The following is a 53791-nucleotide window of genomic DNA, read 5'->3' as shown; positions in this document are numbered from 1 at the left end:
GGTGCGGCGCGGTCGGCGCGGCCCTCTCCGCGGTCCGTACCGGCGAACTCCCCGAGGAACCCGGCGTCAGAGCCGACGTGGAGGAGCTCGTCCCGATCGTCGAGTCGGGCCTCGACGCGCTCGACGGCGACGGCCCCGGCGAGGACGAACCCGGCGACGACGAGCCCGTCGGCGACGCTCCCACCCTCCGGAACCGGCTCGTCGAGTACAACGTCCACGAGCAGGTGACGATCGCCCGGGGAACCGAAACGGCCGCCGGCGCCGACGTGTACGGCTTCGTCTACGACTTCCACGGCGCGTACGGGACCCGCGACGGGGCGGCCTACCTCGTGAACGTCGACGGCGAGCGCGACCCCGAGGCTCTCCGCGACCGGGTGGGGCCGGCGTACGCGGACCACGTCGCCACGCTGCTATGACATCCTCCCCGGCACGACGGCCCACCCCGCCGCCACCCCGCCGCCACGCCGCCACGCCGCCACGCCGCCACGCCGCCGTCTCCAGCCCGCCGCATCCGACAGGGGTATCACGCCGACGGCCGAACCGCACGTAATGGACCGTCGCGTTCTGTTCGCGAGCCTGATCCTGTTCGCCGGCGGCGCGACCGGCGTGGGCGTCGCCCTCTTCGCGTTCGTCGGCGTCGACGACGCCACCATCGACGCAGAGGTCGTCTGGGAGTCGGAGCCCGTCGCCGGCGACGACGGCAGCGGCGCGGTCGTCGCCACCATGGACGGCGACCCGATCGTCCTCCAGCCGACGGTCGAGGACGGGAACCGGACGATACGCGCCACCGCCGTCGGCGGCGACGTGGAGTGGAGAACGCCGGTCGGCGGGGAGGACGCCGGTACCGGCGACACCGACGACGGCGACGGCACCGATCCCCCCGCGACGAGCGGGTTGGTCACCGGCGAGCTCGGCGGCGACGAGGTCGTCGCGTTCACGACCGCTCCCGGCTCCCTCGTCGTCCTCGACCCGACGGACGGCACCGAGCGGTTCGCCGTGGACCTCGGCGGACCGGGCGGGCTCCGGCCGGCGATCGGGGACCTCGACGGCGACGGCAACGCCGAGGTCGCCGCGGTCACGACCGACGGCAAGGTCCGAGCGGTCGACGCCGGCGGCGACCCGGTCTTTGAGGTCGATCTCGACGAATCGGTGAAGCGCCGACCGCTGGCCGTCGACTTCGACGGGTCTGAGGGAACCGGGGCCGGCGGAGACGGCGAAGACGGCACCGCCCGCGGGCTCGCGGTCGCGACCGCGGCCGACGGGGAGCGCTCGATCAGCCTGCTCGACGCGAGCGGCGAGGCGCGGTGGACGACGACCCCGTCGGTCACGCCCCTGAGCTGGAGCGCGGCGGACACCCGGAGCGGCCCGGTGCTCGCGCTCGGCGGCGCGAACGGGAACCTGGAGACGATCGACGTGGCCGACGGCGGGAGCCGCTACGAGGTCGGGCTCCAGGACCTGCCCGTCACCGTCGGCGACGCGGACCCCGGTCGCGTCCACGTCGGCGGGAGCGGGAGCGTCTGGGCGGTCGACCTGCTCGACGGCGAAGTCGTCTGGAAACAGCAGTACGGCGGCGACACCCGAGTGAACGCCCCGGGCGTCGCCGATGTCGACGGCGACGGGTCCCCCGGCCCGGTCGCGGTGAACCGGAACGGCGGCGTCCTCGCGCTGAATCAGCACGGCGAGGCGATCGCCCGCGGCGAAGTCGGCGACGCGGTCGTGTACGCGGGCCCCCTGTTCGCGGACGTGACCGGCGACGGGAGCGCGGAGGTGCTCGTGGTCGTCGAGGACGGTCGGGTCCTGGCGCTGTCCGACTGAAGAGTCGGGACCCTTCGCGGGCGGATTTATCACCCGATACGGGACGGCTTCCCGTCGCAGTCACCGAATTTCAGCGGTGGTTTCACCGGAAACGAGGTGTGTCGGAATGGCTACCGCTCGCGGGAGCGCAGCGTCGGAGGAAACGACAGTGAAAGGCGGCGTCGCCGGTCAGCGCTGCTCGTCCTCGTACACCCACGCCGCGGTGTCGAGGCCGTAGTCGACGAGCTCGTCCTCGTCGAAGAACAGGCCGATCTCGCGCTCGTTGGCGCCCTCGTCCTCGTGGTCCGACGCGTGGATCACGTTGTGGCCGAGATCGAGGCCGAAGTCGCCGCGGATCGTGCCCGGGGCGGACTCGGCGGGATCGGTCTCGCCGACCATCGAGCGAACCTGTCGGGTCGCGTCCGCGCCCTCCCACACCATCGCGAAGACGGGGCCGGAGGTGATAAAGTCGACAAGGCCGTCGAAGAACGGCTTGCCCTCGTGTTCACCGTAGTGCTCGTGGGCGAGTCCCTCGTCGATCTGCATGAACTTGCCGCCGACGAGCTTCAGCCCGCGGTCCTCGAAGCGGGAGACGACCTCGCCGATGAGACCGCGCTGCACGCCGTCGGGCTTGACCATCACGAAGGTGCGCTCGTCGTGGTGGCTCATCTACTCGCCACCCTGATTGCGCCCTTCCTCGGTCCACTCGAGGTCGCGCGCCTCGCGGCCGAGGAAGTAGTTCTTCTCCGCCTTCGAGTCGACGAAGTGGAGAATCTGTCCGTCCTTCTTGACGTACATTGTGCCCGTGCCGGGCTCGATCTCCTCGCCGGTGTAGTCGCAGGTGCGTGTCTCGACCATTGGTTATCGCCCTCCGATGGAGTCCGCGTCGCGCTGGGTCTCCCGGAGCTGGAGCACGTCGCCCATGCGGACGGGGCCCAGGACGTTCCGGGTGATGATCCGGCCCTGGTTCGATCCCTCCTGGATGCGGCACTTGACCTGCATGGCCTCGCCGTGCATCCCGGTCTTGCCGACGACCTCGATGACCTCCGCGGTCGTCGAGTCGCCGGTGCCCTCTTCTGCGCTCATGGGTGGTTATCGAAGCTCCGCGACCTTCTCGCCGATGTCCTCGACGTCGTCGTCGGCGTCGCCGGCGTCAACGATGGCGGCGGCGGCCGAGCCGACTTCGAGGCCGGCGGCGTGGCCGACTTCGTCCTGCGTGTCGACGAAGACGACCGGGATGCCCTTCTCCTCGGCGAGTTCGGGGAGGTGCATCACGATTTCCTCGGGGGAGACGTCCTCGGCGACGATGACGAGGTCCGCGTTGCCGCGTTCGACGGCCTTCGTGGTCTCGTTGGTTCCTTTCTTCACGGTACCGGTGTCTCGGGCGACCTCGAGCGCCTCAAGCGATCGCTCGGCGAGGTCGGCTGGGGTTTCGTAGTCTACGTAAACGGGCATATGTTGTTCACCTATCCCCCGCGCGGGCTCGCGTGTCCGTCCCGTGGTCGGTCCCTAACGGAACGGCACATCATCAACCCCGCAGAGGCTGTGAAGCGACGTAGTCCGGACATCCATAAAAGCGCTTTCAATGTCCTGCGCGTGTGCGAGCGGGGCTCACGGAGGGCGGACCCGCTTCACTCACGGGGTTCGCGACGGTTCTACTGAGGCGCCGCACCGCATCCCGACGGCGACGCGCCGCCCGAACTCCGCGCTTTTTAAGCGTCGCTCGTCCCTCTTCACCCACATCGAATGGTCCGTCTCGTTCACTACTCCGACATCGAGAACGTCTTCGACGCCCCCGAGCGGGCGGCCCGCCTCGCCGGCCGGGTCCGCGACCTGTCCGGCCCCGACGCCGCCGTCGTCGCCACCGGCGACACGGCCGCCCCGGGCGTCCTCTCGCTGGTCGCGACCGGCCGGCAGGTGCTCGACTTCTACGCCGCGACAGACACCCGCCTCGACACGTTCGGCAACCACGAGTTCGACTACGGACCGGACCCGCTGCGCGGGCTCGTCGACGACGCCACCGCGACGTTCGTCTCCGCGAACGTCCGCGACGAGAACGGGGACCCCTTCGGCCGCGACGAGGGCGTCGTCCCGTGGGCGACTCGGCGGGTCGACGGCGCGACCGTCGGCTTCGTGGGCGTCACCGACCCCGCGACCGACTCGCTGAACCCGATGGCCGCCGACCTCTCCTTCGACGACCCCGTCGCCGCCGCGCGGGACGCGCTCGGCGAGATGCGCGCGGAGGTCGCCGAGAACGGGGACGGTCTCGATCACGCCGTCGTCCTCTCGCACCTCGGCGCGGGCGACGACGACCTCGCCCGCGAGCTCGACGTGGACGCGATCCTCGGCGGCCACATCCACAGCCCGCGGAACGAGCGCGTGGGAGACACCCTGCTGGTCCGTCCCGGCGTTAACGGCGAGGCCGTCGTCGAAGTCGAGCTGGGCGGGACCGGCGAGGCCGACGGCGAGGCCGACGGCGAGGGAGGCGTAGTCGGCGGGGGACCCGCCCCCACCGCGACGCTCCACGAACCGGACGGCGCCGAGCCGGTCGCCGCGCTCGAAGCCGCCCTCGAAGAGCGGATGGCCGCGGCGGACCTCGGCGAGGTCGTCGACCGCGTCGACGAGCCGATCGAGCGGTCCGGCGAGGTCGTCCACGGCGGGGAGTGCCGCGTCGGCAACTTCGTCGCGGACGCGTTCCGCTGGGCGCTCGACGCCGACGTGGGGCTGTCGAACGCGGGCGGGCTCCGACAGGGCGACCCGTGGCACGGCGACGTGACGAAGGCCGACCTGATCAGCCTGATCCCGTTCGAGGAGCCCGTGGCGCTCGCGTCCGTCACGGGCGCGGAGCTTCGCGACGCGCTCCGCGAGATGGCCGCGCCCGACGTGGACTTCGGCGAGGACGACTGGTGGCACGGCCACGTCTCGAACGCGCGGGTCGTCTGGGACGCCGACGCCGAGCTGATCCTGGAGGCCACGGTCGGCGGCGAACCGATCGATCCCGAGGCGCGCTACACCGTCGCGGTCTCGGAGTTCCTGCTCCATTCCGACCACGAGTTCCCGACGCTCGCGCAACGCCACCGGATCGACGAGGCCGACATCCAGTACGAGATGCTCGCCGCCTACGCCCGCGAACGCGGGATCGATCCCGCGATCGAGGGGCGGATCGAGATCCGGAACCGCGCCGCGGCCGGCGGCGGGACCGCTGAGGCGGAGGACTGAGGCGGAGAGGGGGAGCGCGGGACCGTCCGTTCGCGGGACGGCGGCGGAACCCCGCCGAGTTCACTCGCGGGCGGTCGGCCCGCGCGGCTCGATCCCGACCGCCTCCGCCAGCAGCTCGTGGGACCGGAGCGCGTCCTCGTGGTCGGGCACGACGTGCTGGATCATCACCTCGTCGGCGCCGACGCGGTCCGCGAGCTGCGAGAGCAGTCCGGCCATCGTCTCGGGTTCCCCGGAGATCGCCCGCGGCCACTCGTCGGGATTGAGCGTCGCCGGGGTCGGCTCCGGCACGCCGCCGAGCTCGCTGACCGCCTCCTCGACCCCCGGCGTCGGTCCGATCTCGCCCCGCTGCATCCGCCTGAACGTCGCTTCCGCGGGCGCCCGTCGCCGCGCCGCGGCCGCGTCCGTCTCGGCGGCGACCGCGTTGACCGCGACCATCCCGTGCGGCTCCGCAAGGCCGCCACCGAGGCCCGTGGGCTCGAAGTGCTCGCGGTAGGCCGCGAAGGCGCGCTCCGCGAAGCCCGGGCGGATGAACGCGGCGAAGCAGTAGCGTGCACCAAGTTTCCCGGCGATCGCCGCGCTCGACGGGCTGGAGCCGAGCACCCACGGGACCGGCGGCTCCGCCCCGGACCCCGGCACGTCCAGGTCGGCGTACGGGTGGTCGTCGGGGAAGGCGTCGTACAGGTGGTTCGCGACCGCGCGGATTCGCTCCTCGTGGTCCTCGTCGGGGTTCTCGACGCGCCGGTCCGTGCCGAGCGCCCGATCCGCGGCCGGCGAGCCGTTCGCCCGGCCGAGGCCGGCGTCGATCCGCCCGGGAGCGAGCCCGTCGAGCGTCCCGAACGCCTCCGCGACCTTGTACGGGCTGTAGTGGTTGAGCAGGACGGCGCCCGTACCGAGCCGGATCGAGTTCGTCGCGCCCGCGAGGCGGCCGAGCAGCACCTCCGGGGTCGTCCCGGCGAGCCGGTCGCCCATCCCGTGGTGCTCGGCGACCCAGAACCGCGAGTAGCCGAGTCGCTCGGCCTGCTCCGCGGCCGCGACAGTATTCGCGTACGCGTCGGCGGCGGTCCCGCCCGCGGGGACCGGCGAGAGGTCGACGATCGAGAGATCCATACCCGCCGTCGGCGACAGCCGCCGTTAACGGTTGGGCTCCCGGCGGTCGCGTCGGGGGATCGGAAGCAGTCCGCGGTCGACCGCCCCCGGCGCATCGGCTGGGGAACTGCGAAACGAAATCGTCTGAAGAGAGAGCGCGGTCGTCAGTTGTCGCCGGTCTTCGACTGCCAGGCGTAATCGCGGCGGGACGGCGAGTCGCCGAAGCCGCACGAGGAGCAGCGCTCCTTCTTGACGTGGTAGGATTTCTCGCCGCAGCGGCGGCACTTCACGTGAACCGTCTTGTTCTTCTTCCCCTGAGAGGGCGTTCCGGAGCCGGTCATGCTTTGATGGTGACGACGTTATCGCCGCGTATAATCGTTGTGTCTTCGATCGCGACCGCGAACTCGCCGTCGAGGTCGTCGTCGACGCGATCGATCACGTCGGACTCGGGTTCGATGACGACGTTCATGTGCTGGTCGTAGCCGGCGAGGATGCCGTAGTAGGTCGTCCCGTCCTTCAGGTGAACCGTCACCGGCTCCTCGAGCGACGCTTCGAGCACGTCGAGGGGTCGTCCACTCATTGTCCGTACCGGCGCCCGTCGCACTAATAAAAATACCGGGACGCGAAGGGTCTCGAAAACGACGAGATGCGAAGGGTCTCGACCGTGATCAGCTTGTCTGCTTCGCGGTCGCGACCGCGAGACCCGCCAGTACGAACGCGCATACCGATCGACCTCTGGGGACGCGCATACCGATCGGCCTCTGGGGGACACGCTCGAACCCGGGTGTTTTTAAGACGGGACGCTGTACTCCCGAGTACCACACTCCCGCGGGACACGGTGAGTCGACGTCGGCTCGGCCGTAGCGGGGCCTCAACGACGCGCGGACAAACGTAGCGCTGACGGCTCCTTGCGGGGTTTCAGTGATGGACGCCTACCACGGCGTTCGAACCCACAATCATGGAAATCGAAATTGCGACACTCGGCGGTTACGAAGAGGTCGGTCGACAGATGACGGCGGTCCGAGCGGGCGACGACATCGTCATCTTCGACATGGGCCTGAACCTCAGTAAGGTCCTCATCCACGACAACGTGGAGACCGAGAGCATGCACAGCCTCGACCTGATCGACATGGGCGCGATCCCGGACGACCGCGTCATGAGCGAGCTGGAGGGCGACGTACAGGCGATCGTCCCCACCCACGGTCACCTCGACCACATCGCGGGCATCCCGAAGCTCGCCCATCGGTACGACGCGCCCATCGTCGGCTCCCCGTACACGATCGAGCTGGTCAAACAGCAGATCGACGACGAAGGGAAGTTCCAGGTCGACAACGACCTCGTGAAGATGAAGGCGGGCGGCACGATGGCCATCGGCGACTCCGAGCAGGTCGAGATGGAGTTCGTCAACGTCACCCACTCGATCATCGACGCGATCAACCCGGTCCTCCACACGCCCGAGGGCGCGATCGTCTACGGGCTTGACAAGCGACTGGACCACGACCCCGTCATCGGCGACCCGATCGACATGGACCGCTTCCGCGAGATCGGGCGGCAGGACGAGGGCGTCCTCGCGTACATCGAGGACTGTACGAACGCCGGCCGAAAGGGCCGGACGCCTTCCGAGTCGTACGCCAAGAAGCACGTCGAGGACACGCTCACGTCGATGGAGGACTACTCGGGTGGTATCATCGCCACGACGTTCTCCTCTCACATCGCCCGCGTGAAGACCCTCGTCGAGTACGCCCGCGAGATCGGTCGTCAGCCGGTCCTGCTCGGTCGCTCGATGGAGAAGTACTCGGGCACCGCGGAACGGCTCGACTTCGTCGACTTCCAAGGCGATGTCGGGATGTACGGCCACCGGAAGTCGGTCGACCGCGCGTTCAAGCGGATCATGAAGGAGGGGAAGGGGAACTTCCTCCCCATCGTAACGGGCCACCAAGGTGAGCCGCGAGCGATGCTCACCCGCATGGGTCGCGGCGAGACTCCCTACGAAATCGAAAACGGCGACAAGGTCGTCTTCAGCGCGAGCATCATTCCGGAGCCGACCAACGAGGGGCAGCGGTACCAGTCCGAACAGCTCCTCCGGATGCAGGGCGCGCGCCTCTACGACGACATCCACGTCTCCGGCCACCTCCGCGAGGAGGGCCACTACGAGATGCTGGACGCGCTCCAGCCCCAGCACGTCATCCCCGGCCACCAGTCGCTGAAGGGTCGCTCGCCGTACGTCGACCTCGCGAAGTCGCAGGGGTACAAGCTCGGACGTGACGTGCACGTCACGCAGAACGGGAGCGTTATCCAACTCGTCGAATGACGAGCGAGACGAAGGAGGCGCGGGTGCTGGAAGCCATCCGCGAGCGGCGTGACCTCGTCAACGCCGCTATCGACGAGGAGCTGCCGGTACAGCACCCGGAGCGGCTCTACGAGGCGACGCGGTACATCCTCGAAGCCGGCGGCAAGCGACTCCGGCCGACGGTGACGACGCTGGCCGCGGAGGCGGTGACCGGCACCGATCCGCTGGGCGCCGACTTCCGCGAGTTCGCGGCCCTCGACGGCAACACCGTCGACGTGATGCGCGCCGCGGTCGCCATCGAGGTGATCCAGTCGTTCACGCTGATCCACGACGACATCATGGACGAGGACGACCTGCGGCGGGGCGTCCCGGCCGTCCACGAGCAGTACGACACCTCGACCGCCATCCTCGCCGGCGACACGCTCTACTCGAAGGCGTTCGAGTTCATGACGGAGACGGGCGCGGACCCGGCAAACGGGCTGGAAGCGATGCGGATGCTCGCGTCCACCTGCACGGAGATCTGCGAGGGACAGGCGCTCGACGTCGCCTTCGAGAGCCGCGACGACATCCTCCCGGAGGAGTACTTGGAGATGGTCGAGCTGAAGACCGCCGTCCTCTACGGCGCCTCGGCCGCGACGCCCGCCGTCCTGCTCGGCGCGGACGACGAGGTCGTCGACGCCCTCTACCAGTACGGGATCGACTCGGGGCGGGCCTTCCAGATCCAGGACGACGTGCTCGATCTGACCGTTCCCTCCGAGGAACTGGGCAAGCAGCGCGGCTCCGACCTCGTCGAGGGGAAGGAGACGCTGATCACCCTCCACGCCCGCCAGCAGGGCGTCGACGTCGACGGGCTGGTCGGCGCCGAGACCCCCGCCGAGGTGACGGAGGAGGCCATCGAGGACGCGGTGGCGGCCCTCGAAGCGGTCGGCTCGATCGCGTACGCCCGCGAGACGGCCGAGGACCTCACGGAACGGTCGAAGGAACACCTCGGAGTTCTTCCCGAGAGCGGGTCCCGAGAGCTGTTGGCGGACCTCGCGGACTACCTGATCGTCCGCGGTTACTGAGCGGGCGGACGCGTCCGCGACGGACCACGTTTTCTCTCCGGCTACGCGGTCGCGTTCTCCGGCGTATCGGTCTCGTTACCCGACGGTTCAGTCGGTTCCGGAGGCGGCGTCGGCGCGGCGCCCGGCGGAACCGTTCCGCCGGGGCCGACCGGGGAGCCGAACGACGCGTCGGGGTCCTCGCCCGTCACGAGGAAGTCGGCGAGGTTGCCGATCAGGACGTCGTTGTCGGCGCGGTCGGCGTTTTCCGGTTCGAGGAAGCTCGAATCTCCGAGGACCGCGAGCGAACCGCTTCGGACGGCGACGCCGTAGGACCCGGTCTCCCGGGTCGTTGACAGGCGGGCGGTCCCCGCGCTGGCGAGCACCGCCGGCTCGTCCGCGGCACCGACGGGCGCGGCGCCCCGGAAGACGGCTTCCTCGACGCCCTCCGTCAGCGCCGCGGAGCCGGTCGGCTCGACGAACACGCTGAGGTAACTCGCGTCGTTGCGCTCCATGTCGTACACGTAGCCCGCCTCGCCGTAGGCACCGAGCGGCGATCCGAGTTCGGTGAGCGCGCCGGCGCTCCCCGGATCGCTCGCCACGAGCGTCCGGCCGCCCGCGTCGGCGAACGACCGGACCGCGTCGGCGTCGGTCGCCGACAGCGCGCCGGGGGCGGTGGTGACGAACGCGTCCGCCTCCGAGAGCAGCGACGGCAGCGGCTCCGCCGTGGCGGCCCCCCCGTAGAATCGGACCTCGTGGCCGTTCTCGACGAGCGCCGACGAGAGCGGCGCGACGCCGCGCTCGACGCCGCCGAGCGTCCCGACGTCCGCCTCCGCGGGCTCGTCGCCGTCCTCGATCGGCAGGGTCGACGTGCCGCCGCCGAGCCCGCCGGCCGCGCCGCCGAGGTGGACGACGACCGTGTTCGGAGACTCGTCGCTCTCCATCTCGATCTCGCCGCCCTCGCTGGCGGTCTCCGGTTCGACCGACTCCAGCCGCCAGTGGTCGTCGGCGACCGGCTCCGTCTCCGGCGGACCGCCGTCGAGGACGCCGCCGACGGCGGCGACGCCGACCACCGACAAGAAGACCAGCGCGAACACGCCGACCGTCGTTCGCAGGTCGACGTTCATCGGTCGTCACCCCCGCTCGTCGCGGTCGCGTCGTCGCGCGTCGCGTCCGTCCCACCGGCGCTCGTCGTCCCCGCGTCGGACCCGCGGGCGGGCAGACGGCCGGTGTAGCTCGTCATGACGACGTCGTCGCCGACGGTCTCGTCCCACGCCTCCGGTGCGACCGCGAGGATCAGCCCGTCGCCGAGCTCGTCGTCGGAAGCGCCGGCGACGACCGTTCCGTCGTCGCGCTCCAGCAGCGAAATGCCGCCGGGGACGGCGTCTTCGGTGCGGCGCGTGTCGACCGCGTAGTCGTCGAGCCCCGCCTCGGCGGCGGCGGCGGCGACCGCGCCGTCGACGAAGCCGAGCTCGTCGGCGAATCCGTTCTCCACCGCCTCGGTGCCGAGATAGGCGTCGGCGTGGGCGATCGCCTCGCGGTCGAGGTCGATCTCGTCGCCCCGCTGTTCGATCACGTTCTCCAGGAAGAGGTTCGCGAGCGTCTGTCGCCGCTCGCGCTGCGTGTCCGGATCGCCGCCGGACTTGTCCGGACCGGTCGTGCCCGCGTTCGGTCCGCTCGGAGCCGGTGCGGTGCCGGCGACGCCGACGCTGCCGACCGCCTGTGCGGAGGGCGCGACGTAGATCTCGTCGGCCGGCGCGATCGCGAGGTAGGCGCCGGACGCGCCGAGCGTGTCGACGGCGGCGAACACGGGCATCACGGACGCGGTCCGGTCGACCGCGGCGTACATCCGCTCGCTCTGTGCGGGCAGGCCGCCCCCGCTGTCGACCTCGAGGACGACCGCCTCGATCGAGTCGTTCGTGCGGGCGTCGCGCAGGCTGTCCTCGACGTGCTGCGCCGTCCCCGAGTCGATGCTGCCGTCGATCTCGACCACGGCGACGGTCCCGTCCGGCCCGCTCGCCGCGCCGTACACGCCGGGGGCGACGAGCAGCCCCGCGGCCAGCGCGAGGACCGCCGCGGCCGCGAGCGCGTGCCGGGTCTCGACGCGGCCGGCCAGCGCCGAGAGCGTGTCTCTCGGGGGCGAACTCCAGCCGGTCGCGGTCGACTCTCCCCCCGGGGCGTCCGGAGTCGTCGCGTCGCCGGGCGCATCGTCCGACGCGTCGTCGCCTGCGTCGTCCGGTGTCTTCCAGGGGCGGTCCTCGGAACTCATCGGACCGTCCCCGCTCGGTGCCGCCGTCGTGTCGTGGCGTCGTGTGGCGTCGTCATCGTGATTCCGTTCGTGCGTTCGGTCGTCGATACCGGTCCGTCTCCGTCGGGTCGGCGCCGTCGCTCACGCGTCGGTCACCTCGATCGGGTCGCCGACGGCTGTTCCGAGCAGGGAGGCGTGGGACGCGAAGAGGTCGCCGTCCGCGGCGGCGTCGACGATCACGGTCCGCCCGTGTCTGACGACGGTCGCTTCCGAAAGCGAGGTCTCTCCCTCGCGGGCCGCCCGGGCGATCGCCTCGGCGGTCTCCCTGTCGAGCCGTCGCGGGTCCGCGACCGCGCCGTACCGCAGCGCGACGCTCGGCTGGTCGGTCCCTCCCTTCCCGTCTCCGTCGCGGTCGTCGCCCTCGTGTCCGTCTCCGTCCGCGTCCCCGTCGCCGTCCGCGGCCGCCGACCCGCCGTCGGTCGCGCGGAGCGACGCGCCGACCGCGCCCGACGCGTCGACGGCGGTACGGAGTGCCTCGGGGGCGTCCCCGAGCGCGCGCCGGAGGTGACCGCGCGCGTCCGGTCCCAGGTCAACACACACCGTCGCGTCGCCCCCGAGCAGCGAGGGGAGCGGTCCGTAGTTCGCCGCCGACCCCGCTCGCCGTCGCTCGCCGTCGACCCCGGCGTCTCGGTGCGCCGCGGCGGCGGAGGCGGTGGGGCCGTACGCGACCACGAGTTCGTCGGGCGCCACGGCGACCGCCGATCCGAGCGACCTGCCCCGGAACAGGGCGAACTCCGACGCGTCGTCCGACTCGCGGGCCACCTCGGGGTCCGCGTCGAGCTCGGCGACGAGCGCGGCCGCGTCGATGTCGCCGACCGCGGCCGCGCACCCCTCCGGACCGTCGGCGGTGAGCGCGGCGCCTCCGGTCGCCCGCCGGACGGCGCCGAGGGACGCGCTCTCGTACCGATCGAGGAGCCGGCGAAGCCGACCCCCGGCCCCGCCCGGGAGACCCGTCGCCGCCAGGACCGCCGGGTCGATCCGGCCGGTCACCACGGTGTCCACGGGGGACGACGCCGCCGCGGTCGGGTCGTAGGTGCCGTCCGCGACCGCGGAGCGGGGACCGTCGGACGCCGGGTCGGCGCCGCCGCTCGTGGACTCCGCGTCTCCCGATCCCCCGCGGTCGGTCCCGCTCGGTCCGACCGCTTCGGCTGAGCGCGTCGCGCCGGGCGGCGGTTCCGTGGTCAGGGCACCGATCGGTCCGCCGATTCCCAGCCCGGTCGCTGCGAGCGCCGCTAGGCGCTTCGCGAACGCGCGTTTGGAGGGCATCGTTTCACGAGTCTCCCCTCGGGTAATAATACCACGGGGTACGCCGGCGAACGACGTTCCGCCCTCGATCAGCAGTCCAGCGCCTCGATGTCGTCGAGGATCTCGGCCGCGTGGTCCTCGGGGGAGACACCCTCGTACGCGAGCGCGATCGTCCCGTCAGAGTCGATCACGTACGTGTTCCGGAACACGCCGTCGAAGGTGTTGCCGAACATCTGCTTCTCGCCGTAGGAGTCGTACGCGCTCGCGACCTCGCCGTCGGGGTCCGAGAGCAGCGTGAACGGGAGGTCGTACTCCTCGGCGAACGGTTCGAGGTCCTCGACGGGGTCGTCGCTGATCCCGACGACCGCGACGTCGGCGCCCGCGAAGGCGTCCCACTCGTCGCGGAAGCCGCACGCCTCGGCGGTACACCCCGGCGTGTCGGCCCGCGGGTAGAAGTAGACGACCGTGTAGCGCGCCGCGGACGGGTCGACGGTGACGGCGTCGCCGTGCTGATCGGACAGCGTGACCTCGGGTGCGGGATCGCCCGGTTCGAGCATACGATCCGTGGTTTCGCCCCGGTATTAGGACGTTCGGTCCGGTTCCTTTTTACCCGCAACAGCCATGCACCCGGTATCGATGGAGTGGCAACCGACGCCGTACACGGCCCCGTTGCTCGTGGCGGCGCTCGCGTCGTTCTCCTTCGCCGCGTACGCCGTCCGGAATCGGTCGCGGGGGGAGACCCCGCTCGTGCGCAGCTTCGTCGCCGTCACGGTCGCCAGCGGGGTCTGGTCGCTGGCGTACGCGGGGCAGCTGTCGGCGACGACGCTCGACGCGACCCTGCTGTGGAACCGGGCCGTCTGGGTCGGCGTCGCGGCGCTCGCCGTCGCCTGGCCCGCGTTCGTACTCGCGTACGTCGGCTGGACGCGTTGGCTCCGGCCGCGCCGGCTCGTCCTCCTGTGTCTCGTCCCCGCGGCCGCGCTCGCCGGCGTCCTCCTCGTCGGCGCCGATCCGCTCTTCTACGCGTCCCCGTCGCTGTCCGGCTCGAACGGCTACCTCGTCGTGGAGTACCTGCCGACGCCGGCGCTTCTGGCGTTCATGACGTACTCCTACGCCGTGAATCTGTTCTCCTTCGCCATGCTCGGCTACGCCGCGGTCGCCCGCGACGGCGTGTTCCGTCAGCAGGCCGCGCTGCTGCTCGCGGCCGGCGTCGCACCGATGGCCGTCGGTGTCCTCGGGGTCTGGGGGGTGCTCGGTCCGCGATTCGTCGATCTCACCCCCGCCACGTTCACCGCCACCTCCGGCCTGCTCGGGTGGGTCGTGTTCCGCTACCGGCTCCTCGATCTCACGCCCATCGCCCGCGACGCGGTGTTCTCGAACCTCTCCGACGGCGTCGTGGTCGTCGACACCGACGGGCGCGTCGTCGACCTGAACCGACCGACCCGCCGGCTGTTCCCGTCCGCGGCGATCGGCTGCGACGTCGAGGAGGCGTTCGAGCGCGCGCCGGCCGTGGCCGGTCTCGCGTCGGCCGGAGCCGGCGGGGGAGACCGATCCGACCGCGCCTCCGGGCCGGAGCCGGACGGCGACCTCAGGGTCACCGTCGACGGCGGGTCCGATCCCAGGTTTCTGACCGTCGCGGCCCACCCGATCGCCGCGGGCGGTTCCGGGCTCGGATCGGGGGCCGGAGCCGAAACCGACCCCGGTTCGGGGCGCGGACCCGGCTCCGGGGCGGGCGGGACCGTCCTCCTGTTCCGCGACGTCACCGAGCGCGAGACGCTCCAGCGCCGCTACCGGGCGCTCATCGAGAAGTCGCCGAACGTCATCGCCGTCTGCGGGGCCGACGGCCTGCTCCGGTACGTGAGTCCGTCGATAGAGCGGCTCCTCGGCCACTCGCCCGCGGCGATCGAGGGGCGGCCGGTGATCGATCTGGTCCACCCCGACGACCAACGGGAGGCGCAGCGCGCGTTCGAGCGGGCCTTCGAGACCAACGAGCCGCAGGCGCTGGACCACCGGATCGCGCACGCCGACGGGAACTGGCGCCGGTTCGAGACGACCGTCGAGCGCCTGTTCGAGGACACCGAGGAGGTGGTGATAACCGCCACCGACGTGACCGAGAGCCGGCGGTACGAGCAGCGGCTCCAGGTCCTCAACCGGGTCCTCCGACACGACCTGAAGAACGACACGAACGTCATCGGCGGGTACGCGGACCTCCTGCGCGACCACGTCGACGACGAGGGCGACGAGTACCTCGACGTCATCGACCGAAAGGTGGAGACGCTGACCCACCTCAGCGATCAGGCCCGCGAGATCGACGTGGCGCTCCACAGCGACGGGGCGCGCGCGGAGATCGACCTCTCGAGGCTGATCGCGCGGCTCTGTGAGTCGCTCGAATCGTCGTTCCCGGAGGCGACGGTGACGGTGTCGACGCCGGACGAGGCGGTGGTGTGCGCGGACGAGCTGTTGGAGTCCGCGATCCGAAACGTGTTGGAGAACGCGGTCGTCCACAACGACGGGGACCAGCCGATCGTCGAGGCGGCCGTCGACCCGGACGACGGCGGGTATCGGATCGCCGTCGCGGACAACGGCCCCGGGATTCCGCCGGTCGAGCGGAGCGTGTTCTCGGAGGCCCGCGAGACCGCGCTCGAACACGCCAGCGGACTCGGCCTCTGGCTCGTCCACTGGATCGTCACCGAGTCCGGCGGGGAACTGGAGATCCACACGCGCGAGCCGACGGGCACGCTGATCACGATGTGGCTTCCGACGCCCGACGGCGACGCCGCGGAACCGGAGGAGCCGACGACGGACCGCGGGTCGAGGGGGGACGGCGGACGAGAGGGAGCCGAGGATTCGACCGCGGACCACGGCCAAGAGGGGGACAGCGATTCGACCGCTGTCCGCGACCGGAGAGCCGACGGCCACCCGGCCGCGGGGCGTCGCCCGAGGGCGGACACGAATCGAAGAGACGACGTCGATCCGACCGCGGATCGCGACCCCGCGCCCTGACGTGGAGGCCCGCGAACTCCCTCCGCAACCTCTTTGCGGTCGGTCGCCGAACCCGGAGACATGAGCCACGGACCCCTGGACGACGACGCGGTCGAGAGCTACCGGGCGGCCGGCGCGGTGTTGGTGGAGGCGATGAACGAGGCCCGCGAGATGGTGGAGCCGGGGCGGACCCACCTCGAGGTCGCCGAGTGGACGGAAGACTTCATCCGGGAGCAGGGCGCGGGGCTCGCGTTCCCCGTCAACATCAGCGTCGACCCCGAGGCCTCCCACGCCACCCCGGGCCGCGACGACGAGGCCGAGTTCGGCGAGGAGATGGTGTGTCTCGACGTCGGGGTCCACGTCGACGGCTACATCGCCGACGCCGCGGTCACGGTCGACCACACGGGGACCCCGGAGCTGGTCGAGGCCGCGGAGATGGCGCTGGAGGCCGCGGTCGACGAGGCCGGGCCGGGCGTCGAGGTCGGCGTCGTCGGACAGGCGATCGAGGACGTGATCCGCGGGTACGGCTACACGCCCGTCCTGAACCTCTCCGGGCACGGCGTCGAGCGCTACGACGCGCACACGGGGCCGACGGTCCCGAACCGCGGCGTCGACCGCTCGGTCGAACTGGAGCCCGGACAGGCGGTCGCGATCGAGCCGTTCGCGACCGACGGTCGCGGCAAGGTCGGCGAGGGAACCGACGAGGAGATCTTCGAGCGTGAGGGCTCCGCGAGCGTCCGCGACCGCCGCGCGCGACAGGCCTTAGAAGAGATCGAGGCGTTCGACGACCTCCCCTTCGCGGCGCGGTGGCTGGAGGGCGACCGCGTGGAGATGGCCCTGCGTCGGCTGAAGCAGGCGAACGCGGTGAAGGGGTACCCCGTCCTGAAGGAGGCCGACGACGCCCTCGTGAGTCAGGCGGAACACACCCTGATCGTCACCGACGACGGCGTCGAGATCACGACCGCGGGCATCCACGACTTCGACGACTGATGGACCGGATCTACGCGCCGTGGCGGATCGAGTGGGTCGAACGCGATTCCGACCCGATCGACGGCTGTCCGTTCTGCGTCCTGCCCGAGCGCGAGGACGCCCGCGACGCGCGGGTGGTCGCGCGCAGCCAGCGCAACTACGTCCTGTTGAACAACGCGCCGTACAACCCGGGGCACGCGATGGTGATCCCCGACGAGCACTGCGAGGACCCCACCGACCTCGACGACGTGACCCTCCTCGATCACGCGAAGCTGAAAGCGGCGACGCTCGCGGCGCTGCGCCGCGACGTTGACCCCGACGGGGTGAACACCGGGCAGAACCTCGGCGCCCCGGCGGCCGGCGGCTCGATCGACCACCTCCACACCCACGTCGTCCCGCGGTGGAACGGCGACACGAACTTCATGCCGGTCACGGGCGACACGAAGGTGATCGTGGAGGCGATTGACCGCACGTACGAACACCTCCACGCCGGGTTCGCCGCCGGCGACGACGTGGTCGACTCCGGCGACGCAGAGGCCGGCGATGCGGTTGAGATCGACTTCGACATCTGAAGCCGCGGTGTCGATCGCTTATAACCACACGGCGGAGTGGCGCGTGCCTCCGAGCGGGCCACTGGCCCGCGAGGAGCGCGTGCGAGGGAGTCGGTGGTCCGGAGCAACGCGGAGGACCACCGACGCGGCTGGGGCTTTGGCGGTGCTCACCGCAGCGTCGTCGATCACCCATAATCGGCCGCCAGTAACACCACTCGATCACTTCTAAACGATCACCGAGACGACCTGATTCACGTACTCTAGATACGCGTCAGTACACCAGTTCGCCCGAGATGAACTTCCGGGTGCGCTCGTCGGACGGGTTCTCGAATATCCGCTCCGTCGGCCCGACCTCCGTGATCCCGTCGTCGAGCAGCACCGCGACGCGGTCAGCGACGCGCTCGGCCTGATGCATGTCGTGAGTCGCCACGACGACGCCGATACCGCGGCGTCGGGCCTCCTCGATCGCCTCCTCGATGACCGCGGTGTTCCGCGGATCGAGATCGGAGGTGGGCTCGTCGAGCAGGAGCACGTCAGGGTCGTACGCCAGCGCCCGGGCGAACGACACGCGCTGCGCCTCTCCGCCCGACAGCGAGTCGGCGTGCTGGTTCGCCTTCTCCGTCAGCCCGACGACGTCGAGCGACTCGCGAACCGCGTCGGGAGTGTCGGCGAGGCCCAGCGCGGCGGCGATCCGGTCGGCCCAGGGGCTCCGAACCCGGAGCCCGTATTCGACGTTACGGCCCACGGACGCGTCGAAGAGGCTCGCCTCTTGGAACACCATCCCGACCCGCCGCCGCAGGGCGAGCCGCTCGGCCTCCTCGGCGGTCCACGCGTCTGCGCCGCCGAGCGCGACGGTCCCGGCGTCCGGTTCGAGCGAGAGCGCGAGGGTCCGGAGCAGCGTCGTCTTGCCGACGCCGGAGGGACCGATGACGCCGAGGACCTCGCCGGCGTCGACCTCGACGGAGAGGTCGTCGAACACCCGCTCGCCCCCGAACGACTGCGAGACGCCGGTCGCACGGAGCATCACCGCGTCACCCCGCTGTCGCCGAAGTGAACAACCACGGCGTTGACGGTCAACACGAGCGCGACGAGGACGGCGCCGAGCACCAATGCCGTCTCGTACTGTCCCTGACGCGCCTCCAGCTGGATGGCGGTGGTCAGCGTTCGGGTCTTCGAGATCCCGTCCGCGCTCGTGATGTTGCCGCCGACGATGAGGACGGAGCCGACCTCGCTGACGGCGCGGCCGAAGCCGGCCAGGATCGCGGTGGCGATCCCGTACCGCGCCTCCTTCAGGACGACGAGGGCCGCGTCGAGGCGGGTGCCGCCGAGCGCGCGCGCGGCGTCGCGGACACCGTCGTCCACTCCGGAGACGGCCGCGAGGCTGATGGCCGTGATCGGCGGCGTCGCGAGCACGAACTGCGACATGATCATCGCCTCCCTCGTGAAGACGAGATCGAACGACCCGAGCGGCCCCTGGTTCGAGACCGCGAACAGGACGACGAGGCCGACGACCACGCTCGGAAACCCCATCCCCGTGTTGACGACGGACTTCACGAATCCCTTCCCCCGAAACTCGGCGAACCCGAGCAGGACGGCGACCGGAACGCTGAACAGCGTGCTCAGCGCCACGGCGGTGAGGCTCACGTACAGCGAGACGTAGACGATGCTCCAGACGTAGCCGTCCCTGAACGGGAGATCGAGGAGGGCCGGGAGGTCAGGAAGGACCGAACCGCCGAGGAGGGTCGAGAGGTCGGAGAGGACCGAACCGCTGAGGAGGGTCGAGAGGTCAGAGAGGACCGAACCGCCGAGGAGGGCCGAACCGCTGAGGATCATCGAGAGCAGCTGTGCGACTGGTTCGATCGGCACGCTCACTCGTCGGACGAGTCGCCACTCCAACCTTCCGGAACGTACTGCTGGAAGTCGGGGTTCTCCGAGACCGCCTCGGGGAAGAACAGCTGCTCGCCGTTCATCTGGTAGTCGGCGATCGCGTCCTGCGTTCCGGGGCTCGTTATCCATCCGATGTACGCCATCGCGAGGTCGTAGTTGGCGTTGTCGTGAACGCCGGGGTTGACCGCCATGATCCCGTAGGGGTTCGCGAGGATCTCCGGCCCGTCCTCGATGGGACCCTGTACGAGGATCGTGAGGTCGATCTCCGAGCGCTGAGAGATGAACGTCCCGCGGTCCGAGAGCGTGTACGCGCCCTGCTGGTTCGCGTTGTTGAGCGCCTCGCCCATCCCGGCGCCGATTTCCTGATACCAGTCGCCGCCGGGGTCGGTCCCCGCGGCCTCCCAGAGGTTCAGCTCTTTGGTGTGTGTGCCGGAGTTGTCCCCGCGAGAGACGAACGTCGCTCCCGCGTCGGCGATCGCGGTGAGCGCGTCGGTCGCAGAGGACATCCCTTGAATCCCCGCCGGGTCGCTCTCGGGACCGACGATCACGAAGTCGTTGAACATGAGGTCACGGCGGTTGACGCCGTACCCGTTACGCATGAACTCGTCTTCGAGCCCGCGGGCGTGGACCATCACCACGTCGGAGTCGCCGTTCCGGGCCGACTCCAGGGCCGCGCCCGTCCCCTGCGCGACCGCGTCGACGGAGACGCCGTACATCTCCTCGAAGTCGGCGTGGATCGCGTCGAGCAGCCCCGTATCGTAGGTGCTCGTCGTCGTCGTGAGCGTCAGCGTCTCGCCGGCGACGCCCGCCGTTTCGCTCTCACCGCCGCCGAGCGCCGAGCACCCGGCGGTGCTCGCGATCGCCCCGGCCCCCAGCGCCGCCACGAACTCTCGTCGTTGTATCGGCATAGATACAACCGTGAACCGACACCGGATATAGCTTTTGTCCCGCAGGTCGGTCTGGCCGGTGCGGGCCGGTCGAAAGCACCAACACCTCCCCGACTGATCGTCCGAGCATGGACGAGAGCGGCGGGGACGAGCCGGGGGCTGCCGCGGGCCGCGGCCGAGCCGCGCTCATCGAGGGCGACGTCGAGTTCGACGGCCACGACGCCGCGCTTCTGCGCGCGGTCCACGAGGCGGGGTCGGTCGCGGGCGCGGCCGCGGAGCTGGGGCGCTCTCGCGCCCGCGCGCTCTCGCGGATCGAGGCGTTAGAGGAGGCGTTCGGCACCCTCGTCGAACGCCAGCGCGGCGGCTCCGGGGGCGGTGGCAGTCGGCTGGCAGCGGGCGGCCGCGACCTCCTCGACCGGTACGACCGCCTGCAGGCCGTGCTCGCCGCGACCGCGAGCGTCCCCGAGACCGTGCTCGACGGGACGGTCGCGGGCGTCGACGGCGAGTTAGCAGACGTCGACACCGCGGTCGGGACGGTGCGCGGCCTTCACGACGGCGCCGCGGTCGGCGACGCCGTCCAGGTGCGGATCGGCGCGGACGCGGTGACAGTTTATAAGGGAAGCGGGGAGGTCGATCCGGACGCGACGAGCGCCCGGAACCGACTGCGCGGCGAGGTGGTCGAAATCGAGGCGGGCGAGACGGTGTCGACGGTGCGGGTCGCGGTGGAGGGGGCTGGCGGGGTGGCGTTTCGAGTGTTGATCACGTCCGAGAGCGCCGAGCGGTTGGATCTGAACGCGGGCGACGAGGTGGCGATCCGGTGGAAGGCGACCGCGACGCGGATCGTGGCGCACGCGACAGGCGCCGATTCGTGAGTCGCCGGGGATTGAACGAGCGGGACGCCGAAGCCTACTTCCCCCAGAAGGGGTCCCGCTTCCGCTTGGTTTCCAAGTACGCCGACAGCGCCTCGCGCTCGTCGGCGGTGATCTCCTCTTTCAGCTCCTGTTCGAGGATCTTCGCGTGCTTCTCGGGGACCTCGGTCCAGAGCGTGTCGCCCTCCTCGATGTCGCGGCCGACGGTGGGGCCGTCGATGGCGATGCTCACGCGCTCGCCGGCGCGCGCCTCGTCGACGTCGTCGCCCTGCTTTTGAATCCCGGAGAGTTGGCCGGCGCGCGTGAATTCGTTGCCCTCGAAGTACCCGACGTTGCGGTTGTTCTGGACCGTGCCGGAGATGACCTCGACGCCGACGACCGCGGGGTCGTTCTGCCGGAACGTGTGGTCCGGGAGAATGCGGAAGCGCGCGGGTCGGACCACCTTGTCGAGCACCGTCTCCTGTTGGGCGCGCTGTCTCTCCTCGACGTACGTCTCGTAGTCCTCGATCAGCTGGTAGATGACCTCGTCGGTGAACAGCTTCATGTCGGCGTTCTCCAGCTCCGTCTCGGCGTTTGCGAGCAGATCGACGTTGAAGCCTAAGATCGCCTTGTGCTCGTCTTGGTTCGCGGTCTCGGCCACGGCGATGTCGCGGGGCGCGATGTCGCCGACCTCCGCGCGCAAGATTGGGACCTCCGCCTCACGGAGCGCGTTCGCCATCGCCTCCAGCGAGCCGAGCGTGTCGGCCTTGACGACGACGCCGTCCTCGGCGGTGTCCACCTCGATCTCCGCGAGCTCGGCTTTCACCTCCTCGACGACCTCCTCGACCGGGCGGTCGCGGACGATCCGCACCGGCGCGCCCGCCATCGCCCGATCGAGGTCGGGCGCGGCGATCTTCACGCCGGCGGCGGCGCCGACCTCGCCCACCTTCTCGAACTTCTTCTCCGTGCGGATCTCTTCGAGGGGACGCGGATGGAGCAGCGCCCGGATCTCGGTGACGATCGGCTCCTCCTGCCCGCCGACGACGACCTGGTCGCCGTTGCGGACCACGCCGTCGTACACGACCGTGTCGATGGTGGCGCCGAAACCGCGCTCGTCTTTCACTTCGAGGACCGTTCCCTCGCCGGCCCCGAACACGTCGATCGCCATCTCCTCTTTCATGAAGCGCTGAGAGAGCCCCATCAGCACCGTGAGCAGGTCGGGGACGCCCTCGCCAGTGATCGCGGAGAGGGGGACGACGCCGATGTTCTTCTGGAAGTCCTGTACGCGCCAGTAGAGGTCCGCGGAGAAGCCGGCGTCGGAGAGCTGGCCGATGATCTCGTAGAGGTTCTCGTTGAGCATCGACTCGGCGCGCTCCGACTGCGCCTCCAAGCTCTGCTGAATCGGCTGGCCCTCCTGCGGGTTCCACCCGGGCGTCGTGTCCACCTTGTTGGCGGCGACGACGAAGGGGGTGCCGGTCCGGCGGAGGATGTCGATCGCCTCCTCCGTCTGCGGCTGGAACCCGTCGTTGACGTCGACGACGAGCACCGCGATGTCGGCGAGGGCGCCGCCGCGGGCGCGTAGCGTCGAGAAGGAGTGGTGGCCCGGCGTGTCGATGAACAGGAGGCCGGGGAGGTCGAAGTCGGTCGGGTCGATAAGCTCGCCCGCCATCCCGGAGATGGTGTCGAGCGGGATGTCGGTCGCCCCGATGTGTTGGGTGATCGCGCCGGCCTCGCCCTCGCTGACGGCGGAGCCGCGGATCTTGTCGAGCAGGCTGGTCTTGCCGTGATCGACGTGGCCCAGCACGGCGACGATCGGCGTCCGAAGGGTGTCCGCGTTTGTGTGTTCGGTCATCAGTGATCGCCCCGAAAAGGTCGGTTGTCTACCGTTCCGCCCGGACGTCAGTTAAGCCTTTCAAAATGCGCGCGACCGGATCGAGGAACCGGGGACGCCCGAGACCGCCGCGGTGGCCGGCGTCTCGCAACGGTGGTCGGCGTCTCGCAACGGTGGCCGGCGTCGCAGCGCCCCGCACCCGTCTGTCGCCCGTCCGACGCCCCCGTGGAGTTTAAGACCGTTGCCCGGGACCGTGCGAACATGGTCGACATCCTCGCGGAGAACCTCTCCGGGAAGGCGGTGATGAGCGCGGACGGAACGGAGCTCGGGGACCTGTACAACATCACGATGGACCTCAAGTCCGGCGAGCTCGCCGACCTGCTCGTGAGTCCCCACGAGCAGCTCAGCCCGGAGCGCTCGGGCTTCGACGTCGACGAGATGGGCCGTCTGAAAGTACCGGTTGCGAACGTGCAGGCGGTGAAAGACTACATCGTCGTCGCCCGCTGATGGAAGTCCTCGACACCTCGGCGTTCATCCACGAGTACACCACCGACGACGACGTGGTCTCGGTGCCCGAAGTCCACGAGGAGCTCACCGGCGAGGGCGCCCTCCGCTTCGACGCGATGGAGGGCTCCGGGATGACGATCCACGTCCCGGCCCCGGAGGTCCTCGACAACGTGGGGCGCGCCGCGCGCGGCTCCGGCGACGCCGCGGAGCTGTCCGACACCGACACTCGCCTGATCGCGACGGCGCTCGAACTGAGCGCGACGCTCGTCACCGACGACTACGCGATGCAGAACGTCGCCGAGCGACTCGACATCGCCGTCGAGGCGATCGCCAGAGACGGCATCTCCGAGGAGCGCGAGTGGCGGTTCCAGTGCGTCGGCTGTAACCGCACCTTCGACGAGAACAAGGAGCGGTGCCCGATCTGCGGCAGCGACCTGACGCGAAAGAACCCGGCGTAGCGCTCCTGTTTCGTTTTCTCGCCGGATTCCGCGTTTCCTCAGTCAAGCCGACTCCGGCTCTGTGTCGCGCTCGGCAGACGGGGTCCGGAGGTCGTTCTCGGCGACCGCTTCCGGCGTAGACCCGTTCTCAACGGCGTCCTCGTCGTCGCCCGGAAGCGCGGCGGCGAATGCGTCGGCGTCGAGCGGGAGCCGGTCGCGGAGCCGCCCCGCGACCGCGTTCGCCTCGGCGATCTCGACCTCGGCGACCGCCCTGACGAGCGCGGCCGCGCGCTCCGCCCGCGCCCGCCGCCACGACTCCTCCCGCGACTGGTAGGTGCGGATGGAGCGGAGGAACTCCACCTCGGAGAACTCCGGCCAGTACGGCGCACAGAAGTAGACGGCCGCCTCGTTGCCGTTGGCGTGCCACGGCAGGAAGTTCGAGGTGCGCTCGTCACCGCCGGTCCGCACGATGAGGTCGACGTCGCGGACCGGCCGATCGTACAGCCGGTCCTCGACGGTCTGAACGTCGACGTCGTCGGGGTCGAGCCGGCCGTCGTCGACGTCGCGCGCGATCGCCGTCGCCGCGTCGAGCAGTTCGGTGCGGCCGCCGTACGCCAGCGCGACGTTCAGCGTGAACCGGTCGTTGTCCGCGGTGCGCCGCTCCGCGTAGTCCACCGCGTCGCGTACGCGTCCCGGGAGGCGGTCGATGTCGCCGATCGCCCGGACGCGGACACCCTGCTCGTGGACGCGGTCGGCGTCGGCGAAGTCGCGGAGCTTGTCCTCCAGCAGGTCGAACAGCGGCTCCAGCTCCTCGTCCGGGCGTTCGAAGTTCTCGGTCGAGAAGGCGTACAGCGTCAGCTCCGCGACGCCCAAGTCCGCGCACCAGTCGAGCACGCGCTCGGTGGTGGCGGCGCCGGCGCGGTGGCCGTCCGGCGCGTCGTCGCCGCGCTCGCGGGCGTACCGCCGATTCCCGTCCTGAATGATCGCGACGTGTGCCGGTACGTCCTCGATCTCTCGACGGAGGTGGCGGCGGTAAGCGCGCTCGGTGAGACCGCGGAGGCGATCCAACATACGTGCAGACCGACACGGCCGAGGGGTATGTACTTTTATGCTCTGACGGGACGAGACGCGGCCGATGGACGCCGCCTACGTCTTCGCCGTCGCGTTCCGGCTCGATCCGGACGAGGCGACGGTCGACCCCGACCGGTTCGAGACGACGCTGGAGATCCCCGCGAGCGAGCCCGACGCCGAGGGGTGGCTGTTCTTCCGCGACCGCCTCTGGCGCGGCGAGATCGGCGACGAGCCGTCGTTTCGGGAGCTCGCGAGCGACCGCCTCGGCGTCGAGGTCGTCGCCGCCGACTTCCGCGAGCTTCGGACCGACCGCGACCACCTCGACGCGCTGCGGTCGGCGATCGCGGACGACCTCGACCGATTTAACGCCGAGTCGGTCGACGAGGTGCTACACAAGTACCTCGGGTCGTCGATCCACGTCCGAGAGGAGTGAGAGCGGACGTGGCTTGACCCGGATCGGACGCACCGCCCCCACAACGCACTTACCGGCCGACCGCCTACGGGCTGCCCCATGGTCGTCGCCGACTACGACTTCCACCTGTTCGATCTCGATGGGACGCTCGTCGACGCGGAGTGGTCGTACACCCGCGGCGTCTTCGACCGCGTCGGCGACCGGCTCGGCCGCCCCTTCTCCGACCGGGAGGCGTACGTCCTCTGGCACGGGCTCGGCGGCGCCCGCGGCGACACCCTCCGCGATCTCGGGGTCGACCCCGACGCGTTCTGGCCGGCGTTCCACGCCGAGGAGGACCCCCTCGCCCGCGCGGAGGCGACGTACCTCCACGACGACGCCGCCCGACTGCTCGACCGCGTCGACGACGCCGGCGGCCCGACCGGGCTCGTCACTCACTGCCAGCGGTTCCTCGCCGAGCCCGTGCTCGACCGACTCGACCTCGCCGACCGGTTCGACGCGATCGTCTGCTGTACCGACGAGACGGGCTGGAAGCCCGACCCGGACCCCATCGAACTGGCGATGGCGGACCTCGGGGTCGACCCCCGGACCGACCGCGGCTACTACGCCGGCGACGGCGAAAGCGACGTGGGCGCCGCGTGGAACGCGGGCGTCGAAGCGGTCCACGTCGAGCGCGTGGGCCACGAGGACCGCGGGCGGTGCGTGCTCGGCGACCGGCGCGTCAGCCGGCTCGACGAACTGCTCGGGCCGACGTGAGGCCCGGGTCCGCGCTCGACCGCTACGAACCGGCGACGCCCCGAACCCGCTCTTTGCCGCACTTCGCACAGCGCTCCACGACCTCGTTCGGGTTGGTCACGACCGCCCGTCGCTCGTACCGGTGTCGACAGACCAGGCGTTCGATCGTCGCATGCATATCGAAACGGTCGGCGTTTTCAACTAAATAAAGTTCCGTAATTATATATTTATACACATATTACACATCAAATAACTATATTCCACAGAATTCAGAACAGATATTCAAACCCATAGAGAGAAAAGAGGTCATTCGTTTCCCTAGTTGATCGCGATCGGATCTGCCTGATCGTCCGCCTGATCGCCCCCCCTGATCGTACCCCACTCGCCCGCGACCGAAACGGTCGTGAGGCGCCGGGCGGAACCGACCGTATGACGAAGTGGCTCCACAGCGGCCGCCGCCGCGACCTGTGTGCGCTGCTGTACGACGCCGGCGAGCTGCGGGCGCAGTCGCTGAAGAGTCGGCTCGAATCGCACTACGACGAGCGGATCGATCCCCGATCCTTCTACGCGACGCTGACCTCCCTCGTGGAGTCGGGCTTCCTCGACCGGCGGACCGAGGGGCTCGCCGACGTGTACGCGCTCACCGACGCCGGCGAGCGCGCGCTCCTCGATCACTACGAATGGCTCTCGGCGAGGATCGACGGCGGACCCGCCGACACATCCTCAGTCGACAGCGTCGGCGACGGCGTCGGCGACAACGACGCCGTCAGCGACGACGACATCAGCGACAACGACGCCGTCAGCGACGACGACATCAGCGACAACGACGCCGTCAGCGACGACGACATCAGCGACGGCGACGCCGTCAGCGACGACGACGACATCAGCGACGGCGACGACATCAGCGACGGCGACGACATCAGCGACGGCGACGCCGCCGGTGACCCGAACCTCAAGGATTAATAAGATCGGTGCGTTCGTTTAATATATGACGGTCGTCAGCGTCTCGATGCCAGAGGAGCTGTTGGAGCGGATCGACGGGTTCGTGGACGAACACGGCTACACCGGACGCAGCGAGGTCGTGCGCGAGGCCTCCCAGAACCTCCTCGGCGAGTTCGAGGACGCGAAGCTGGAGGACAGAGAGCTGATGGCGGTGGTGACCGTGCTCTTCGACTACGAGACCACGAGCGTCGAGGAGCGGATGATGCGGCTCCGCCACGAACACGAGGGGCTCGTCGCCTCCAACTTCCACAGCCACGTCGGGTCGCGGTACTGCATGGAGCTGTTCGTGCTCGAAGGGCGCTTGGCGGACATCTCGACGTTCGTCGGGAAGGTCCGCGCGACGAAGGACACCCTCACGGTCGACTACAGCGTGACACCGGTCGACGAGTTCGGCGCCGACGGCGGCCTCGAAACGGCTGACGGCCGCGGACACGGGCACGGTACCGACCACGACGGCTGACCGAAGCGCGTCGGAGAGCGCCGTCGACCCGTTTCAGCCGCCTCCGCGGTCGGCCTCGCCGTCCGCGAGCACGCCGACGAACGGCACCGCGAACCCAACGACGTAGCCGGCGAGGTGCGCGAACACGTTGCTGCCGAACGGGACGAGCACCAGCGACCCGATCACGCCGGCGGCCGCGACGCTCGCGCCGGTGACGTACAGCAGTTCGCGTTCCGGGGGGAGATCGAGCCCCGCCACGCGCGGACGGCCGGCAGCGACGTACAGCCCGGCCGCGGCGAGGACCGCGCCGACCGCGAACAGCGACCCCACGGCCGGCAGCGGCGGGAAGTAGCCCGCCCCGCTCGGCGCGAGGTACGCGAGCGCGAGCGACGCGAGGACCGCGACGACCGACCAGCGGGGGTCGACGCCGGCGGGGGCCTCGCTTCGGACCCGATCGCTCTCCGCCGCGAGCGCGGCGACCCAGACGGCGACGAGATAGCCGAGGAGCGCGCTGTTCACGTCCGAGAAGCCGGCCGTGGGGGCGTCGGTCATCCCCCCGAGTGCGACGACGGTCGCCCACGCGGAGACGAGCGGGACGACCGCGAGGTAGACCGCGACCGACCCGAGGAGCCGCCGGCGCCAGCCGGCGACGAGCGAGAGCGGGTACGCGACCGCGACGAGCAGCCAGTAGTTGACGACGTTGTCGGCGAGGTGGACCGGGTCCGCGTGGACGAAGCTCGACGCGAACGCGGTCCACAGCGCCCACCGGCTCTCGAACACGCCCTCGGTCGCGAGCGAGAACCGCCACGCCTCGACGCCGGGGAGCAGGCTCACGGCGACGAGGAGCGTCGGCAACGGGAGGGCGACGAGCGCCAGCTCCGCCGGCGGTCGCGATCGGACGGCGGCGAGGACCGACGCGAGCAGGCCGCGGAGAGTGGGCGAACCGGTGGGGTCGCGGCCGTCAACTGACATCTGGTTCCCCTACGGCGTCGCCGGGCGGACGCTCTCCAGCGCCGCCGCGAAGTCGTCGGCGGTGACTCCGACCTCGTCGGCGTGGTCGTTGGCCGCCTCGCCGTGCTCGTCGGCGACGCGCTCGATGGCGATCAGGGCGGCCTCCCGGCACAGCGACGCGATCTCCGCGCCGGAGTATCCCTCGGTCTCGTCGGCGAGGCGGTCGAGGTCGACGCCCTCGACGAGGGGCTTCGCGCGGGTGTGCACGCCGAGGATCTTCCGGCGCGCGTCGCGGTCGGGCTCGGGGACCTCGATGTGGGTCTCCAACCGCCCGGGCCGGAGCAGCGCGGGGTCGAGCGCGTTCCGTCGGTTCGTCGCCGCGAGTACGACGAGGTTCGGGTTGTCGCTCGCGCGGTCCAGCTCGGTGAGCAGCTGTGAGACGACGCGCTCGCCGACGCCCGAGCCGTCGCCGCCCGCGCCGTCGCGGTCGGCGGCGATCGCGTCGATCTCGTCGAAGAAGACGATCGCTGGCGCCGCCTGCCGGGCGCGGTCGAACAGCTCGCGGACCGCCTTCTCGGACTCGCCCACGTACCGGTCGAGCAGTTCGGGACCGGCCACCTGGATGAAGTTCACGCCGCTCTCGCCCGCGATAGCGCGCGCGAGGAGGGTTTTCCCGGTGCCGGGCGGCCCGTGAAGCAGGACCCCCGTCGGCGGGTCGGCGTCGGCGGCGTCGAACAGGGGGCCGTAGGTTAGCGGCCACGTCACCGCCCGCTCCAGTTTCTCCTTCGCCTCCGGGAGCCCCCCCACGTCCGCGAAGTCGGTGGTCGGCTGCTCCGCGACGTACTCGCGCATCGCGCTCGGCTCGACGCTCGCGTGTGCCGCCTCGAAGTCCGCCTTCGAGACGGTCACGTCGTCGAGGGCCGCGGCGTCCGACTCGCGGGCGCGCCGCAGCGCGGTCATCGCCGCCTCCTGCGTGAGCCCCTCGATGTCGGCGCCGACGAACCCGTGCGTTCGGGCCGCGATGCGGTCCAGGTCCACGTCGTCCGCGAGGGGCATCCGCCGCGTGTGCACGTCGAGGATCTGCCGGCGGCCGGCCTCGCCGGGGACGCCGATCTCGATCTCGCGGTCGAACCGGCCGCCCCGGCGAAGGGCGGGGTCGAGGGTGTCGACGCGGTTGGTCGCGCCGATGACGATCACGTCGCCGCGGGCGTCCAGCCCGTCCATCAGCGAGAGCAGCTGCCCCACGACGCGGTTCTCCACGTCGCCGCCGTCGTCGCGCTTGCCCGCGATCGAGTCGATCTCGTCGAAGAAGACGATCGCGGGCGCGTCCTCGCTCGCGCGGTCGAACACGTCTCGCAGGCGCTCCTCCGACTCGCCCTTGTACTTCGACATGATCTCCGGGCCGTCGACGGTGACGAACGTCGCGTCGACCTCGTTGGCGACGGCGCGGGCGATCAGCGTCTTCCCGGTGCCTGGCGGCCCGTGGAGCAGGACGCCCTTCGGCGGGTCGATCCCAAGCCGGGTGAACACGCCGGGCTCCGAGAGGGGGAGTTCGATCGTCTCGCGGACCAGCTCCAGCTCCTCGTCGAGCCCGCCGATGTCCTCGTAGGTCGCGCCCGCGGTGTGCTCTTCCGGAGGCGTGGTGCCGCCGCCGGTGGGTCGAGCGTCGGTGCCGGGAGCGTCGCTTCCGGTTGTGTCGCTTCCAGTTGTGTCGCTTCCGGCGCCGCCGCTCCCGGCAGACCGACCTGCGGGGGTGCCGCTTCCCGTCGGCGATCCGGTGGGGGATCGGCGACCCCGCCCGACGCTCGCGTCGGACCGCGACCGGTCCTCGTCCCCGTAGGTCACCGACACGTCGGTCCGGTTCGTGACGCGCACCGTGCCCGCGGGGTCCGTCTCGGCGACGACGAACCGGATTCCGCCGAGCCGCTCGACGTGGACGGCTTCGCCCTCGGTGACGGGGCGGTCGCGGAGGTCGCGGGCGAGCGCGCGCTCGACCACCTCGCGGCTCACGTCGACGCCGGCGAGCTCCGCGGGGGCGGCGAGCACGACGCGGTCGGCGTCCTCGACGTCGACGGCGGCGACCGTGACGGTGTCACCGACCTTCACGCCGGCGTTCGCGCGGGTGTCGGCGTCGATGAGAACGGAGCCGTCCCGCGCGTCCGCGCCGCCGGGCCACACCTTCGCGACCGCCGTGCGCTCGCCGCGGATCTCGACGGTGTCGCCGCTGAGGAGGCCGAGTCGCTTCCGGGAGGGTTCGGGGAGCCGGGCGATCCCCCGGCCCGCGTCCCGCTTCTCGGCGGCACGCACCGTGAGCCTGAGGCCGTCGGTGTCGTTCATACGCTCCGTTCCGGCCACTGACCCTTTATCCTTACCCGGTGCCGGGCGGGCCCGTCGCCGCCGACTGCGACTCCGACCGCCCGATCGCTCTCCGCCTCGCCGCCGACCGCAACCCCCTTACCCCGCCCGGACCCGTCGTTCGATATGCAACCGACAGGGCACCTGCGCGGCGACGCGGTCCGCGTCGCCGGCGACGCCCGCCAGCGGTTCCACGACTCCGGCGGCTACGGTCGCCCGCTCGGCGGCGACGAGATCGCGCTCTCGCGGGTCGAGGCCGCCCACCTGCTGTTCCGCGGCGACCTCTCGGGAATCGCGATCGACGAGGACGGGGATCGCGAGAAGAGCGACGGCGAGGTCGGCTTCGAGCGCTTCTTCGTCGAGAGCGCGGCCGCGGCCGACCGCTTCGCGGTGCGCTACCTCGTCTACGCCGACCTGCGCGACCGCGGCTTCTACCTCTCGCCCGCCCGCGAGCCGTGGCCGGGCGGCGACGCCGACGCGCCCGACGCGGTCGACTTCGTCGCCTACGAACGCGGGTCGACGCCCGACACCGGGAACGTGAAGTACCCCGTGCAGGTCGTCGGCGAGCGCGAGTCGCTGTCGGCGGCCGGCCTCGCGGGACGCACCCTCGCGGTCGTCGACGAGGAGTCCGACATCACGTACTTCGCGGCGACCGAGGGAGAGATCGCGGGCGCGACCGACTACGAGGCCCCCGACCGGCTGACGGGCGTCCTCCTCGCCGACCGCGTCGTCGTCTGGGACGCACCCGAGGGATTCTACGAGCGCGGCTTCTACGGCCAGCCCCTCACCGGTCGTGCCGCCGCGATCGAGGGCGCGGTCCAGCTCTCCCTCGTCGAGGCCGCGTCGCTCGCGGCCGACGGGGTGTTGTCGCTGTCGGCGTCGGTGGACGCGACGGGCGAGGCTACCGAATCCTCCAGCGAGGCCACGGCAGAGACGGACGGTCCCGCGGCCGCGGTCGTCGCGCGCGGCCGCGACGTGGAGGGCGAGCGCTTCGATCGCCGGCTCACCGTTTATAAGCGCCTCCGCGAGGCCGACGCCGTGCCGAAGACCGGCTTCAAGTTCGGCGCCGACTTCCGGACCTACCTCGACGTGGAGACCGTCGAGGACTTGCCGCACTCCGAACACCTCGTGCGCGTCGTCGAGGGCGACCACCGCTTCTCGCCGCGCGAGCTCTCGCTCGACGTGCGGCTCGCGGGCGGCGTCCGCAAGGAGATGGTGTTCGCGCTGACGGCGGTGGCGGGCGACGGCGACGTGCGCGACGAGGCCGACGACGGCGATGAGCACGACGACGGCGATGAGCACGACGCGGTCCGCGACGCCGCCGTGGAGTGGCTCTCGATCGGGCGACTGACGCCGTAGATCACTCGGGAGTTCGCTCCTCGATCCGGATTCGGTCGTCCGTGATCTCATCGAACGCGTTGTCCGAGGAGACGATCGGATCGGCGTCGGCGTAAGCGAGATGATACGCGTCGAACGCGGTGAGCCCGTACCGATCCATGTAGTCCGCGGCTTGGAACAACACGGTTTCGTCTTCCGGTACCGACGCGATCTCGAGCGCGTAGCTGAGCGATTCCATCCGATCGAACTCGAACCGATCGGAGATCACCAGCAGTTCGAGCAGCGTCATCCGCGAGGTGTAGATCTCCCCCTCGTACTCGCCTGCGACCGCTGCTGTCCGCTCCTGAAGCCAGTCGTCGTCTTTGACCAAGGCGATGAAAAAGTCGGTATCCGCGTAGATCATTCGGATCTCGTCGCGTCGTCGACCGCGTCCTCGCGAGCAGCGTCTCGGGCTTTCCGCTTGATCGCCGCGATCGACTCGTCGTCGAATGCGTCGCCGACGGCGTCGCGGAGCCCCTCGATCGGGTCCGATTTGAGGGGAATCAGTTCCACGCGGTCGTCGAGTTCGACGACGCGGTACCTGTCGCCGTGCTTCTCGCGGATCTCGTGCGGGATGACGATCCGGCCCCGGTCGTCCGCCTCTGCGGTCTTGCTCATGTGAGCGACTACGGTGGGAACAAACAAATAAATTCCCACGACAATCGAGAAATCCCACCCCGTCCGACCGAGAAGGGCAACTCATTCGATATCGACGGTACGCGTCATAGACACCTGATCCGCGGGCCGATCGGCGCCGCCTACTCCCCGCCCAGCTTCGTCTCGCCGACCGCGTCGTGGCCCTCGATCACTTCCGTCCCGCCCATGTACGGGCGCAGCGCCTCGGGGACGGTGACGGTACCGTCGTCGTTCTGGTAGTACTCTAAGATCGCGACGACGATCCGCGGGACCGCGAGCCCCGAGCCGTTCAGGGTGTGGAGGTACTCCGCGGACTCGTGGTGCTCCTCGCGGTAGCGGATCCCGGCTCTGCGCGCCTGGAAGTCCTCGAAGTTCGAGACGGAGGAGACCTCCAGCCAGCGGCCGCCCTGAGCGGGGCCCTCGTCCATGTCGTCGGCGGGCGCCCACACCTCGACGTCGTACTTCTTCGCCTGCGTGAAGCCGAGGTCGCCGGTACACATCTCCAGGATGCGGTAGGGTAACTCGAGGCGACGCAGCACCGCCTCGGCCTCGTCGACGAGCCCCTCGAAGCGCTCGCCGCTCTCGTCGGGCCGGACGAAGTTCACCATCTCCACCTTGTTGAACTGGTGGACGCGGACGATCCCGCGCGTCTCGGTGCCGTGCTCGCCCGCCTCCTGCCGGAAGTTCGGCGTGTACGCCTGGTACTTCAGCGGGAGGTCCTCGCCCAAGAGGATCTCGTCGCGGTGGAGGTTCGTGACGGGCACCTCCGCGGTCGGGAGCAGCCAGAGGTCGTCGTCGTCGTACGCGTCCTCGTTGGTCCCCTCGACGCGGTAGGCGTCCTCGGTGAATTTCGGGAGCTGACCGGTGCCGCGCATCGACGCGGAGTTGACCGGGATCGGCGGGAACACGTCCTCGTACCCCTGTTCGCGGTGCACGTCGAGCATGAACTGGATCAGCGCGTGCTCCAGTCGGGCGCCGTCGCCCTTGGCGACGTAGAAGCCGCCGCCGGCGACCTTCGCGCCGCGCTCGAAGTCGAGGATCTCCAGCTCCTCGCCCAGGTCGTAGTGCGGCTCCACGTCGTCGGGGAGCTCGCGCAGGTCGTCGAACCCCTCGCGGCGTCGCTCGACGTTCTCCGACTCGTCGGCCCCGACCGGCACCGACTCGTGGGGGATCTGCGGGAGTTCGAGCAGCGACTCCTCCAGTTCGGCCTCCAGCTCGTCGGCGCGTTCCTCGACCTCTTGGAGCTCCGACTTGAGCTCCTGGGAGCGCTCGATCGCCTCCTGGGCCGCCTCCTCCTCGCCGGCCTGTTTCAGCTCACCGATCGTCGAGGAGACCTCGTTGCGCTCGTGCCGGAGGTCGTCGCCGCGGCTCTTCAGCTCCCGCCACTCCTCGTCGATGTCGAGTATCCGGTCGAGGTTGAGGTCGACGTCGACGCCCTTGTTGGCGAGCGCCTCGCGGACGACCTCGGGGTTCTCCCGGACGAACTGTCGAGACAGCATTTACCGGTGGTTCCGGCGGCCGCCCCAAAACCGTATCGGAGCGTCGGGACGCCGTGACACACGGGGGCGAGCGGTGACGCCCTCGGGTGACCGGCGGGCCTTCCTCTCAGGGGGAATCGGCAGTCGGCCGCCGTCACAAACAACCCTTCGGGCTTTCGAACCCGTCCAAGCCCGGGGACCGTGAACGCCCTACTTCGCGACCTTTGCCTCGAACTTCTCGCGCACCTTCTCCATCTTCGGCTTCGCGTGGAAGGTGCAGTAGGCGTCGTCGGGGTTCTTCGCGAAGTAGTCCTGATGGCGCTCCTCGGCGCGGTAGAACGTCTCAAGCGGCTCGATCTCGGTCACCACGTCGTCGTCGTCGTCGTACTCCTCGTCGAGCGCGTCGACGTACGCCTCGGCGACCGCTTGCTGCTCGTCGTCGTGGGTGAGGACGATCGAGCGGTACTGGCTCCCCACGTCGGGACCCTGTCGGTTGAGCTGCGTGGGGTCGTGGATCTCGAAGAAGGCCTCAAGGACCTCGTCGTAGGCGATCACGTCGGGATCGAACTCCACTTGGACGACCTCGGCGTGGCCGGTGTTCCCGGAGCAGACCCCTTTGTAGGTCGGGTTCTCGACGTGGCCCCCGGCGTAGCCGGAGGTGACCGACTCGACGCCGGCGAGCTGTTCGAGCGCCGCCTCGACACACCAGAAGCACCCGCCGCCGAGCGTCGCGGTTTCGAGCTGATCGGACATACTCGTTCGAAGGGCTCGGAGACGTATTAATCACGCGCGCTTATGTGTGAGATGTGGTCGATTCCGTCGCTTCTCGCTCATAGCCCGACAGCTATGGATCGTCGGTGAACACCTCCAAAGCCCCAGCCGGTGAGACGGGCGCACGCTCGCTGTGCGCTTCAGTCGCTCGCTCCGCTCGCTCCCTGCAGTGCTTGCGTCGCCTGCGCCCGTCTCACCGACTGCCCCTTTGAGTCCCACCCCGCACCGCAACCGCAGCCTCTCACCTCCCCAGCCTCGTCGGTCGTCCTCCGCGTTGCTCCGGACGACCGACTCCCTCGCACCGTCGGTTCGCGGCCCTACGGGCCGCTCACCGGGGCGCGCCACCGCATCGGTTTATAAATGGTATCCGCACACTCAGTTTTTAAGCGGCTGAGCGCCGACCCGACCGTATGAACGAACTCGCGGACCTGACCGAGGAACTGGTCGCCATTCCGTCCCACGAGGACGAGACCGCGGCCGGCGACGCGATCGAGGAGTGGCTCCGCGCGGAGACCGATGCGCGGGTCGAACGCGACGCGGTCGGCAACGTGCTCGCTTATAAAGGTGAGACGAACGACGACGACGCCGACACGCTCGCCTTGGTCGGCCACCACGACGTGGTCCCGCCGGCCGACCGCCAGACGACCGGCGAGGGGACCGCGGGCGAGTACGTCGTCGAGCGCCGCGACGGCAGGATCTACGGGCGCGGCGCGGCGGACATGAAGGGCGCGGTGGCGGCCTGCATGCTCGCGTTCCGCGACGCCGAGCTGCCCGCGGACCGCGAGTTCGCCTTCGCGTCGTTCGTCGGCGAGGAGGTCGGCGGGATCGGCGCGCGCCACGCGATCGACGCGGGGTTCGCCCCCGACCGCGCGTTCGTTGCCGAGGGGTCGACGAACTACTCGAAGCCGGGCGTCACCGACGTGGCGGTCGCGCACAAGGGCCGGCGCGCCTCGACGCTCGTCGCGAGCGGGACCGCGGCGCACGCCTCCGAGCCCGCGGCCGGCGAGAACGCGATCTACCGCGCGAGCGACGCGATCGACGTCGTCCGCGGGCTGGACGCCCCGGCGGCGACCGTCTTCGGCGAGCCCGTCTCCGGGTCGCTCGCGGTGACGATGGTCCGCGGCGGCGAGACGTGGAACGTGATCCCGGAGCGCTGCGAGGTGACGATCGACGAGCGCACGGTCCCCGGCGACCGCGCCGACATCGGCCGCGCCGCGGAGGCGGTCGACGGCGTCGCGTGGGAGGTGGATCAGGACCTCCCGCCGATGGCCTGCGGCGACGATGCCTTCGCCGACGCCGCGCTCGCGGCGGCCCGCGAGATCCACGACGAACTGGGACTCGACGCGCCCGAACACGTCGTCAAGCCCCACGCCACCGACGCGGGCTGGCTCGCCGAGGCCGGCACCGACCCGCTCGTCTGCGGTGCCTCCGAGCCCGGTGAGGCGCACACCGACACGGAGAGCGTCGGGATCGGCGTCCTCGACCGGTGCTACCGGATCTACACGAATCTCGCCGAACGGGCGTTCTGACCCGCCGAGACGTGGTGCGTCGGGGGCGTCGTGGGTCGCCGGGCACCGCGAGCGAGCCGCCGGCCCCCGGCGCTCGACGCCGCCGAGCGACGCGGTATGGAAGGGGTTTTATGCGCCCCGTGGAAAGTGTGCGCCACTATGGGAGACAAGTCGAAGGCCCAAAAGAAGCGTCTGGCGAAGGCGGAACGCCAGAACACCCGCGTCCCCGCGTGGGTCATGATGAAGACGGACATGAACGTCACGCGAAACCCCAAGCGGCGCAACTGGCGCCGGAACGACCTGGACGAGTAGATGTCGACGAGTGATTTCGAGGAGCGCGTCGTCACCGTCCCGCTCCGCGACGCCAACGACAAGCCGGTCCAAGAGCGCGCCGACTTCGCGATGAAGATCGTCCGCGAACACCTTGCACAGCACTTCTCCGTCGACGAGGAGGAAGTCGTCATCGACACCTCGGTCAACGAGGCCGTCTGGGCGAACGGGCGCCAGAACCCGCCGAGCAAGGTCCGCGTCCGCGCGGCCCGGTTCGTCGAGGACGGCGAGCCCGTCGTCGAAGCCGAGCACGCCGAGTAACGTGTTACGGGCGACTTTCACCGGCTCGTCGTACGTGGGCGTGTTCGCCCGCGCGATCGACGACCTCCTGTTGGTCCGACCGGACGTCGACGAGGAGCTGGCCGACGCGCTCGGCGAGGAGCTGGGCGCCGAGCCCCTCCTCACGACCGTCGGCGGCGCCAACACCGTCGGGTCCCTCGCGACCGGAAACGAGAACGGAGTTCTCGTCTCCGCGCGGGCCACCGAGCGGGAGCAGTCGCGGATCGCCGAGGCCGCCGACCGCGAGGTCGGCGAGCTCCCCGGCGAGATCAACGCGGCCGGGAACGTCGTCCTCGCGAACGACTACGGCGCCTACGTTCACCCGGACCTCCCGCGCGAGTCGATCGTGACGATCAGAGAGACCCTCGACGTCCCCGTGGTCCGCGGCGACCTCGGCGACGTGCGAACGGTCGGCACCGCCGCGGTCGCCAACAACACGGGCGTACTCTGTCACCCCAAATCGGACGAATCGGAGCTGCAGGCCGTCGAGGAGGCGCTCGACGTGCGCGCCGACCTCGGGACGATCAACTATGGCGCGCCGCTCGTCGGCTCCGGGCTCGTCGCCACCGACGAGGGGTATGTCGTGGGCGAGGACACCACCGGTCCCGAGCTGGGTCGGATCGAGGAGACGCTCGGCTTCATCGATTGACGGCCGCATCCGGTCCGGCGTTTCGGGCCGCCGTCGGACGGGCGACGAAACCGGTCGGTCGAGGCGTCCGACGACCGCCGTCTCGGCCGGGAGCGAACCGCTCCGCGGCGGTCCGTCGAACCGCTCCGCGGCGGTCCGTCGAACTGCTCCGCGGCGGTCCGTCGAACTGCTCCGCGACCGATCGCGTCCCGCTTTTTAGGAAGATACTTCCCTGTCCCTGCCGGATCGGTGAACATGAGTACCTACACGGTGAGTGGACGGTTCCAGAGTCGAGACGGCTTCCAGCCGTTCACCAAGGATGTCGAGGCGGAGAACGAGAACGTCGCCCGCGAGCGCATCTACACCACGGTCGGGAGCCAGCACAACCGGAAGCGCACCCAGATCGAGATCGAGGGGGTGTCCGCGGCATGATGGGCGGCGGGCAACAGCAGCTCCAGCAGCTCTCCCAGGAGCTGCAGGCGCTCGAAGAGGAGATCGAGGCGCTCGAAGCCGAGATCGCCGACTACCGCGAGGAGCAGTCCGACATCGACGACGCGATCGAGGCCATCGAGACCCTCGATTCGGGCTCGACGGTGCAGGTCCCGCTCGGCGGCGGCGCCTACGTGCGCGCCGAGGTCCAGGACATCGACGAGATAATCGTCTCGCTCGGCGGCAACTACTCCGCGGAGCAGAGCGAGGGGGACGCGATCGACGTGCTCGGTCGCAAGCGCGACGCGCTCGACGACCGCATCGAGGAGACGCAGGAAGAGGTCGACGAGCTCGAAAGCGAGAGCGACGAGCTCGAACAGCAGGCCCAGCAGATGCAACAGCAGATGCAGCAACAGCAGATGCAGCAGATGCAGCAGGGCCAGGGCGACGAGGAGTAACGACCGACCGTGTTCGACGGACTGAAAGACAAGCTCTCCGGGTTCCGGGAGGACGTCGAGGAGAACGCCGAGGTCGAGGAGCCCGCGGAGCCGGACGAGTCGGAGGAGACCGAGAGCGCCGCCGCCGAGTCTTCCGAGGCCGACCAGCCCGCGGAGCGCGAGGCCGACGCCGCTCGATCGCCGGCGGAAGGCCCCCCGGCGGGCGACGACGGCGACGGTGACGACACCGAGCCCAGCACCTTCCAGCGCGCGAAGGCGTTCGCGACCGGCCGGATCATCATCGAGGAGGGGGACTTAGAGGAGCCGCTGTGGGACCTCGAAATGGCCCTGCTCGAAAGCGACGTGGAGATGAGCGTCGCCGAGCGCATCCTCGAGACCGTCCGCGAGAAGATGCTCGGCGAGTCCCGCAAGCAGGTCGAGACGACCGGCGAGCTCGTCGAGTCGGCGCTCCACGACGCCCTCCTCGACGTGATCGCCGTCGGCCAGTTCGACTTCGAGGAACGGATCGCCGAGGCCGACAAGCCGGTCACCATCGTCTTCACCGGCGTCAACGGCGTCGGCAAGACGACGAGCATCGCGAAGCTCTCGGAGTGGCTCGCCGACCGTGGCTACTCGTCGGTGATGGCGAACGGCGACACCTACCGAGCGGGCGCCAACGAGCAGATCCAGGAGCACGCCGATCGGCTCGACCGGGAGCTCATCTCCCACGACCAGGGCGGCGACCCCGCCGCCGTGATCTACGACGGCGTCGAGTACGCCGAGGCGAACGACGTCGACGTCGTCCTCGGCGACACCGCGGGCAGGCTCCACACGAGCGACGACCTGATGGCCCAACTGGAGAAGATCGACCGCGTCGTCGATCCGGACATGACCCTGTTCGTCGACGAGGCGGTCGCGGGGCAGGACGCGGTGAACCGCGCGAAGGAGTTCAACGAGGCCGCCGAGATCGACGGCGCCATCCTGACGAAGGCCGACGCCGACTCCTCCGGCGGCGCCGCCATCTCCGTGGCGTACGTCACCGGGAAGCCGATCCTCTTCCTCGGCACGGGACAGGGGTACGACGACCTCACCCTGTTCGAGCCCGAGGAGCTCGTCGAGAGCCTGCTCGGCGAGGACTGAGGCGGGCGGTTACCCCACCGGTTTTTTAGCTACCCCTCTCCGACCATCCGGTCTTCCTCGTCCCACTCGCGCTCGCGGAGTTCGTACTTCTGGATCTTCCCGGTCGCCGTCGTCGGGAGGTCGGTGACGAACTCCACCTCGCCGGGCGTCTTGTAGTCGGCGACGCGCTCGCGGACGAACGCCTTGAGTTCCTCGGGCGTCGCGCCCGGGTCGCCGGGGTCGCCGCGCTCCGGGACGACGAACGCCTTCGGGGTCTCGCCCCACCGCTCGTCGGGGGCGGGGATGACGGCCACGTCGGAGACGACGTCGTGCTCGAAGAGGGTGTCCTCCAACTCGATCGAGGAGATGTTCTCCCCGCCAGAGATGATGATGTCTTTTTTCCGATCTTGGATCGAGACGAAGCCGTCCTCGTCGACGACGGCCAGATCGCCCATGTGGTAGTACCCCTCCAGCCGCTCCGAGAACGCCGCCTCGGTGGCCTCGGGCTTGTTCCAGTAGCGGTCCATCACTTGGTTGCCGCGGACGACGATTTCGCCGATCGTCTCGCCGTCGGCGGCCACGTCCTCGCCGTTCTCGTCGACGACGCGCACGTCGGTCCCGAGGTAGCCGATCCCCTGCGTCTTCTTGACCGCGAACCGGTCGTCGGCGTCGGCGTCGTAGTGGCGCTTGGCGTCCGAAGTCGTCACGAGCGGCCCCGTCTCGGTCGCGCCGTAGACGTGTTTGAGGTCCCAGCCGAACTCCTCCTCGACGGTGCGGATCGTCGCCTCCGGCGGCGCCGCGCCCGCGGTGGCGACCCGCACGTCGTTGGCGCCGGTCGTCGCGCCGCCGTGCTCGGCGTAGTGGTCGCCGAGCATGTTGAGCACGGTCGGCGCCGCACAGAAGTACGACACGTCCTCATTGCGGATTCGGTCGAACGTCTCCGCGACGTCGACGCCGCGGGTACAGACGTGGCGGGCGCCCATCCCCGTGATCGCGTAGATGTGCCCCCAGCCGTTGACGTGGAACATCGGGAGCGTCCAGAGGTACACGTCGTCGTCGTCGATCTCTTGGTGGATCGTGATCAGGTAGGCGTGGAGCGTCTCGGCGCGGTGGGTGCGACAGACGCCCTTCGGGTCGCCGGTGGTCCCCGAGGTGTAGTTAATCGTGATCACGTCGTCCTCGTCCATCTCCGGGCGCTCGTAGGCGTCGGGATCGGCGTCGTCGAGCGCCGCGTCGAACGACTCCCAGTCGCCATCGACCGCGTCGGCGTCGTTCGTGAGGAACGTCTCGGTCGGCACCTCCTCGCGGACCGCCTCGACGTTCGCGGCGTACTCGGCGTCGGCGTAGATGGCGTCGACGTCGGCGTCCGAGAGCATGTACGAGAAATCGTCGGGGGTGAGTCGGTAGTTCAGCGGGGTATGAACCGCCCCGATCTGCATCGCGCCGTAGGCTGCCGCTAGGTGATAGTGGGTGTTCGGGTCCAACACCGCGACGCGGTCCCCCTTCTCGATCCCGCGCTCCTGAAGGGCGGCGGAGAACCGATCGGCGCGCTCGCCCAACTCGGCGTAGGTGTGCCGCGTCCCGTCCGTGGCGAGGACGGCCTCCTCGTCGGCGTAGTGGCGCCGCGCCCGGTCCAGGAAGTCCGTCGTCAGTAGCGGTTTTCGCATCGGTTTATCACTATCTATGATGCATAAAAGCGTTTGCGGCCGACGCAAGGCGGACGCCGTGATCGCTCGGTCCGCATCTGCTCCGGCCGTATCTGTTCAAGCCGTATCTGTTCCGGGCGTGCCCGCTCCGGTCGCATCCGCCTCGGGTTTTTAATCTGTCCGCCCGAGGGTACTCGCATGAGCGACGAATCCGACCGGACACCGGTCACCGACGGCTACGTGGTCCCGATCGCCGGGCTGATGGCGCTGCTGTTCGCCGTGATGGCGGGGTTGACCGCTCCCCGCGCGTTCTCGGGCGATCCCGCCGACGCTCTGTTGCCGATCGGCTTCGCGGTCGGCGCGCTCGCCGCACTCCGGTTCCGCCAGCAGTACGCGGCAGCGAGCGCCGATCCGGCCCCCGATGAGACCGCCTGACGGTCGGCGGCAACCGACGGCGACCGCCTCGATCGATATATAAACGCTTCGTGGACGAATCGCACACGGGCGACGGGATCAGAACCCTTAACAGTCGCACACGGTTTTGATATGATAGCGGGATGGGATAGCCAGGAGATTCCGCCGGGCTCATAACCCGGAGATCGGTAGTTCAAATCTACCTCCCGCTATTTCTGGACGAACGCCACGCGCCGAGTCACGCGTTCGGTTCCTCCTCGTTCGATTTTCGGTCCCGTCTCTCGTCTCGTAGCCGCGTCGCCGTCGCTCGATCCCGAACCCGGAAGCGATTTCCGTCGCGCCACCGTTCCGTTCCGTATGGACTACGAATCGAGCCTCGACCGTGCGATGGAGGAGGTTCCGGACCTCGACGGCTCCGACGAGCGGCTGTCGGTTCCGAACCCGGAGACGCAGAAGGACGGTGCGTTCACCCGGCTGACGAACCTCTCCGCGATCGCCGACGCGTTGAGCCGCGACCCCGAACACGTCCACTCGAAGATCCAGCAGGAGCTCGGTACCGCCGGCCAGTACGAGGACGGGCGCGCGCGCTACAGCGGGAACTTCCGCGAGCGCAACTTCCAGGCCGCGATCGACTCGTACATCGAGTCGTTCGTCACCTGCTCGGAGTGCGGCCTCCCCGACACCCGACTGGAGACCGAAAACCGGACGCCGATGCTCCGGTGTGAGGCCTGCGGGGCGTTCCGGCCCGTCGCCAAGCAGAACATCTCGAACACCCAGCGGCAGGAGGAGGCGATCGAGTCCGGCAACACGTACGAGCTCGAGATCGTCGGCACCGGCCGCAAGGGTGACGGCGTCGCAGAGCGCGGCGAGTACACGATCTTCGTCCCCGGCGCACAGGAGGGCGAGACGGTCACGGCCTACATCAAGAACGTCTCCGGTAACCTCGCGTTCGCCCGCCGCGAGAACTGACGGTCTGCGGAGAGGCGATCCCGCTTTTCGCCCGCCACCCCGTTCCGCTATCCGACGGTTTATCCCCCGGTTCCGGATCGTGAGCCATGGCGACGCGACTCCCCGACGACGCGTACGACGACCGCCTCGCGGCGGTCCGCGACGGGCTCGCGGCGACGGACGCCGACGCGGCGACGTGGTTCGGCACGACGGCGATCGAGTACCTCACCGGGTTCCACCACGTCCAGACGGAGCGTCCGATCGTCCTCGCGGTGACGGACGACCGCGTCGAGGTCGTCGTCCCCAGGCCGGAGGTCGAGCGCGTCGAGCCGAACCCGCGGATCGACGCGGTCCACCACTACTTCGATTACCCCGGCGGCGAGCCGATCGCGGTCGCCGTCGAGATGCTCGACGGGCTCGGCGCCGACCGGGTCGCGACCGACGCCGACGGCGCGCCCGGCGTGATGGGGTACGAGGGGCCGGCGCTCTCGGAGTCCGTCGGCGTCGAGACGCAGTCGTGGGTCGACCGCCTGCACTGGGAGAAGTCCGACGCCGAGGTCGACCTGATCCGCGAGTCCGCGAAGTGGGCGAACCTCGGCCATCGCCACCTCGCCGACCTCTCGGAGCCGGGCGCGCACCCTGCGACGGTCTCGCAGCGCGCGTCGACCGAGGCCTCGCGGGCGATGCTGGACGCGCTCGGGGACGCGTACAGCATCCGGTCCGCGACGACGGCCCGGTCCACGCCGGCTACATCTCCGGCGAGGAGACCGCGCTCCCGCACGGGCACACCCCCAACGAGCGGCTCGCCGAGGGCGACGTGCTCGTGACGGGCGCGGCCGCGAACGTCGACGGCTACCGCTCGGAGCTGGAGCGGACGATGTTCGTCGGGGAGTACACCGACGAGCAGGAGCACTACTTCGAGCTGATGGTGGAGGCGCAGACCCTCGCGATCGACGCGCTCGGACCGGGGGTTCCGGTCACGGAGGTCGACCGAGCCGTGTGGGGGTACTTCGAGGAGCAGGGCGTGACCGATCTGGCCCGCCACCACGTCGGCCACAACATCGGGCTCGGCGCCCGCGAACCGCCGTACATCGACCGCGGGTGGGGCGAGCGCTACGACGGCAACGACGCCCGCATGGCGCCCGGACAGGTGTACACGATCGAGCCGGGGCTCTACACCGACGAGTACGGGTACCGCCACTCCGACACGGTGGCGATAACGGAGTCGGGGACCGAGCGGCTCACGAACTTCCCGCGCGACATCGACTCGAACGTGGTGTGAGCTATCGAACGCGGCCGACGACGACCCGGTGACCGGTCTCCTCGGCGTGTTCTCGCTCGAGGCCGTTCGCGTCGTCGACGACGTCGAACAGCCGTTCGAGCCGGCACTCCCTGCAGACGACGTGGTACCGCTCTTTCGGTGTCGGTCGTTGCATGTGAACGCACGGGTGCTGTGGTGCGTTAGTTACGAGCCCCATACCCGCGCCAAACGGGACGTTAAGTGAGTGGTAATTCTGACTGCCGTCCCCTGACCCTCTGTCGCCCCTGCCATCGTCTCAGCGGTCTCCTTGGCCGGCGCTTTACTCGCCGCTGACCCGTCGCTCGAACCGGTCGAGCGCGAGTCCGAGCATGTCCGGGCTCACCGGCTGATACTCCTCGCGCTCGTGGTCCGGGAGGTACTCCCGGACACTGTTCCACGACTCGCGGGCGTATCGGGCGTCGAGCAGGAGGCGGACCCCGCGCTCGTCCGGACCGCGGATGACCCGACCGACGGCCTGCCGGGCCTTCCGGACCGCCGGCACGGTGAGCGCGGTCTCGAACCCCGACTCGAACCGCCTGTCGTAGGCGGTGATCACCGCCCGCGTCCGGGGCCGCGCCGTGTTGATGATCGGGACGCCACAGACCACGGCGGCCGACAGGCGGTCGCCGCGGTAGTCGACGCCCTCGGTGAGCGTCCCGCGGAGGCTCGTCACGAGCACTTTCCCGTCGCCCGCGAAGAAGTCGTCCTTCAGCGACTCCGTGGCGCGGTCGCCGGACGACTCGTCGAGCAGCACCGGCTTGTCGAGCCGCTCCGAGAGCGACTCGGCCATCCACGTCGCCTCCGCGTAGCTCGGCGTCCCGACGAGCACGTTCCCCTCGCGGTCCGCCACCGCCGCGGCCGCGTCGAGGTGCGCGAGCCTGGTGTCGTTCTCCTCGCCGAGCGCGCCGCGGTTCTGATACGTGAACTTGGGCGCGTCGACCGCGAAGCTCTCGCGGTTCTCCTCGGGGAAGGAGAGCCCGTAGGTACGCTCGACGACCGGGCGGCCTCGCTCTTCGAGGTGGTCGAGGCCGGTCACCTCACGGAACACGTCCATCGGCTCCAGCGTCGCGCTCATCAACACGCCGCCGCCGAACTCCGCGAGCCGGTCGCCGATCGGCTCGCTCGGCAGGCAGTTGTACAGCGCGAGGCTCGCGTTGTACGCGCGCCGCCACGAGTCCGGCGGCGCCGTCTCGTCCCACGTCCGCTCCAAGTCGATCGCGCGGAAGAACTCCTCGTGGTCCTCGCGGTACCACGCGTTGAGGGTCCGGCCGACGCCCGGCGCGGCGCGCTTTTTGTCCTCGTCTTCCAGCGAGTCGAGCACGCGCTTGACGACCGCGCCCACCTGCTCCGCGCGGGCCCAGACGCGGTCGCCGTACCCCTCCCGCTTCGCCCACGTCGTAATCTCGTCTTCGGCCGGCTCCTCCGGGTCGCGGAGGGCGACCTCGTCGTCGTCGAGCTCTCGCATCGACGCCCGCCAGTCGGGGCGCTCGCGGTCCAGTCGCTCGGTCACCCGCCTGTCGAGTTCGCCGCGGAGGTCGGCGTAGAACTCCCGGACAGACTCGATCTCCTCGACGCTCACGTCGGCGTCTTCGAGTTCGCCGCGCACGAGCTCGGCGTCGTCCGACTCCGCGCCCGCCGTCTCGAAGGAGAGCGGCTGGACGACGCGCGTGAGCTCGTTCTCCGCGTCGCGGAGGCTGGCGTCGGCGACCCGGTCGCTCACGAGGTCGCGCACGCGCGGTTCGAGCATGTGCGCCTCGTCGCAGACGACGAACGTCGAGTCGTCCAGCAGCGCGCCGGTGAACGTGCCCGTCGTCACGGGGTCGAACGCGTGGTAGTAGTTGCCGATGACGACCTCGACCTCGGGAACGAGCGCGCCCATGATCGAGTGCGGGCAGGTTCCGTGACCGGCGGCGAGCCGGACCAGCTCGGTCGGTCCGACGTGGCCGAGTTCGGTCACGTCGAACGGGACCGCCTCTGCGGGGTCGCCGTCTTCCGGGAGGTCGTCGAGGAAGCCGGCGTAGAACGGACAGAACTCGGTGCCCTCGAACTCCTCGGTGTCCGGCCGGTACGGGGTGGGCTCGCCGTCGACGGTGAGATAGTCGGCGGCGGGCGCGTCGTCGCCGCTCGCGCCGGCCTTCCCCGCGGACCCCGAGTCCATCAGCCCGACCTGCTGGCTCTGCGCCTCGCTCACGAGGTTCGAGGCCGTGGTCCCGCCCCCGTCGCCGACGAGGTTGCGGGTGCGCTCGCGGAGCCCCTCGCAGCGCTCGTACACGTTCTCGCGGTCGATTCTGCCGCGGTTCTCGCGGGCGTACGGACACACGTCGGCCTTCCCGACGAGGGTGAGTCCGGAGACCGGGTCGTACCCGTCGGGGAGGTCTCCGTTGATCGTCTCGAGATCCGTCTCGAACTGCCGGAGCTGCTGTTTGACGCTCGTGAGGACGAACACGCGCTCGAACTCGGAGTCGGGGTCGCGGACGCGGTCGAGTCCGGCCGTGAGCGCGAGCATCGTCTTGCCCGTCCCGCACGCGCCCTCCAAGGCGAGGAAGCCGCCGTCCTCGGCGGCGTCGATCGCGGCGTCGATCCCGTCGGCCTGCTCGGGATACGGCTCTGCGTGGCCGAAGATGTCGGTCCACTGCGGGGCGTCTGTCACTGTGGCGGCGTAGCCCCCGATCGGAGTTAAACCTTGAGAGAGGGGCGTCGGGCGGGGTGGCCTCTCGGGTCGTGACCGCCGGTGGCGACCCGAGGCGACGATCCTACCCAACGATGTCGTGGAGGTCGGAGAGCCGCTCGATATCCCACGTCGGCCAGACGTTCAGCTCCCAGTTGCGGCGGTGGGGGCGGCGGATGAACGCGGAGTCGATGCCCGCGTTCTCGGCGGCGCGCACGTCGGACTCGTTGTCGCCGACGAACAGCGCGTTGCCGGCGTCGAGGTCGCCGAGCGCCTGCTCGATGTAGTGGGGGTTCGGCTTGCGGAGCTGGAGCGAGTGGATCGTGGGCTCCCGGCCGTAGGCGGCGCCGAACCGCTCGAAGCCGTCGAAGTGGTCCACGAGGAAGTCGACGGTGGCCTGCTGGTTCGAGGAGACGATCCCCATCTCCACGTTGAGGTCCCGCAGCTCGCCGAGGTCGTCGTAAGGGGTCTTGCGTCCCTCGCGCGCCTCCTGCTGTTGGGCCTTCGAGACCACGTCGTCGCGGGTCCGCCAGAACGACCCCGGATCGAGGTCGTACGTCTGGCAGACGGTCCCCACGCTGCCGGGGGTCGCACCGATGGTCATGCGCTCTACGTCGTCCGGATCGGGCTCCTCGACGCCGCACTCCTCGAACGCGTCCCGGGTCGCATCCCGGAGCACGTCGAAGCGCGTGCGGCCCACGAGGACACCGTCGTTGTCGAACACGACGGTATCGTACGTCATAGGGAGTATCGACGCTCAGCACTTAAAAGGGTTTCACCAACTTCGCGACACGTACGGCCGTCCTTTATATGCGTCCGGCCCGCGTCCCGCGGTATGCGCGTCAGCGTCATCGGCGGGAGTTCGGTCCCACCCGAGACGGCGGCGGTCGCCGAAGCGCTCGGAGAACGGCTCGCGAACCGCAGCCACAGGGTCGTCTGCGGCGGTCTCGGTGGGGTGATGGAGGCCGTCTGTCGGGGCGCCGCGAACGCCGGCGGCGAGACGATCGGCGTCCTGCCGACCGACCGGCGCGCGGACGCGAACCCACACGTCACGGTTCCGATCGCGACCGGAATGGGCCACGCCCGCAACGCGCTCGTGGTGCTTAACGGCGACGCGGCGATCGCGGTCGACGGCTCGCACGGCACGCTCTCCGAGATCGGGATGGCGCTCGCCCACGGGCGAGCGGTGGCGGGGCTCGACACGCACGACGTAGCCGGCGTGGAAGCGGTGAAATCACCCGTGGACGCCGTCGATTACGTGGAACGCGAGGGCGGGTCGACGACGTGAATCCGGGTCGTCAGCGAGCCGACGCCGTACGCCCATCCGCGTTCCGTCGCCGCTCACTCTGGGAATAACTGGCGCTATCGGGCGCGATCGCCCGTGTCGTCGACATCCGTTCGGTCGTTTTCTTCCGCTTCGCGTTCGGCGTCCAGCGCCGCGATGTTGCGGAAGCGGTCGGGGTCGTCGTCCCAACTGTCGCCGTCTGAGTCCTCTCGATCGAGAACGTCCGGACCGCGTGTCGAGCCTCCGGGTCCGCCGTATCCGCCGGTATCGACGGAGCCGTAATCGCGATCGAACCGCCCGTTGGCGAGCCAGAGCACGAGGTAGCCGAATCCCATCGTACTGACGGCGAACGTCGCGAGTTCGCCGAGCACGGGGACGATTCCGAGCCCCGCCCACGCGATCGCCCCGACGACGAGATCGGTCTCGCGCCCGTTTGCGGTGCCGCTCCCGAGCGCCGATCGGATCCACGACCCGAGGGCGATGACGGAGACGGCCGTCCCGCCGAGGCTGAGGATCGCGATGAGAATCACGGCGGGGATGACGACGACGAGACCGATGACGGTGATAGCGAGCAGGAACATCGCGACGGCGATTCCCACGTACGCCACGAGCCCGTACAGGAACGCCTCGCCGGGCTCCGAACGGAGGTGCTCAACGCCGTCGTCGGTGAAGTCGGGGGCGATCGCGGAGACCACCGCGCCGATGAGAGCGACGACGACGGCGGTCACGGCGAAGTCAATGGCGGCCGATCCGACGACTTCGATACCGGTCCACTGCGACGGACGATCGATCGCGGCGACACCGCGCGCGAGGAGGGCTGCAACCTGTGTCGGGGCCATGCGGAGCGATCACTCTCACGAGTGAAACGCCTTCTCAATTCGAAGGGCGCCGGGTCCGCTGCCGCCGAGGTGTCGGCGGCTCCGGGCCGCGCCGCTTACCAGGTGTCGTGGAACGTGTCGAACTCGATCGAGTCGAGCGGCTTCTCGCCGATGGCGGCCTCGTACTCGCCGGGGGTCAACATCGGCTTGTGGAACCGCGGGCCGTCGTCGGTCGTGATCCGAGGACAACCGGTGTTGACGAACGCGTCCATGTCGAAGTTGCGGAGGCGGTCCGGCGTCACCTCGTCCATCGTGATCAGGTAGGCGTTCTCGTTGTTCTCGACGATCTCTTGGGCCTTCTCCCAGCGGCCTTGGCCGATCTTCGTACAGAAGATGACGCCCCACTTCTCGGCGTCCATCGCCTTGTGGACCGAGGCGTAGCGCTGCTTGAGGAACTGGTCGTGTTCGGCGACCGAGACCGCGTTGTTGACGGGGTCGGCGATGACGACGCGCTTGTCGGGGTGCTCCATCGCGAGCCCGACCGGATGGAACTTCCCGCCGCCGACGTACAGCACCTGCTCGGCGTCGATGTCCGCGGAGGCGTAGTTGCAGCCGAGCACCTGCCCCTCCTTCGTGAGCCGGTCGTCGCCCCGGCGGGTGTGGACCTCGTAGCCGCGCTCCTCTAACCAGTCGGTCATCTCCTCGAACCGGTTCATGTGCTGGGCGGTCGTGACGAGGCCCACGTCGGCGTCCTCATCCGGGGGCGCGAGCTCCTCTTCCAGCGCGTCCTCCATGATCGGGAAGGGGTCGACGTTCGAGAACAGCGGGACGTAGACGATGCTGTCGGACTCCTTCATCGGCGTGTGGCCGAAGTGGACGAACACGTCCGTCCGGCGCATCAGGTACGTGTCGAGGTCGCAGGCGCCGTAACAGGGCTGTCCGGACAGCATGAAGGTGACATCGTCCGGCGCCACCTCGCGGAGGTCGTCCGCGACCTTCGGGCCGCGGCGCTTGAGTCCCTCGGGGAACTGGAGGCCGACCTTGGAGGCGTCGCGTTCCTCGATCGCCTCGAGGATTCGATCGAGTTCGTAGTCCCACTCGCGATCGTGTTTCAGGGCCATCCCCGTCTTCGTGAGGTCGCCCTCCGTGGAGCCGCTCATATCGAACGAATTGTGCGGCAGGACGGTTAAACGGCGCGTTCGACCGTGAGTTTCGTCCGCGACGTTCGTGCTCGTTCCGTTGCGGCCGTCACGCGGCGGGAAACCTCGACCCCTCAGAGGGTGTCACTCGTGAGCAGTCGGCCGATCCACGCCCGCGGACCGGGAAGGATCGCGTCCTCCTCGACGGCGACCGGGTCCCGATCGACGTCGACGAAGACCCGACCTCGGTCGTCGGACTCGCCGCCGCCGTCGCGGGTCCAGACGAGGCGACCGTCCGAGCGAGCCGCGCTCGCGTCGCCGCGGACCTCCCATCCGGAATCTCCGCGGACGGTCAGCCGGTCGGCGCCGAGGTACCGCGCACCCTCGCCGCCGATGACGATCGGAACCGACGGGGACGCCGGCGTCAGCGGCGTGAACACCGCGACACCGAGGTGCCGCTCCGTGGCGTTCGGGTCGCGGTAGTCGACGAGCAAGGTGTCCCCGTCGACCCGAGCGTCGACATCCCTCGGCTCCGCGATCCCGTTTTGCGTCGCCTCGGAGACGACGGCGCGCCGGAGCGATTCGTTCGCTGCCAGCGCGTCGCCGCCGGCCGCGAGGTCGACCTCCGCCTCCCAAGTCGTCGACCCGTTCTCGCGGAGCGTAACGGTCAGCTCGCTCTCGCCGGCGACCACGGGCGTGCCGTCCGGCGCCGTTCGGTCGAGGTCACAGACGCCGCATATCGGCGTCGGCGGTGCGCGCGCGTCGGCAACCGGTGCGGCGGCGATTCCGGCCGCGAGGAGGATGATCGCCGCCGCTACGGCGGTGGTGCGGGGACGCATGGTCCGATCTCTCGTCGCGATCGATAAATAATTCACGCGCCGACCGGCGCAGATTACGGCTCTGCGGCCCGGCCGGTCGCAGATCGCGCCCGAACCGATCGCTGCCGCGGCCGATGGATACAACCTCCGAGCCGACGAACGCGGGACACATGACCGACGTTCCGCTGGAACACGTCCACGTCGCGCCCGACGACGACCCCGAGAACGCCCCCGCCGTCTTCGTGCTGCACGGCCGCGGCGCCGACGAGGAGGACCTGCTGCCGGTGGCCCAGCGTTTGCCCGACGAGCTTCACGTCGTGAGCCTGCGCGCACCCGATCCGCTGCAGGGCGGGTACACGTGGTACGAGCTCGACCTGTCCGCCGGCAGCCTCGAAGCGAGCCAGCCCGACGCGGCCGACTTCCGGCGGAGCCTCGATCTGGTCGCCGAGAGCGTCGACGCCGCGGTCGACGAGTACGGCCTCGACCCGGACCGGCTCGGACTGCTCGGGTTCAGTCAGGGGGCGATCACGAGCCTCTCGCTCGCGTTGGAGGACCCGGACCGCTACGCGTGGGTCGTCGCGCTCCACGGCTACCTCGCGGACGCGCACGCCGACCTCGAACCCGACGGGATCGAAGGCAAGCCGGTGTTCGTCGACGCGGGAGCCGGGGACCGCGTGATTCCGGAGTCCCGGTCGGCCGCGGCGGCCGACCGGTTCGAGGAGATCGGCGCCCCCGTCACCCGCGGGAGCTATCCGGGCGGTCACGGTATCGGCCAGCAGGAGCTGAGCGACGTGGTCGCGTTCGTGGAGTCGCAGGTCGCACGAGAGGCGTGATCTGGAGGTCGGCCCCGCGGTTCACGGGAGACCGTCCGGTTCACGGACGCACCCCCGGCTCCGGCAGGTTGAAACCGATCCGTCTCGAGGATCGGGTATGAGCGTCGAACAGGCCTCTCCCGACGAACAGGCCGCCATCGAGGACCTCGGTCGCGAGCTCGGCGAGCGCATCGCCCGGACACAGGAGTACGAGCGGTTCGAGTCGGCCCGTGAAGCGGTCCAGCGAGACGAGGAGGTGCAGGCGAAGATCGACGAGTTCGAGCAGCTCCGCGCGGAGTTCATGCAGGCCCGTGAGACCGGACAGGCGACGAACGCCGGGCTCCAGAAGGTACAGGAGGCCCAAGACGAGCTCCACTCGATGCCCGTCATGAGCGAGTTCCTCAACGCCCAAGAGGAGCTGAACGACACCCTCGAAGCCGTGAACGAGGCCATCTCGGAGCCGCTCGCGGTCGACTTCGGCGGCGAGGCCGGCGGCTGCTGTCAGGAGTGAACCGGGTCGGCCGCGACCCGGCGCCCTCAGACCGATCCCGGTTCGGAGAGAGGGAATCCGCCCGACCGCTCGATACTGGCTCGGAGCGTCGAATGTCAACCTGCCGTAAGCTTATTGCCTGACTGTTGAGTGGAGCCGGTGTGGCTCTGATAACACAAGCCCGGGGTGAACCGTAACGTGCGATTGCTGGTTCGTCTCGAAACACGCCGTGACACTGCGTACGATCACACGTATCACCACAAGCTCCGCGGACGGATCTGGCGCGCGCTGGCCGACACGGAGTACGCGGAAGACCACGATAGCGATCGGCCGAAGGGGTTTACGTACAGTAACCCGTTTCCGCCGGGCGACATGTCCGAGGGGGACGAACGGACACTCCTCGTCGCCTCGCCGCACGAGGAGTTGCTCGCGCACGTTGCTCGCGATCTTCAGGCAGATCCCGAGCTGAACATCGGCGAAATGCCGTTTCACGTGGACGGCCTCACGGAGCTCTCGCCCGACGTCGGCGAGCCCGGAACGTCCGGAACGATCGAAACCGGAACCGGGCTCCTCGTTCGTATACCTCCGTGGCGTCAGGACGAGTACGACATCGACGGACACGGCGACGGCACGTCGACGTACTGGCGACCGGAGCACACCATGCAGCCCCTCCGGAACCAGCTGGTGGCGAACCTCGACAAGAAACACGGGCTGTTCATGCCCGATTACCTCTCGGGTCCAAGCGACGTCGACGGCGACCTCTTCGACGGGTACGAACTCATCAAGACGTTCGCGATCCCGGTCACCGTCACCCAAGGCGAGCGACGGACCGTCGTGTTGAGCAAGTGGCGGTTCGACTACACGGTCCGCGACGACGACCACCGCCGACACCTGAACCTGTCGCTCGACACGGGACTCGGGGAGCGGAACGCTCTCGGATTTGGGTTCGTGAACCTCGTGGATAACTAATGAAATAAGAAAGGGTCGGGCAGGATAACATACACTTCAATCCAACTTTTGGTCGTCTGAAACGGGAATCCGACCCTCAAATATATAAATGGCTGCTGACTACTTGAAGTTGCTGAAGTAGTCGATTAAGCTATCATGACTGGCGTCGACCCGAATTGCTTAGGCAGGCTCGGTTGGTGCCAGTCTGAGACTATATTCTGACCATCTCACCTATTCCCCCATTGTGCCTCATCACATATAGATTTCCCAACTTCGTATGATATCAAATAGGGCAACCTATATGTATTACCAGATTAACTATTATGTCGAAGTGAAGCACCAGTCATCGAATGTGTGAACAGACAACCCGATCTGAAAACAAAGTGGCACCGTGATTGTATTAAATTACCGGCGAAATCACATGGGTGACAAAGAGAATCTGGGTGAGAACTCAGAAGCAAAAATATCCATCATTAAGACATACAGTAGAGGATATTGTTCAGATCCAGTCGGGTCTTGGGATGCGAAAAACCAGTCTGGGTCCCTCGTTAATCGTGGGGATCTAGTGAGTTACAATGGCTGTGTTGAATCACTAGATGGCGTCGGTACGGGTCGCTAAATCAAAGGAGTTGAAGCGGGAGACTTCAGTTGTTCATGACCCAAATCTCCCGCT

58 protein-coding genes, 1 tRNA gene and 2 pseudogenes (1 of these 61 cut by a window edge) are annotated in these 53791 nt (G+C 69.6%); 31 read left to right on the top strand and 30 right to left on the bottom strand.

Features of this window, described 5'->3' with window-relative positions; genetic code table 11:
* Positions 1-416, top strand: partial view of a carbonic anhydrase gene (locus tag ESO89_RS07835; RefSeq protein ID WP_128904982.1) — the 3' portion only. Its footprint begins 307 nt before the window's first position; 416 of the gene's 723 nt are visible here — the last part of the coding sequence; its start codon lies beyond the left edge, outside the window; the stop codon is at positions 414-416.
* Positions 417-549: 133 nt separating this feature from the next.
* Positions 550-1815, top strand: coding sequence for a PQQ-binding-like beta-propeller repeat protein (locus tag ESO89_RS07830; RefSeq protein ID WP_128904981.1), 1266 nt, complete (start codon positions 550-552; stop codon positions 1813-1815).
* A gap of 168 nt (positions 1816-1983) precedes the next feature.
* On the opposite strand, the gene ndk is transcribed toward ESO89_RS07830, so the two are convergent.
* From ndk to rpl7ae, 4 genes are read right to left on the bottom strand one after another with little or no spacing between them, the layout of a single operon-like run.
* Entirely contained in the window at positions 1984-2463 is a 480-nt protein-coding gene (ndk, locus tag ESO89_RS07825) for a nucleoside-diphosphate kinase (protein ID WP_128904980.1), read from the bottom strand.
* Positions 2464-2652, bottom strand: a complete 189-nt coding sequence (locus ESO89_RS07820) for a 50S ribosomal protein L24e (RefSeq protein WP_004046480.1) — start codon at positions 2650-2652, stop codon at positions 2464-2466. It lies immediately after the preceding gene.
* Positions 2653-2655: 3 nt separating this feature from the next.
* Complete coding sequence (locus ESO89_RS07815; RefSeq protein ID WP_004046478.1) at positions 2656-2880, bottom strand: 30S ribosomal protein S28e; 225 nt, start codon at positions 2878-2880, stop codon at positions 2656-2658.
* Between the two features lie 6 nt (positions 2881-2886).
* Positions 2887-3249, bottom strand: coding sequence for a 50S ribosomal protein L7Ae (rpl7ae, locus tag ESO89_RS07810; protein WP_128904979.1), 363 nt, complete (start codon positions 3247-3249; stop codon positions 2887-2889).
* A 291-nt stretch (positions 3250-3540) separates the two neighbouring features.
* Between rpl7ae and ESO89_RS07805 the strand changes: the two genes are divergently transcribed.
* Positions 3541-5013 carry a bifunctional metallophosphatase/5'-nucleotidase gene (locus tag ESO89_RS07805; protein ID WP_128904978.1) on the top strand — a complete coding sequence of 491 codons (1473 nt, stop codon included), beginning with the start codon at positions 3541-3543 and terminating at the stop codon, positions 5011-5013.
* 60 nt (positions 5014-5073) lie between these two features.
* Here the strand turns inward: ESO89_RS07805 and ESO89_RS07800 are convergent, their stop codons facing one another.
* From ESO89_RS07800 to ESO89_RS07790, 3 genes are all read right to left on the bottom strand, one after another.
* Complete coding sequence (locus tag ESO89_RS07800; RefSeq protein WP_128904977.1) at positions 5074-6120, bottom strand: LLM class flavin-dependent oxidoreductase; 1047 nt, start codon at positions 6118-6120, stop codon at positions 5074-5076.
* A 143-nt stretch (positions 6121-6263) separates the two neighbouring features.
* Positions 6264-6440 (bottom strand): 50S ribosomal protein L37e, encoded by a 177-nt coding sequence (locus tag ESO89_RS07795; RefSeq protein WP_128904976.1) that lies wholly within the window; start codon positions 6438-6440, stop codon positions 6264-6266.
* Positions 6437-6679, bottom strand: a complete 243-nt coding sequence (locus tag ESO89_RS07790) for an LSM domain-containing protein (protein WP_128904975.1) — start codon at positions 6677-6679, stop codon at positions 6437-6439. Before ESO89_RS07790 ends, ESO89_RS07795 begins: the two co-directional genes overlap by 4 nt.
* Before the next feature lie 378 nt (positions 6680-7057).
* On the opposite strand from ESO89_RS07790, the gene ESO89_RS07785 reads away from it, so the two are divergent.
* A complete protein-coding gene (locus ESO89_RS07785) occupies positions 7058-8410 on the top strand; it encodes a ribonuclease J (RefSeq protein WP_128904974.1) in 1353 nt (450 codons plus the stop codon).
* Positions 8407-9453 (top strand): geranylfarnesyl diphosphate synthase, encoded by a 1047-nt coding sequence (gene idsA3, locus ESO89_RS07780; protein ID WP_128904973.1) that lies wholly within the window; start codon positions 8407-8409, stop codon positions 9451-9453. The genes ESO89_RS07785 and idsA3 overlap by 4 nt, the downstream gene beginning before the upstream one ends.
* 41 nt (positions 9454-9494) lie before the next feature.
* Here the strand turns inward: idsA3 and ESO89_RS07775 are convergent, their stop codons facing one another.
* From ESO89_RS07775 to bcp, 4 genes are all read right to left on the bottom strand, one after another.
* Complete coding sequence (locus ESO89_RS07775) at positions 9495-10556, bottom strand: DUF4350 domain-containing protein (protein WP_128904972.1); 1062 nt, start codon at positions 10554-10556, stop codon at positions 9495-9497.
* Positions 10553-11698, bottom strand: coding sequence for a S49 family peptidase (locus tag ESO89_RS07770; RefSeq protein ID WP_128904971.1), 1146 nt, complete (start codon positions 11696-11698; stop codon positions 10553-10555). The genes ESO89_RS07775 and ESO89_RS07770 overlap by 4 nt, the downstream gene beginning before the upstream one ends.
* Positions 11699-11818: 120 nt before the next feature.
* Entirely contained in the window at positions 11819-13003 is a 1185-nt protein-coding gene (locus ESO89_RS07765; RefSeq protein WP_128904970.1) for a hypothetical protein, read from the bottom strand.
* Between the two features lie 68 nt (positions 13004-13071).
* The gene (gene bcp, locus ESO89_RS07760) at positions 13072-13539 is read right to left on the bottom strand and encodes a thioredoxin-dependent thiol peroxidase (protein WP_128904969.1); all 468 of its coding nucleotides are present in this window, start codon (positions 13537-13539) and stop codon (positions 13072-13074) included.
* A 79-nt stretch (positions 13540-13618) separates the two neighbouring features.
* On the opposite strand from bcp, the gene ESO89_RS07755 reads away from it, so the two are divergent.
* From ESO89_RS07755 to ESO89_RS07745, 3 genes are read left to right on the top strand one after another with little or no spacing between them, the layout of a single operon-like run.
* A complete protein-coding gene (locus tag ESO89_RS07755; RefSeq protein ID WP_128904968.1) occupies positions 13619-15982 on the top strand; it encodes a histidine kinase N-terminal 7TM domain-containing protein in 2364 nt (787 codons plus the stop codon).
* A 60-nt stretch (positions 15983-16042) separates the two neighbouring features.
* A complete protein-coding gene (map, locus tag ESO89_RS07750) occupies positions 16043-16951 on the top strand; it encodes a type II methionyl aminopeptidase (protein ID WP_128904967.1) in 909 nt (302 codons plus the stop codon).
* Positions 16951-17502, top strand: a complete 552-nt coding sequence (locus ESO89_RS07745; RefSeq protein ID WP_128904966.1) for an HIT family protein — start codon at positions 16951-16953, stop codon at positions 17500-17502. Before map ends, ESO89_RS07745 begins: the two co-directional genes overlap by 1 nt.
* Positions 17503-17752: 250 nt before the next feature.
* Here ESO89_RS07745 and ESO89_RS07740 read toward each other — a convergent pair whose 3' ends face one another.
* Genes ESO89_RS07740 through ESO89_RS07730 form a run of 3 tightly spaced genes read right to left on the bottom strand, consistent with a single transcriptional unit; the run spans position 17753 to position 20276 of the window.
* Positions 17753-18505 carry an amino acid ABC transporter ATP-binding protein gene (locus tag ESO89_RS07740; protein ID WP_128904965.1) on the bottom strand — a complete coding sequence of 251 codons (753 nt, stop codon included), beginning with the start codon at positions 18503-18505 and terminating at the stop codon, positions 17753-17755.
* Positions 18505-19347 carry an ABC transporter permease gene (locus tag ESO89_RS07735; protein ID WP_241686162.1) on the bottom strand — a complete coding sequence of 281 codons (843 nt, stop codon included), beginning with the start codon at positions 19345-19347 and terminating at the stop codon, positions 18505-18507. Before ESO89_RS07735 ends, ESO89_RS07740 begins: the two co-directional genes overlap by 1 nt.
* A gap of 2 nt (positions 19348-19349) precedes the next feature.
* The gene (locus ESO89_RS07730) at positions 19350-20276 is read right to left on the bottom strand and encodes a substrate-binding domain-containing protein (RefSeq protein ID WP_128904964.1); all 927 of its coding nucleotides are present in this window, start codon (positions 20274-20276) and stop codon (positions 19350-19352) included.
* 107 nt (positions 20277-20383) lie between these two features.
* Between ESO89_RS07730 and ESO89_RS07725 the strand changes: the two genes are divergently transcribed.
* Positions 20384-21127 (top strand): TOBE domain-containing protein, encoded by a 744-nt coding sequence (locus tag ESO89_RS07725; protein ID WP_128904963.1) that lies wholly within the window; start codon positions 20384-20386, stop codon positions 21125-21127.
* A 34-nt stretch (positions 21128-21161) separates the two neighbouring features.
* Here the strand turns inward: ESO89_RS07725 and infB are convergent, their stop codons facing one another.
* On the bottom strand, positions 21162-22955 hold the full coding sequence (gene infB, locus ESO89_RS07720; RefSeq protein ID WP_128904962.1) for a translation initiation factor IF-2: 1794 nt from the start codon (positions 22953-22955) through the stop codon (positions 21162-21164).
* Between the two features lie 240 nt (positions 22956-23195).
* Here infB and ESO89_RS07715 point away from each other — a divergent pair, with 240 nt between their 5' ends.
* Both ESO89_RS07715 and ESO89_RS07710 read left to right on the top strand, forming a co-directional pair.
* Positions 23196-23441 carry a PRC-barrel domain-containing protein gene (locus ESO89_RS07715; protein WP_128904961.1) on the top strand — a complete coding sequence of 82 codons (246 nt, stop codon included), beginning with the start codon at positions 23196-23198 and terminating at the stop codon, positions 23439-23441.
* Positions 23441-23899 carry an NOB1 family endonuclease gene (locus ESO89_RS07710; RefSeq protein WP_128904960.1) on the top strand — a complete coding sequence of 153 codons (459 nt, stop codon included), beginning with the start codon at positions 23441-23443 and terminating at the stop codon, positions 23897-23899. The genes ESO89_RS07715 and ESO89_RS07710 overlap by 1 nt, the downstream gene beginning before the upstream one ends.
* Before the next feature lie 42 nt (positions 23900-23941).
* Here the strand turns inward: ESO89_RS07710 and uppS are convergent, their stop codons facing one another.
* Positions 23942-24949 carry a polyprenyl diphosphate synthase gene (uppS, locus tag ESO89_RS07705; protein WP_128904959.1) on the bottom strand — a complete coding sequence of 336 codons (1008 nt, stop codon included), beginning with the start codon at positions 24947-24949 and terminating at the stop codon, positions 23942-23944.
* 64 nt (positions 24950-25013) lie between these two features.
* On the opposite strand from uppS, the gene lwrS reads away from it, so the two are divergent.
* Complete coding sequence (gene lwrS / locus ESO89_RS07700; RefSeq protein WP_128904958.1) at positions 25014-25382, top strand: LWR-salt protein; 369 nt, start codon at positions 25014-25016, stop codon at positions 25380-25382.
* A gap of 78 nt (positions 25383-25460) precedes the next feature.
* Complete coding sequence (locus ESO89_RS07695; protein WP_128904957.1) at positions 25461-26114, top strand: HAD family hydrolase; 654 nt, start codon at positions 25461-25463, stop codon at positions 26112-26114.
* A 22-nt stretch (positions 26115-26136) separates the two neighbouring features.
* Here ESO89_RS07695 and ESO89_RS19185 read toward each other — a convergent pair whose 3' ends face one another.
* A complete protein-coding gene (locus tag ESO89_RS19185; RefSeq protein ID WP_277750259.1) occupies positions 26137-26271 on the bottom strand; it encodes a hypothetical protein in 135 nt (44 codons plus the stop codon).
* A gap of 251 nt (positions 26272-26522) precedes the next feature.
* Here ESO89_RS19185 and ESO89_RS07690 point away from each other — a divergent pair.
* A pseudogene (locus ESO89_RS07690) lies at positions 26523-26810 on the top strand (PadR family transcriptional regulator); the annotation flags it as partial.
* Between the two features lie 271 nt (positions 26811-27081).
* Positions 27082-27555, top strand: coding sequence for a CopG family ribbon-helix-helix protein (locus tag ESO89_RS07685; RefSeq protein WP_128904956.1), 474 nt, complete (start codon positions 27082-27084; stop codon positions 27553-27555).
* Positions 27556-27588: 33 nt separating this feature from the next.
* On the opposite strand, the gene ESO89_RS07680 is transcribed toward ESO89_RS07685, so the two are convergent.
* Positions 27589-28506, bottom strand: a complete 918-nt coding sequence (locus tag ESO89_RS07680; protein ID WP_128904955.1) for a rhomboid family intramembrane serine protease — start codon at positions 28504-28506, stop codon at positions 27589-27591.
* A gap of 9 nt (positions 28507-28515) precedes the next feature.
* Positions 28516-30822 (bottom strand): AAA family ATPase, encoded by a 2307-nt coding sequence (locus tag ESO89_RS07675; RefSeq protein ID WP_128904954.1) that lies wholly within the window; start codon positions 30820-30822, stop codon positions 28516-28518.
* Positions 30823-30966: 144 nt separating this feature from the next.
* Here ESO89_RS07675 and endA point away from each other — a divergent pair, with 144 nt between their 5' ends.
* Positions 30967-32199 carry a tRNA-intron lyase gene (endA, locus tag ESO89_RS07670; RefSeq protein WP_128904953.1) on the top strand — a complete coding sequence of 411 codons (1233 nt, stop codon included), beginning with the start codon at positions 30967-30969 and terminating at the stop codon, positions 32197-32199.
* A 1-nt stretch (position 32200) separates the two neighbouring features.
* On the opposite strand, the gene ESO89_RS07665 is transcribed toward endA, so the two are convergent.
* The 4 genes from ESO89_RS07665 to msrA form a co-directional block, all read right to left on the bottom strand.
* Entirely contained in the window at positions 32201-32581 is a 381-nt protein-coding gene (locus tag ESO89_RS07665; protein ID WP_128904952.1) for a type II toxin-antitoxin system VapC family toxin, read from the bottom strand.
* On the bottom strand, positions 32578-32835 hold the full coding sequence (locus ESO89_RS07660) for an AbrB/MazE/SpoVT family DNA-binding domain-containing protein (RefSeq protein ID WP_128904951.1): 258 nt from the start codon (positions 32833-32835) through the stop codon (positions 32578-32580). The genes ESO89_RS07665 and ESO89_RS07660 overlap by 4 nt, the downstream gene beginning before the upstream one ends.
* Positions 32836-32975: 140 nt before the next feature.
* Complete coding sequence (gene serS / locus ESO89_RS07655) at positions 32976-34352, bottom strand: serine--tRNA ligase (RefSeq protein ID WP_128904950.1); 1377 nt, start codon at positions 34350-34352, stop codon at positions 32976-32978.
* A gap of 189 nt (positions 34353-34541) precedes the next feature.
* Positions 34542-35084 (bottom strand): peptide-methionine (S)-S-oxide reductase MsrA, encoded by a 543-nt coding sequence (msrA, locus tag ESO89_RS07650; RefSeq protein WP_128904949.1) that lies wholly within the window; start codon positions 35082-35084, stop codon positions 34542-34544.
* A 428-nt stretch (positions 35085-35512) separates the two neighbouring features.
* Here msrA and ESO89_RS07645 point away from each other — a divergent pair, with 428 nt between their 5' ends.
* From ESO89_RS07645 to ftsY, 7 genes are all read left to right on the top strand, one after another.
* The gene (locus ESO89_RS07645; protein ID WP_128904948.1) at positions 35513-36631 is read left to right on the top strand and encodes a M20 family metallopeptidase; all 1119 of its coding nucleotides are present in this window, start codon (positions 35513-35515) and stop codon (positions 36629-36631) included.
* A 138-nt stretch (positions 36632-36769) separates the two neighbouring features.
* Positions 36770-36922 (top strand): 50S ribosomal protein L39e, encoded by a 153-nt coding sequence (locus ESO89_RS07640; protein ID WP_004050128.1) that lies wholly within the window; start codon positions 36770-36772, stop codon positions 36920-36922.
* Positions 36923-37201 carry a 50S ribosomal protein L31e gene (locus tag ESO89_RS07635; RefSeq protein WP_004050129.1) on the top strand — a complete coding sequence of 93 codons (279 nt, stop codon included), beginning with the start codon at positions 36923-36925 and terminating at the stop codon, positions 37199-37201.
* Between the two features lies 1 nt (position 37202).
* On the top strand, positions 37203-37868 hold the full coding sequence (locus ESO89_RS07630) for a translation initiation factor IF-6 (RefSeq protein WP_128904947.1): 666 nt from the start codon (positions 37203-37205) through the stop codon (positions 37866-37868).
* 234 nt (positions 37869-38102) lie between these two features.
* Positions 38103-38279, top strand: a complete 177-nt coding sequence (gene rpl18a, locus ESO89_RS07625) for a 50S ribosomal protein L18Ae (RefSeq protein ID WP_128904946.1) — start codon at positions 38103-38105, stop codon at positions 38277-38279.
* A complete protein-coding gene (pfdA, locus tag ESO89_RS07620; protein ID WP_128905037.1) occupies positions 38279-38734 on the top strand; it encodes a prefoldin subunit alpha in 456 nt (151 codons plus the stop codon). Before rpl18a ends, pfdA begins: the two co-directional genes overlap by 1 nt.
* A gap of 9 nt (positions 38735-38743) precedes the next feature.
* Positions 38744-39853, top strand: a complete 1110-nt coding sequence (gene ftsY, locus ESO89_RS07615; protein ID WP_128904945.1) for a signal recognition particle-docking protein FtsY — start codon at positions 38744-38746, stop codon at positions 39851-39853.
* A gap of 29 nt (positions 39854-39882) precedes the next feature.
* On the opposite strand, the gene ESO89_RS07610 is transcribed toward ftsY, so the two are convergent.
* Entirely contained in the window at positions 39883-41499 is a 1617-nt protein-coding gene (locus tag ESO89_RS07610) for a long-chain-fatty-acid--CoA ligase (protein WP_128904944.1), read from the bottom strand.
* 177 nt (positions 41500-41676) lie between these two features.
* On the opposite strand from ESO89_RS07610, the gene ESO89_RS07605 reads away from it, so the two are divergent.
* The 4 genes and pseudogenes from ESO89_RS07605 (at position 41677) to ESO89_RS19280 (ending at position 44122) form a co-directional block, all read left to right on the top strand.
* A complete protein-coding gene (locus ESO89_RS07605) occupies positions 41677-41913 on the top strand; it encodes a hypothetical protein (RefSeq protein WP_128904943.1) in 237 nt (78 codons plus the stop codon).
* Positions 41914-42029: 116 nt separating this feature from the next.
* Positions 42030-42104 (top strand) — tRNA-Met (locus tag ESO89_RS07600).
* A gap of 145 nt (positions 42105-42249) precedes the next feature.
* Positions 42250-42861 (top strand): translation initiation factor IF-2 subunit beta, encoded by a 612-nt coding sequence (locus ESO89_RS07595; protein ID WP_128904942.1) that lies wholly within the window; start codon positions 42250-42252, stop codon positions 42859-42861.
* An 86-nt stretch (positions 42862-42947) separates the two neighbouring features.
* Positions 42948-44122 (top strand): annotated as a pseudogene (locus ESO89_RS19280) (M24 family metallopeptidase).
* A 1-nt stretch (position 44123) separates the two neighbouring features.
* On the opposite strand, the gene ESO89_RS18500 reads toward ESO89_RS19280, so the two are convergent.
* From ESO89_RS18500 to ESO89_RS07580, 3 genes are all read right to left on the bottom strand, one after another.
* Positions 44124-44276, bottom strand: a complete 153-nt coding sequence (locus ESO89_RS18500; RefSeq protein WP_164932767.1) for a hypothetical protein — start codon at positions 44274-44276, stop codon at positions 44124-44126.
* A gap of 144 nt (positions 44277-44420) precedes the next feature.
* The gene (locus ESO89_RS07585; protein WP_128904941.1) at positions 44421-46790 is read right to left on the bottom strand and encodes an ATP-dependent DNA helicase; all 2370 of its coding nucleotides are present in this window, start codon (positions 46788-46790) and stop codon (positions 44421-44423) included.
* A 103-nt stretch (positions 46791-46893) separates the two neighbouring features.
* Positions 46894-47550, bottom strand: a complete 657-nt coding sequence (locus ESO89_RS07580) for an HAD family hydrolase (RefSeq protein ID WP_128904940.1) — start codon at positions 47548-47550, stop codon at positions 46894-46896.
* 93 nt (positions 47551-47643) lie between these two features.
* Here ESO89_RS07580 and ESO89_RS07575 point away from each other — a divergent pair, with 93 nt between their 5' ends.
* Positions 47644-48096 (top strand): TIGR00725 family protein, encoded by a 453-nt coding sequence (locus tag ESO89_RS07575; protein WP_128904939.1) that lies wholly within the window; start codon positions 47644-47646, stop codon positions 48094-48096.
* A gap of 74 nt (positions 48097-48170) precedes the next feature.
* Here ESO89_RS07575 and ESO89_RS07570 read toward each other — a convergent pair whose 3' ends face one another.
* The 3 genes from ESO89_RS07570 to ESO89_RS07560 all read right to left on the bottom strand — a co-directional run bounded on the left by ESO89_RS07570 (position 48171) and on the right by ESO89_RS07560 (position 50889).
* The gene (locus ESO89_RS07570) at positions 48171-48932 is read right to left on the bottom strand and encodes a hypothetical protein (RefSeq protein ID WP_128904938.1); all 762 of its coding nucleotides are present in this window, start codon (positions 48930-48932) and stop codon (positions 48171-48173) included.
* 95 nt (positions 48933-49027) lie between these two features.
* On the bottom strand, positions 49028-50071 hold the full coding sequence (gene dph2 / locus ESO89_RS07565) for a diphthamide biosynthesis enzyme Dph2 (RefSeq protein ID WP_128904937.1): 1044 nt from the start codon (positions 50069-50071) through the stop codon (positions 49028-49030).
* 113 nt (positions 50072-50184) lie between these two features.
* The gene (locus ESO89_RS07560; protein WP_128904936.1) at positions 50185-50889 is read right to left on the bottom strand and encodes a hypothetical protein; all 705 of its coding nucleotides are present in this window, start codon (positions 50887-50889) and stop codon (positions 50185-50187) included.
* Positions 50890-51038: 149 nt separating this feature from the next.
* Between ESO89_RS07560 and ESO89_RS07555 the strand changes: the two genes are divergently transcribed.
* The 3 genes from ESO89_RS07555 (at position 51039) to cas6 (ending at position 53139) form a co-directional block, all read left to right on the top strand.
* Complete coding sequence (locus ESO89_RS07555; RefSeq protein ID WP_128904935.1) at positions 51039-51701, top strand: alpha/beta hydrolase; 663 nt, start codon at positions 51039-51041, stop codon at positions 51699-51701.
* 97 nt (positions 51702-51798) lie between these two features.
* On the top strand, positions 51799-52191 hold the full coding sequence (locus ESO89_RS07550; protein WP_128904934.1) for a YlbF family regulator: 393 nt from the start codon (positions 51799-51801) through the stop codon (positions 52189-52191).
* 177 nt (positions 52192-52368) lie between these two features.
* Entirely contained in the window at positions 52369-53139 is a 771-nt protein-coding gene (gene cas6, locus ESO89_RS07545) for a CRISPR-associated endoribonuclease Cas6 (protein ID WP_128904933.1), read from the top strand.
* The last annotated feature ends 652 nt before the right edge of the window (positions 53140-53791 follow it).

The sequence above is a fragment of the Halorubrum amylolyticum genome (genome assembly GCF_004114995.1).
In the GTDB taxonomy this organism is placed as follows: domain Archaea; phylum Halobacteriota; class Halobacteria; order Halobacteriales; family Haloferacaceae; genus Halorubrum; species Halorubrum amylolyticum.
The sequence above is the reverse complement of the archived record's forward strand: the minus strand, read 5'-3'. Positions and strand labels throughout refer to the sequence as shown.

Bases quoted from the DNA above. Each gene is read 5' to 3' on its own strand.
- ESO89_RS07550 (WP_128904934.1), top strand. From the start codon at position 51,799: ATGAGCGTCGAACAGGCCTCTCCCGACGAACAGGCCGCCATCGAGGAC.
- ESO89_RS07660 (WP_128904951.1), bottom strand. From the start codon at position 32,835: ATGAGCAAGACCGCAGAGGCGGACGACCGGGGCCGGATCGTCATCCCG.
- ESO89_RS07805 (WP_128904978.1), top strand. From the start codon at position 3,541: ATGGTCCGTCTCGTTCACTACTCCGACATCGAGAACGTCTTCGACGCC.
- ESO89_RS07605 (WP_128904943.1), top strand. From the start codon at position 41,677: ATGAGCGACGAATCCGACCGGACACCGGTCACCGACGGCTACGTGGTC.
- uppS (WP_128904959.1), bottom strand. From the start codon at position 24,949: ATGTTGGATCGCCTCCGCGGTCTCACCGAGCGCGCTTACCGCCGCCAC.
- msrA (WP_128904949.1), bottom strand. From the start codon at position 35,084: ATGTCCGATCAGCTCGAAACCGCGACGCTCGGCGGCGGGTGCTTCTGG.
- ESO89_RS07815 (WP_004046478.1), bottom strand. From the start codon at position 2,880: ATGAGCGCAGAAGAGGGCACCGGCGACTCGACGACCGCGGAGGTCATC.
- ESO89_RS07665 (WP_128904952.1), bottom strand. From the start codon at position 32,581: ATGATCTACGCGGATACCGACTTTTTCATCGCCTTGGTCAAAGACGAC.
- ESO89_RS07775 (WP_128904972.1), bottom strand. From the start codon at position 10,556: ATGAACGTCGACCTGCGAACGACGGTCGGCGTGTTCGCGCTGGTCTTC.
- ESO89_RS07635 (WP_004050129.1), top strand. From the start codon at position 36,923: ATGTCGACGAGTGATTTCGAGGAGCGCGTCGTCACCGTCCCGCTCCGC.
- ESO89_RS07685 (WP_128904956.1), top strand. From the start codon at position 27,082: ATGACGGTCGTCAGCGTCTCGATGCCAGAGGAGCTGTTGGAGCGGATC.
- ESO89_RS07570 (WP_128904938.1), bottom strand. From the start codon at position 48,932: ATGGCCCCGACACAGGTTGCAGCCCTCCTCGCGCGCGGTGTCGCCGCG.
- rpl18a (WP_128904946.1), top strand. From the start codon at position 38,103: ATGAGTACCTACACGGTGAGTGGACGGTTCCAGAGTCGAGACGGCTTC.
- ESO89_RS07820 (WP_004046480.1), bottom strand. From the start codon at position 2,652: ATGGTCGAGACACGCACCTGCGACTACACCGGCGAGGAGATCGAGCCC.
- ESO89_RS07725 (WP_128904963.1), top strand. From the start codon at position 20,384: ATGGACGAGAGCGGCGGGGACGAGCCGGGGGCTGCCGCGGGCCGCGGC.
- ESO89_RS07710 (WP_128904960.1), top strand. From the start codon at position 23,441: ATGGAAGTCCTCGACACCTCGGCGTTCATCCACGAGTACACCACCGAC.
- map (WP_128904967.1), top strand. From the start codon at position 16,043: ATGAGCCACGGACCCCTGGACGACGACGCGGTCGAGAGCTACCGGGCG.
- ESO89_RS07680 (WP_128904955.1), bottom strand. From the start codon at position 28,506: ATGTCAGTTGACGGCCGCGACCCCACCGGTTCGCCCACTCTCCGCGGC.
- dph2 (WP_128904937.1), bottom strand. From the start codon at position 50,071: ATGAGCGGCTCCACGGAGGGCGACCTCACGAAGACGGGGATGGCCCTG.
- ESO89_RS07795 (WP_128904976.1), bottom strand. From the start codon at position 6,440: ATGACCGGCTCCGGAACGCCCTCTCAGGGGAAGAAGAACAAGACGGTT.
- rpl7ae (WP_128904979.1), bottom strand. From the start codon at position 3,249: ATGCCCGTTTACGTAGACTACGAAACCCCAGCCGACCTCGCCGAGCGA.
- ESO89_RS07560 (WP_128904936.1), bottom strand. From the start codon at position 50,889: ATGCGTCCCCGCACCACCGCCGTAGCGGCGGCGATCATCCTCCTCGCG.
- ESO89_RS07715 (WP_128904961.1), top strand. From the start codon at position 23,196: ATGGTCGACATCCTCGCGGAGAACCTCTCCGGGAAGGCGGTGATGAGC.
- ndk (WP_128904980.1), bottom strand. From the start codon at position 2,463: ATGAGCCACCACGACGAGCGCACCTTCGTGATGGTCAAGCCCGACGGC.
- ESO89_RS07730 (WP_128904964.1), bottom strand. From the start codon at position 20,276: ATGCCGATACAACGACGAGAGTTCGTGGCGGCGCTGGGGGCCGGGGCG.
- bcp (WP_128904969.1), bottom strand. From the start codon at position 13,539: ATGCTCGAACCGGGCGATCCCGCACCCGAGGTCACGCTGTCCGATCAG.
- ESO89_RS07755 (WP_128904968.1), top strand. From the start codon at position 13,619: ATGGAGTGGCAACCGACGCCGTACACGGCCCCGTTGCTCGTGGCGGCG.
- ESO89_RS07575 (WP_128904939.1), top strand. From the start codon at position 47,644: ATGCGCGTCAGCGTCATCGGCGGGAGTTCGGTCCCACCCGAGACGGCG.
- ESO89_RS07770 (WP_128904971.1), bottom strand. From the start codon at position 11,698: ATGAGTTCCGAGGACCGCCCCTGGAAGACACCGGACGACGCAGGCGAC.
- ESO89_RS07595 (WP_128904942.1), top strand. From the start codon at position 42,250: ATGGACTACGAATCGAGCCTCGACCGTGCGATGGAGGAGGTTCCGGAC.
- lwrS (WP_128904958.1), top strand. From the start codon at position 25,014: ATGGACGCCGCCTACGTCTTCGCCGTCGCGTTCCGGCTCGATCCGGAC.
- serS (WP_128904950.1), bottom strand. From the start codon at position 34,352: ATGCTGTCTCGACAGTTCGTCCGGGAGAACCCCGAGGTCGTCCGCGAG.
- infB (WP_128904962.1), bottom strand. From the start codon at position 22,955: ATGACCGAACACACAAACGCGGACACCCTTCGGACGCCGATCGTCGCC.
- ESO89_RS19185 (WP_277750259.1), bottom strand. From the start codon at position 26,271: ATGCATGCGACGATCGAACGCCTGGTCTGTCGACACCGGTACGAGCGA.
- ESO89_RS07610 (WP_128904944.1), bottom strand. From the start codon at position 41,499: ATGCGAAAACCGCTACTGACGACGGACTTCCTGGACCGGGCGCGGCGC.
- ESO89_RS07830 (WP_128904981.1), top strand. From the start codon at position 550: ATGGACCGTCGCGTTCTGTTCGCGAGCCTGATCCTGTTCGCCGGCGGC.
- ESO89_RS07580 (WP_128904940.1), bottom strand. From the start codon at position 47,550: ATGACGTACGATACCGTCGTGTTCGACAACGACGGTGTCCTCGTGGGC.
- ESO89_RS07645 (WP_128904948.1), top strand. From the start codon at position 35,513: ATGAACGAACTCGCGGACCTGACCGAGGAACTGGTCGCCATTCCGTCC.
- ESO89_RS07800 (WP_128904977.1), bottom strand. From the start codon at position 6,120: ATGGATCTCTCGATCGTCGACCTCTCGCCGGTCCCCGCGGGCGGGACC.
- ESO89_RS07675 (WP_128904954.1), bottom strand. From the start codon at position 30,822: ATGAACGACACCGACGGCCTCAGGCTCACGGTGCGTGCCGCCGAGAAG.
- idsA3 (WP_128904973.1), top strand. From the start codon at position 8,407: ATGACGAGCGAGACGAAGGAGGCGCGGGTGCTGGAAGCCATCCGCGAG.
- ESO89_RS07790 (WP_128904975.1), bottom strand. From the start codon at position 6,679: ATGAGTGGACGACCCCTCGACGTGCTCGAAGCGTCGCTCGAGGAGCCG.
- ESO89_RS07785 (WP_128904974.1), top strand. From the start codon at position 7,058: ATGGAAATCGAAATTGCGACACTCGGCGGTTACGAAGAGGTCGGTCGA.
- endA (WP_128904953.1), top strand. From the start codon at position 30,967: ATGCAACCGACAGGGCACCTGCGCGGCGACGCGGTCCGCGTCGCCGGC.
- ESO89_RS07745 (WP_128904966.1), top strand. From the start codon at position 16,951: ATGGACCGGATCTACGCGCCGTGGCGGATCGAGTGGGTCGAACGCGAT.
- ESO89_RS07555 (WP_128904935.1), top strand. From the start codon at position 51,039: ATGACCGACGTTCCGCTGGAACACGTCCACGTCGCGCCCGACGACGAC.
- pfdA (WP_128905037.1), top strand. From the start codon at position 38,279: ATGGGCGGCGGGCAACAGCAGCTCCAGCAGCTCTCCCAGGAGCTGCAG.
- ESO89_RS07640 (WP_004050128.1), top strand. From the start codon at position 36,770: ATGGGAGACAAGTCGAAGGCCCAAAAGAAGCGTCTGGCGAAGGCGGAA.
- ESO89_RS18500 (WP_164932767.1), bottom strand. From the start codon at position 44,276: ATGCAACGACCGACACCGAAAGAGCGGTACCACGTCGTCTGCAGGGAG.
- ESO89_RS07740 (WP_128904965.1), bottom strand. From the start codon at position 18,505: ATGCTCCGTGCGACCGGCGTCTCGCAGTCGTTCGGGGGCGAGCGGGTG.
- ESO89_RS07695 (WP_128904957.1), top strand. From the start codon at position 25,461: ATGGTCGTCGCCGACTACGACTTCCACCTGTTCGATCTCGATGGGACG.
- ESO89_RS07765 (WP_128904970.1), bottom strand. From the start codon at position 13,003: ATGCCCTCCAAACGCGCGTTCGCGAAGCGCCTAGCGGCGCTCGCAGCG.